This window comes from Streptococcus halotolerans (assembly GCF_001598035.1).
In the GTDB taxonomy this organism is placed as follows: domain Bacteria; phylum Bacillota; class Bacilli; order Lactobacillales; family Streptococcaceae; genus Streptococcus; species Streptococcus halotolerans.
On the sequence record NZ_CP014835.1, the window covers coordinates 2,044,044 to 2,101,714 of the forward strand.

At 39.4% G+C, this 57,671-nt stretch carries 51 protein-coding genes, 1 pseudogene and 1 riboswitch (2 of these 53 cut by a window edge); of the genes and pseudogenes, 38 read left to right on the plus strand and 14 right to left on the minus strand.

Annotation, left to right across the window (positions count from 1 at the left end):
* From A2G56_RS09365 to A2G56_RS09390, 6 genes are all read left to right on the plus strand, one after another.
* Window positions 1-535: the final stretch of a sensor histidine kinase gene (locus A2G56_RS09365; RefSeq protein WP_237334411.1), read on the plus strand. 923 nt of this gene lie to the left of the window's left edge; 535 of the gene's 1,458 nt are visible here — the last part of the coding sequence; its start codon lies off the left edge, out of view; the stop codon is at window positions 533-535.
* A 707-nt stretch (window positions 536-1,242) separates the two neighbouring features.
* Entirely contained in the window at window positions 1,243-1,716 is a 474-nt protein-coding gene (gene nrdR / locus A2G56_RS09370) for a transcriptional regulator NrdR (protein WP_062712550.1), read from the plus strand.
* Complete coding sequence (locus A2G56_RS09375; RefSeq protein ID WP_062711936.1) at window positions 1,716-2,888, plus strand: replication initiation and membrane attachment family protein; 1,173 nt, start codon at window positions 1,716-1,718, stop codon at window positions 2,886-2,888. Before nrdR ends, A2G56_RS09375 begins: the two co-directional genes overlap by 1 nt.
* A gap of 2 nt (window positions 2,889-2,890) precedes the next feature.
* Window positions 2,891-3,793, plus strand: a complete 903-nt coding sequence (gene dnaI / locus A2G56_RS09380) for a primosomal protein DnaI (protein WP_062711939.1) — start codon at window positions 2,891-2,893, stop codon at window positions 3,791-3,793.
* A 60-nt stretch (window positions 3,794-3,853) separates the two neighbouring features.
* A complete protein-coding gene (der, locus tag A2G56_RS09385) occupies window positions 3,854-5,164 on the plus strand; it encodes a ribosome biogenesis GTPase Der (RefSeq protein ID WP_062711942.1) in 1,311 nt (436 codons plus the stop codon).
* Window positions 5,165-5,206: 42 nt separating this feature from the next.
* A complete protein-coding gene (locus tag A2G56_RS09390) occupies window positions 5,207-5,752 on the plus strand; it encodes a hypothetical protein (RefSeq protein ID WP_062711945.1) in 546 nt (181 codons plus the stop codon).
* Between the two features lie 160 nt (window positions 5,753-5,912).
* On the opposite strand, the gene A2G56_RS09395 is transcribed toward A2G56_RS09390, so the two are convergent.
* Window positions 5,913-7,172: an ISL3 family transposase gene (locus tag A2G56_RS09395; RefSeq protein WP_062707495.1), complete on the minus strand. Its 1,260-nt coding sequence runs from the start codon at window positions 7,170-7,172 to the stop codon at window positions 5,913-5,915.
* Window positions 7,173-7,451: 279 nt separating this feature from the next.
* Here A2G56_RS09395 and A2G56_RS09400 point away from each other — a divergent pair, with 279 nt between their 5' ends.
* The 6 genes from A2G56_RS09400 to greA all read left to right on the plus strand — a co-directional run bounded on the left by A2G56_RS09400 (window position 7,452) and on the right by greA (window position 15,911).
* Entirely contained in the window at window positions 7,452-10,550 is a 3,099-nt protein-coding gene (locus tag A2G56_RS09400) for a pilus expression-regulating Snf2 family helicase (protein WP_062711948.1), read from the plus strand.
* A gap of 59 nt (window positions 10,551-10,609) precedes the next feature.
* Window positions 10,610-11,314 carry a divisome accessory protein ZapJ gene (locus A2G56_RS09405; RefSeq protein WP_062711951.1) on the plus strand — a complete coding sequence of 235 codons (705 nt, stop codon included), beginning with the start codon at window positions 10,610-10,612 and terminating at the stop codon, window positions 11,312-11,314.
* 9 nt (window positions 11,315-11,323) lie between these two features.
* Window positions 11,324-12,655: a UDP-N-acetylmuramate--L-alanine ligase gene (murC, locus tag A2G56_RS09410; protein WP_062711954.1), complete on the plus strand. Its 1,332-nt coding sequence runs from the start codon at window positions 11,324-11,326 to the stop codon at window positions 12,653-12,655.
* A gap of 127 nt (window positions 12,656-12,782) precedes the next feature.
* Window positions 12,783-13,274, plus strand: a complete 492-nt coding sequence (locus A2G56_RS09415) for a GNAT family N-acetyltransferase (protein WP_062711958.1) — start codon at window positions 12,783-12,785, stop codon at window positions 13,272-13,274.
* A 92-nt stretch (window positions 13,275-13,366) separates the two neighbouring features.
* Complete coding sequence (gene mltG, locus A2G56_RS09420; protein ID WP_062712553.1) at window positions 13,367-15,334, plus strand: endolytic transglycosylase MltG; 1,968 nt, start codon at window positions 13,367-13,369, stop codon at window positions 15,332-15,334.
* An 85-nt stretch (window positions 15,335-15,419) separates the two neighbouring features.
* Window positions 15,420-15,911 carry a transcription elongation factor GreA gene (greA, locus tag A2G56_RS09425; protein WP_062711961.1) on the plus strand — a complete coding sequence of 164 codons (492 nt, stop codon included), beginning with the start codon at window positions 15,420-15,422 and terminating at the stop codon, window positions 15,909-15,911.
* A 1,044-nt stretch (window positions 15,912-16,955) separates the two neighbouring features.
* On the opposite strand, the gene yidC is transcribed toward greA, so the two are convergent.
* Window positions 16,956-17,873: a membrane protein insertase YidC gene (yidC, locus tag A2G56_RS09435; RefSeq protein WP_082785138.1), complete on the minus strand. Its 918-nt coding sequence runs from the start codon at window positions 17,871-17,873 to the stop codon at window positions 16,956-16,958.
* Between the two features lie 81 nt (window positions 17,874-17,954).
* Entirely contained in the window at window positions 17,955-18,233 is a 279-nt protein-coding gene (locus A2G56_RS09440) for an acylphosphatase (RefSeq protein ID WP_062711966.1), read from the minus strand.
* Between the two features lie 45 nt (window positions 18,234-18,278).
* Between A2G56_RS09440 and A2G56_RS09445 the strand changes: the two genes are divergently transcribed.
* Genes A2G56_RS09445 through A2G56_RS09455 form a run of 3 tightly spaced genes read left to right on the plus strand, consistent with a single transcriptional unit; the run spans window position 18,279 to window position 20,278 of the window.
* Window positions 18,279-19,022, plus strand: a complete 744-nt coding sequence (locus A2G56_RS09445; RefSeq protein ID WP_062711969.1) for a TrmH family RNA methyltransferase — start codon at window positions 18,279-18,281, stop codon at window positions 19,020-19,022.
* 41 nt (window positions 19,023-19,063) lie between these two features.
* Window positions 19,064-19,567, plus strand: a complete 504-nt coding sequence (locus A2G56_RS09450) for an HD domain-containing protein (RefSeq protein ID WP_062711972.1) — start codon at window positions 19,064-19,066, stop codon at window positions 19,565-19,567.
* Between the two features lie 21 nt (window positions 19,568-19,588).
* Window positions 19,589-20,278, plus strand: coding sequence for a Bax inhibitor-1/YccA family protein (locus tag A2G56_RS09455; RefSeq protein ID WP_062711974.1), 690 nt, complete (start codon window positions 19,589-19,591; stop codon window positions 20,276-20,278).
* Window positions 20,279-20,458: 180 nt separating this feature from the next.
* Here A2G56_RS09455 and A2G56_RS09460 read toward each other — a convergent pair whose 3' ends face one another.
* The 3 genes from A2G56_RS09460 to recX form a co-directional block, all read right to left on the minus strand.
* Complete coding sequence (locus A2G56_RS09460; protein WP_062711976.1) at window positions 20,459-20,776, minus strand: DUF960 domain-containing protein; 318 nt, start codon at window positions 20,774-20,776, stop codon at window positions 20,459-20,461.
* A 95-nt stretch (window positions 20,777-20,871) separates the two neighbouring features.
* Window positions 20,872-21,405 carry a nucleoside tri-diphosphate phosphatase gene (gene ntdP, locus A2G56_RS09465; protein ID WP_062712559.1) on the minus strand — a complete coding sequence of 178 codons (534 nt, stop codon included), beginning with the start codon at window positions 21,403-21,405 and terminating at the stop codon, window positions 20,872-20,874.
* Window positions 21,406-21,486: 81 nt separating this feature from the next.
* Window positions 21,487-22,263, minus strand: coding sequence for a recombination regulator RecX (gene recX / locus A2G56_RS09470; protein WP_062711978.1), 777 nt, complete (start codon window positions 22,261-22,263; stop codon window positions 21,487-21,489).
* Window positions 22,264-23,048: 785 nt separating this feature from the next.
* On the opposite strand from recX, the gene A2G56_RS09475 reads away from it, so the two are divergent.
* The 3 genes from A2G56_RS09475 (at window position 23,049) to A2G56_RS09485 (ending at window position 26,778) form a co-directional block, all read left to right on the plus strand.
* Entirely contained in the window at window positions 23,049-24,017 is a 969-nt protein-coding gene (locus A2G56_RS09475; protein WP_062711980.1) for a hypothetical protein, read from the plus strand.
* 44 nt (window positions 24,018-24,061) lie between these two features.
* A complete protein-coding gene (gene rlmD, locus A2G56_RS09480; RefSeq protein WP_062712562.1) occupies window positions 24,062-25,372 on the plus strand; it encodes a 23S rRNA (uracil(1939)-C(5))-methyltransferase RlmD in 1,311 nt (436 codons plus the stop codon).
* Between the two features lie 779 nt (window positions 25,373-26,151).
* Window positions 26,152-26,778 carry a hypothetical protein gene (locus A2G56_RS09485; protein ID WP_062711981.1) on the plus strand — a complete coding sequence of 209 codons (627 nt, stop codon included), beginning with the start codon at window positions 26,152-26,154 and terminating at the stop codon, window positions 26,776-26,778.
* Between the two features lie 25 nt (window positions 26,779-26,803).
* Here the strand turns inward: A2G56_RS09485 and serS are convergent, their stop codons facing one another.
* Entirely contained in the window at window positions 26,804-28,081 is a 1,278-nt protein-coding gene (gene serS, locus A2G56_RS09490) for a serine--tRNA ligase (RefSeq protein WP_062711984.1), read from the minus strand.
* 282 nt (window positions 28,082-28,363) lie between these two features.
* On the opposite strand from serS, the gene A2G56_RS09495 reads away from it, so the two are divergent.
* A complete protein-coding gene (locus A2G56_RS09495) occupies window positions 28,364-29,431 on the plus strand; it encodes an acyltransferase (protein ID WP_062711987.1) in 1,068 nt (355 codons plus the stop codon).
* Window positions 29,432-30,279: 848 nt separating this feature from the next.
* On the opposite strand, the gene A2G56_RS09500 is transcribed toward A2G56_RS09495, so the two are convergent.
* The 5 genes from A2G56_RS09500 to A2G56_RS09520 form a co-directional block, all read right to left on the minus strand.
* Window positions 30,280-30,639, minus strand: a complete 360-nt coding sequence (locus tag A2G56_RS09500; protein ID WP_062711990.1) for a DUF956 family protein — start codon at window positions 30,637-30,639, stop codon at window positions 30,280-30,282.
* A gap of 106 nt (window positions 30,640-30,745) precedes the next feature.
* Window positions 30,746-31,660: a PTS system mannose/fructose/sorbose family transporter subunit IID gene (locus tag A2G56_RS09505; RefSeq protein ID WP_062711992.1), complete on the minus strand. Its 915-nt coding sequence runs from the start codon at window positions 31,658-31,660 to the stop codon at window positions 30,746-30,748.
* 16 nt (window positions 31,661-31,676) lie between these two features.
* On the minus strand, window positions 31,677-32,489 hold the full coding sequence (locus tag A2G56_RS09510) for a PTS mannose/fructose/sorbose transporter subunit IIC (protein WP_062711995.1): 813 nt from the start codon (window positions 32,487-32,489) through the stop codon (window positions 31,677-31,679).
* A gap of 62 nt (window positions 32,490-32,551) precedes the next feature.
* Window positions 32,552-33,544: a PTS sugar transporter subunit IIB gene (locus A2G56_RS09515; RefSeq protein WP_062711998.1), complete on the minus strand. Its 993-nt coding sequence runs from the start codon at window positions 33,542-33,544 to the stop codon at window positions 32,552-32,554.
* A 293-nt stretch (window positions 33,545-33,837) separates the two neighbouring features.
* Window positions 33,838-34,650, minus strand: a complete 813-nt coding sequence (locus A2G56_RS09520; RefSeq protein ID WP_062712001.1) for a Cof-type HAD-IIB family hydrolase — start codon at window positions 34,648-34,650, stop codon at window positions 33,838-33,840.
* Window positions 34,651-34,736: 86 nt separating this feature from the next.
* On the opposite strand from A2G56_RS09520, the gene A2G56_RS09525 reads away from it, so the two are divergent.
* From A2G56_RS09525 to A2G56_RS09555, 7 genes are all read left to right on the plus strand, one after another.
* Window positions 34,737-35,330 carry a DUF1361 domain-containing protein gene (locus A2G56_RS09525; protein ID WP_062712004.1) on the plus strand — a complete coding sequence of 198 codons (594 nt, stop codon included), beginning with the start codon at window positions 34,737-34,739 and terminating at the stop codon, window positions 35,328-35,330.
* A 108-nt stretch (window positions 35,331-35,438) separates the two neighbouring features.
* On the plus strand, window positions 35,439-36,887 hold the full coding sequence (locus A2G56_RS09530; protein ID WP_062712007.1) for an NCS2 family permease: 1,449 nt from the start codon (window positions 35,439-35,441) through the stop codon (window positions 36,885-36,887).
* 102 nt (window positions 36,888-36,989) lie between these two features.
* A complete protein-coding gene (gene tsaE / locus A2G56_RS09535; RefSeq protein WP_062712010.1) occupies window positions 36,990-37,427 on the plus strand; it encodes a tRNA (adenosine(37)-N6)-threonylcarbamoyltransferase complex ATPase subunit type 1 TsaE in 438 nt (145 codons plus the stop codon).
* A 2-nt stretch (window positions 37,428-37,429) separates the two neighbouring features.
* Window positions 37,430-37,954 (plus strand): GNAT family N-acetyltransferase, encoded by a 525-nt coding sequence (locus A2G56_RS09540; protein WP_062712013.1) that lies wholly within the window; start codon window positions 37,430-37,432, stop codon window positions 37,952-37,954.
* Window positions 37,954-39,189: a glycopolymer--peptidoglycan transferase LytR gene (gene lytR, locus A2G56_RS09545; protein WP_062712016.1), complete on the plus strand. Its 1,236-nt coding sequence runs from the start codon at window positions 37,954-37,956 to the stop codon at window positions 39,187-39,189. The genes A2G56_RS09540 and lytR overlap by 1 nt, the downstream gene beginning before the upstream one ends.
* 1,237 nt (window positions 39,190-40,426) lie before the next feature.
* Window positions 40,427-40,551: riboswitch (FMN riboswitch) on the plus strand.
* Between the two features lie 70 nt (window positions 40,552-40,621).
* Window positions 40,622-41,188, plus strand: a complete 567-nt coding sequence (locus A2G56_RS09550; RefSeq protein WP_062712019.1) for an ECF transporter S component — start codon at window positions 40,622-40,624, stop codon at window positions 41,186-41,188.
* Window position 41,189: 1 nt separating this feature from the next.
* Window positions 41,190-41,843 carry a phosphatase PAP2 family protein gene (locus A2G56_RS09555; protein WP_062712024.1) on the plus strand — a complete coding sequence of 218 codons (654 nt, stop codon included), beginning with the start codon at window positions 41,190-41,192 and terminating at the stop codon, window positions 41,841-41,843.
* Window positions 41,844-42,777: 934 nt separating this feature from the next.
* Here the strand turns inward: A2G56_RS09555 and A2G56_RS09560 are convergent.
* A complete protein-coding gene (locus A2G56_RS09560; protein WP_062712027.1) occupies window positions 42,778-43,788 on the minus strand; it encodes a YeiH family protein in 1,011 nt (336 codons plus the stop codon).
* Window positions 43,789-43,900: 112 nt separating this feature from the next.
* Here A2G56_RS09560 and mnmM point away from each other — a divergent pair, with 112 nt between their 5' ends.
* The 3 genes from mnmM to A2G56_RS09575 are packed head-to-tail and all read left to right on the plus strand — an operon-like array spanning window position 43,901 to window position 46,815.
* Window positions 43,901-44,455 carry a tRNA 5-(aminomethyl)-2-thiouridylate-methyltransferase MnmM gene (mnmM, locus tag A2G56_RS09565; RefSeq protein WP_062712565.1) on the plus strand — a complete coding sequence of 185 codons (555 nt, stop codon included), beginning with the start codon at window positions 43,901-43,903 and terminating at the stop codon, window positions 44,453-44,455.
* A gap of 48 nt (window positions 44,456-44,503) precedes the next feature.
* A complete protein-coding gene (locus A2G56_RS09570) occupies window positions 44,504-44,743 on the plus strand; it encodes a hypothetical protein (protein WP_062712029.1) in 240 nt (79 codons plus the stop codon).
* 5 nt (window positions 44,744-44,748) lie between these two features.
* The gene (locus A2G56_RS09575) at window positions 44,749-46,815 is read left to right on the plus strand and encodes a cation:proton antiporter (protein WP_062712032.1); all 2,067 of its coding nucleotides are present in this window, start codon (window positions 44,749-44,751) and stop codon (window positions 46,813-46,815) included.
* Window positions 46,816-46,882: 67 nt separating this feature from the next.
* On the opposite strand, the pseudogene A2G56_RS11025 reads toward A2G56_RS09575, so the two are convergent.
* Window positions 46,883-47,132, minus strand: a pseudogene (locus A2G56_RS11025) (IS3 family transposase); the annotation flags it as partial.
* A 459-nt stretch (window positions 47,133-47,591) separates the two neighbouring features.
* Here A2G56_RS11025 and A2G56_RS09580 point away from each other — a divergent pair.
* The 9 genes from A2G56_RS09580 to A2G56_RS09620 form a co-directional block, all read left to right on the plus strand.
* The gene (locus A2G56_RS09580) at window positions 47,592-48,653 is read left to right on the plus strand and encodes a hypothetical protein (RefSeq protein WP_062712034.1); all 1,062 of its coding nucleotides are present in this window, start codon (window positions 47,592-47,594) and stop codon (window positions 48,651-48,653) included.
* A 22-nt stretch (window positions 48,654-48,675) separates the two neighbouring features.
* A complete protein-coding gene (locus tag A2G56_RS09585) occupies window positions 48,676-50,772 on the plus strand; it encodes a zinc ribbon domain-containing protein (protein ID WP_062712037.1) in 2,097 nt (698 codons plus the stop codon).
* A gap of 115 nt (window positions 50,773-50,887) precedes the next feature.
* Entirely contained in the window at window positions 50,888-52,480 is a 1,593-nt protein-coding gene (locus A2G56_RS09590; protein ID WP_062712041.1) for an Hsp70 family protein, read from the plus strand.
* Window positions 52,477-53,013 (plus strand): hypothetical protein, encoded by a 537-nt coding sequence (locus A2G56_RS09595; RefSeq protein ID WP_062712044.1) that lies wholly within the window; start codon window positions 52,477-52,479, stop codon window positions 53,011-53,013. Before A2G56_RS09590 ends, A2G56_RS09595 begins: the two co-directional genes overlap by 4 nt.
* A 7-nt stretch (window positions 53,014-53,020) precedes the next feature.
* Window positions 53,021-53,806, plus strand: a complete 786-nt coding sequence (locus A2G56_RS09600; protein ID WP_062712047.1) for an ATP-binding cassette domain-containing protein — start codon at window positions 53,021-53,023, stop codon at window positions 53,804-53,806.
* A gap of 9 nt (window positions 53,807-53,815) precedes the next feature.
* Entirely contained in the window at window positions 53,816-54,634 is an 819-nt protein-coding gene (locus A2G56_RS09605) for an ABC transporter permease (protein ID WP_062712050.1), read from the plus strand.
* The gene (locus tag A2G56_RS09610) at window positions 54,631-54,837 is read left to right on the plus strand and encodes a hypothetical protein (protein ID WP_062712053.1); all 207 of its coding nucleotides are present in this window, start codon (window positions 54,631-54,633) and stop codon (window positions 54,835-54,837) included. The genes A2G56_RS09605 and A2G56_RS09610 overlap by 4 nt, the downstream gene beginning before the upstream one ends.
* Window positions 54,838-54,848: 11 nt before the next feature.
* Complete coding sequence (locus tag A2G56_RS09615) at window positions 54,849-56,990, plus strand: hypothetical protein (protein ID WP_062712056.1); 2,142 nt, start codon at window positions 54,849-54,851, stop codon at window positions 56,988-56,990.
* Window positions 56,991-56,997: 7 nt separating this feature from the next.
* Window positions 56,998-57,671, plus strand: the 5' portion of a protein-coding gene (locus A2G56_RS09620; protein ID WP_062712059.1) for a hypothetical protein. 379 nt of this gene lie beyond the right edge of the window; only the first 674 of its 1,053 coding nucleotides appear in the window; the start codon lies at window positions 56,998-57,000; the stop codon falls past the right edge of the window.

The following is a 57,671-nucleotide window of genomic DNA, read 5'->3' on the forward strand; positions in this document are numbered from 1 at the left end:
TGATATGCTTGATTTGATTCGTCTACAAGGTAATCTGTCCGAAAAAACTAAAGAAGTGAGCCGTTTAGAATCTTCTATGCAAGTATCCTTGTATAATTTTGAAATCCTAAGACCAGATTTTCAATTTGCTCTTTATGTGAATGCCGATGATGTTTATGCCAAAATTGCCAAGAACCATTTCGAACAGGTTTTGACGATTTTGATTGATAATGCCATAAAGTATTCACCACATGGCGGTTTAATTGAATTATCTTTGGATAAGGAGGAGGGTTATGCCTTGGTTACGGTTAAAGACCACGGCGAAGGAATTGCAAAAGAAGATTTGCAAAATATTTTTGAACGGTTTTATCGGACAGATAAGTCACGTAACCGTGAAGGAACAAGGGCTGGATTGGGGATTGGTTTATCCATTCTTAAGCAAATTTGTGATGCCTATGATTGTCGTTTGAGTGTTGAAAGCGAGGTCAATGTTCAAACAACTTTTACCATTGCCATACCGTTGGGGGAGCCATCGCCAGAGTTTTTTGAAGGATAATGGTATATTCAATAACTCAGATAAGATGACGTGAGTCGTTACTATTTTCAACAGTAGTAACGACTTTTTTGAGTTTTTTTGTCTAAACTGACTAGGTGAGAGTTGTATTGAAGTAGGTGATGGTTGTTACAACAAATGTATGAAGAAGACTTACAATGACCACTAAGGAATGAATCATGATGATGTGTTGATTACATCATAATGGTTTGCAAATGTTTGGTATTGGAAAATGCCTCTGTGTATTTTCTCAGAAGGGTAATGGATACTTGTCAGGACAAACGTATGAACGGTTTTTAGCGAAAACATAATAGTCCATAATAGTCAATGAAAAACAAAAGAAGTCTGGACGACACTCATGTAGCTAGGGCTGAAATCCATCAAATCAAGTCAGTTACGGCTGCTTTTGATTTTCGAAAAGTATAACATTTTTTGCATGTCAACATTCAGGTCTTTCAGCGATAACCGATAGGTGTTATTTTTTGTCAATTTTAGTAGAGGAAATCCCTGAAATGATCGATTGTCAACGGTACAATCATTCGGAAAACTCTTTTTCATACGTGAGGCGTGCGACAGTTCTTGTTCAGTTTATTTCTGGTTGAAAATATGCTATAATAAAGTATTAAAAAGCTGATTTTAAGTTGGTATTTGCCTGGAATCTTAATTCAGTTTTACCAGTAACCATTTTAAGAAAGATTGGGGTGATTGTTGTGCGTTGTCCAAAATGCCATACTACAAAATCAAGTGTTGTCGATAGTCGTCAAGCCGAAGAAGGGACAACTATCAGAAGACGGCGAGAATGCGATCATTGCCATAATCGTTTCACAACATTTGAACGTGTCGAAGAATTACCGCTCTTAGTGGTTAAGAAGGATGGAACCAGGGAAGCTTTCTCAAAGGATAAGATTTTACATGGCATCATTATGAGTGCCCAGAAGCGTCCAGTTTCTAGTGAAGACATCGAAAACGTTATTCGTCGTATCGAACAGGCTATTCGTAGCAACTATGAAAATGAGGTTCCAAGTACAATCATTGGTAATATGGTTATGGATGAGTTGGCAGAACTCGATGAAATCACCTATGTGCGTTTTGCTTCGGTTTATCGCAGCTTTAAGGATGTTGATGAAATTGAAGAATTGCTGCAGCAAATTACCAATCGTGTTCGTGGGAAAAAGGGTAGTTAATGAGACCGATTGATACATTTTCATTTGTAAAAGGTAATCTGGTTGATGGGGCATCGCAAGCCTTGATGGCTTGTTATTACCCGATTATCGGTCAGAACGCCTTTAGTGTTTATCATTATTTGATAACCTTTAAGGATGATGGGACTAAGAAACACAAGTTCTCAGAGATTCTAAATCATACTTTAATGGGAATGGCAGCCTTTGAGACAGCTTTAGCAACTTTAACGGCTATGGAGCTTGTGGCTTTTTATCAACAGAGAGATGTTTATTTTATCAAGCTTAAGGCCCCTTTATCTAGTGACGATTTTTTAAACGTGCCTCTTTATCGACAATTGCTTACCCAAAAGATTGGAGAGGTTGCTGTTAAGGAGTTGGCAGCTGTTTTGCCAGAGAATGCGCAGAATTTGTCTAAAAACTTTTCTGACGTGTTTGATGATCAGGGCCAAGTAGCTCTCATTCAAAAAACTAGTAGTTCCAAAGGGGCTTTTGATTTGGATGCTTTTAAGAATTTGATGAAGCGTGATGGCTTATCTTTTGCTCAAGAAGAAACGGATGTTATCGGTTTGTATCGTATAGCTGAGAAATATAAAATGACTTGGCATGATACTTACTTGCTTGCTAAAGAAACGGCTGTTAATTTAACGATTTCCTTGCCACGAATGAAAGCGAAAAAAGAGCAGGCTAAGATGGATTCTCCTAAAGCAGGACAACTGACGTCACAAGAGGCCGTTATTGTTAAGGAAGCTCAACGCGATCGAGCAGATGTTTTTTTAGCTAAAATCAAGAAAACACGCAAGGCTTCGATTGTTGCGGATGAAAGACAGTTACTCTTAGAGTTGGCTAAGATGGGGTTTTTGGATGAGGTTATTAACGTCATCGTGCTCTATACCATCATGAAAACCAATTCAGCCAATGTGAATAAAAAATACGCCATGAAGATAGCCAATGATTTTGCTTTTCAAGAGATTAATAAAGCTGAGACAGCTGTTTTAAAAATGCGAGAGTTTTCAAATAAATCAGTAAAAAGCACTCAAGCAGGATCGCCTAAACAAGCAAAACCCAATGTTCCAGAATGGAGTAACCAAGACTATCAAAATCAGACGTCTGATGAGGATCAAAAACGGTTAGAGGAAGCAAGGCGAAAAGCCTTAGAACGTCTTAGAAAGGACTGATCATGGAAAAAGTAGGACACACTTTAAACAAATCGGGACATTCTAGGCATTTCGATGCAAACCAGATGGCCCAGTTAATCTTATCGGATCCAGATGTGGTGACCTTTATCAACCAACATGGTTTGACCCAAGACGAAATCAAGCGCAGTTTACCTAAGTTCAATCAATTTATCAATGAACGCCGTAAGTTTCAAGATCAGGAAGACAGTTATATTGCTAAAGGTTACGAACCCATTCTAACCATGAATGAAGGCTACGCTGACGTGACTTATTTGGAAACCAAGGCATTGAAAGAAGCTCAAGCGCAGAAGGCGATTGAGAATCGGATTACTTTGGTTAGTCTGCCAAAATCCTATAAAACCATTTCTTTTGATGATGTTTTACTAGATGATGTCAAGCGTTTGGACGTGTATGAAAGTTTGGTTGATTTTATTAGCCAGTATCCCAGTCCAGATCAAAAGGGCCTCTATCTCTACGGTGATATGGGTGTTGGGAAATCCTTTTTTATGGCAGCACTAGCGCACGAACTGTCAGAGAAAAGAAACGCCGTAACAACTATTCTTCATTACCCAAGTTTTACCATCGATATCAAAAATGCTATCAAAACAGATTCTGTTAAAGAGGAAATTGATGCTGTTAAAACCAGTGAAATCTTAGTGTTAGATGATATTGGTGCGGAACAAACCTCATCTTGGATACGTGATGAAGTTTTACAAGTTATTCTGCAGTATCGGATGCAGGAAAATTTACCAACTTTCTTTACCTCAAATTATAATTTTGCGGATTTGGAGCGTAAATTAGCCAACGGTCGAAATGGCGATGAGACGTGGCAAGCTAAGCGTGTTATGGAACGCATCCGCTTTTTGGCTAGAGAAACCCACTTGCAGGGTGAAAATAGAAGATAAGCCCCGGTCTTATCTTTTAGCATTTTGAAAATCATTTTAAAAATAAGATAAGGAGACATTATGTCCTTACCAACAGTTGCTATTGTCGGACGTCCCAATGTTGGGAAATCGACGTTATTTAATCGTGTTGCTGGAGAACGCATTTCCATTGTGGAAGATGTAGAAGGTGTAACACGTGATCGTATTTATACTAGCGCAGAGTGGCTTAATCGCCAATTCTCTTTGATTGATACCGGTGGTATTGATGATGTGGATGCTCCTTTCATGGAGCAAATCAAACACCAAGCTGACATTGCCATGACGGAAGCCGATGTTATTGTGTTCGTCGTATCAGCTAAAGAAGGTGTAACCGATGCGGATGAATATGTTGCGCGCATCCTTTACAAAACAAATAAACCAGTTATTCTAGCTGTTAATAAGGTCGATAACCCTGAAATGCGTGCGGAAATCTATGATTTCTACACACTTGGCTTGGGCGATCCTTATCCTGTCTCATCTGTTCACGGTATTGGTACGGGTGATGTTTTGGATGCTATTGTGGAAAATCTTCCGACTGAACATGAGGAAGACAATCCAGATATTATCAAATTTAGTTTGATTGGCCGTCCTAATGTCGGGAAATCAAGTCTGATCAATGCTATTTTAGGTGAAGAACGCGTGATTGCTAGTCCAGTTGCAGGAACGACTCGTGATGCGATTGATACCAATTTTACAGACAGCGAAGGTCAAGAATACACCATGATTGATACTGCTGGTATGCGTAAATCAGGTAAGATTTACGAAAATACCGAGAAATATTCTGTCATGCGTTCGATGCGTGCGATTGACCGCTCAGATGTTGTTTTAATGGTTATCAATGCTGAAGAAGGCATTCGTGATTATGATAAGCGTATTGCTGGTTTTGCTCATGAGGCTGGTAAGGGGATTATTATCGTTGTGAATAAATGGGATACCATCAAAAAAGATAACCATACGGTCAGTCAATGGGAAGCAGATGTTAGAGATAACTTCCAGTTCTTAAGCTATGCACCAATTATCTTTGTTTCAGCGCAGACGAAACAACGCCTTTACAAATTACCTGAAATGGTAAAACAGATCAGTGAAAGTCAAAATCGTCGTATCCCATCAGCTGTGCTTAATGACGTTATCATGGATGCTATTGCCATCAATCCAACGCCAACTGATAAAGGAAAACGTCTCAAGATTTTCTATGGAACACAGGTAGCCGTTAAACCACCAACTTTCGTTATTTTTGTCAACGAAGAAGAGTTGATGCACTTCTCTTATCTACGTTTCTTGGAAAATCAAATTCGTGCAGCCTTTGGATTTGAAGGAACGCCTATTCAACTTATAACACGTAAACGTAGCTAATGATATAGAAAGAAGCGGCCTAGGTCGCTTTTTAGGAAGATTATGAAAAAACTATCTTTAGTCGGGATTTTTGTATTAGGACTTGGTCTGATATATCTCATGTATCATCTAGTAGCTCCACCTATTGTGCAACAAAAGCAGTCTCTTGATGACGCCACTAACACTGAGTCACTGATAGCTGCGGATGGTAGTGAAACATTGTCGAAAATGACCTCTAGGCAAGCTGGGATATATTATTATGGTTTTCCAGAATGTCCTTGGTGTCAGGAGTTAGTCCCAGTCTTAGAGCGCGTCTTAAAAGAGGAAGAGACGACCGCATTTGCTGTGGATATTCATGACAAACAATACAGTCAAAAAGACAGTCAAACGCTTAAAAGCTTTTATCAGGACCAAGTCAAACAAGAAAATGTTTCAGTTCCTTTCTTAGTAGCGATTAATGAAGCCGGTGAGGTTCGCATACACGTTGGGACTGTTGATGGGCATAATGCTAAAATGAAAAAGATGACAAGAAAACAAAAAGAAGAGTTGACGAAAGCCCTCCGAGAGTTAGTGATTTGGGGAAGTCACGATGATATCCTAGACAGTTAGTAAGCCCTGTTTGGGACCTTTTGTCCTGTCATTTACGATGGTATTGTGAGAATCTGCTTTAGCAGCGAGGCAAATGGTTAAGAAGCTGCCACTTTTAGCTGAAAGGACCTTAGAGGTCTTTTCTTTGGCTCTTTGTCAACTGTAGTGGGTTGACTTATAGTTAACACCGAGAGAGGACCAGTTTGGTCTTCTCTTTTGTTGTATTCAAAGCAAGATAAATCCGTTTTTTGAAGTTTTCGAAGTTCCTAAAGCCAAAAGCATTTCGCTTAATGACTTTAATAAGGTTGTTGGTCGCCTCTAGTTTGGCATTGGAATAAGGTAGTTTCAGGGCGTTGATAATCTTTTCCTTGTCTTTTAGAAAGGTTGATAAGACGGTCTTGAAGATGGGATGGACTTGTTTGATGGTATCAGAAATGAGTTCAAAGAAGTGTTTCTCCTGCTTTTCTTGGAAATGAAAGAGAAGGCATTGGAAGAGTTCATAGTGGTGACGTAGCTCATCAGAGTAGCTCAAAAGACGTTGCACAATCTCTTGATTGGTCAAGTGCATGCGAAAAGTTGGACGATAAAACCGTTTATCGTTTAGGTTACGACTATCTTGTTGGATGAGTTTCCAGTAACGTTTCAAGGCCTTATATTCGTGAGATTGACGCTCAAATTGGTTCATGATTTGGATACGGAGACGGTTCATAGCGCGAGATAAATGTTGAATAATGTGGAACCTATCGAGAACAATCTTCGCCTTAGGAAACAGTGTCTTAGCGATGTCATAGTAGGGACTAAACATATCCATGGTGATGACTTTAACACGACTGCGCACCTTGTGAGAATACCGCAAAAAATGATTTCTGATGACAGCTTGCGTCCGACCATCAAGGATAGCGATAATCTTGTTAGCATCGAAATCTTGGGCAATAAAGCTCATCTTTCCCTTCTTAAAAGCATACTCATCCCAGGACATGTTCTCGGGTAACCAGGTTAAATCGGTCTTGCACTCAAAGCGGTTGAGCTGCCGATAGACGGTTGACACAGAGACAGACAGGTCTTCAGAGATTTTTGTCATTGCCTCACGACTCATGAGTTTGTCGGTGATTTTGTGGTTAATGATGTTGGGAATCTGGTGATTTTCTCTGACCAGAGAGGTCTTAGCAACAGCCATTTTCCCACACGCTTGACATTTGAAGCGACGCTTTTTGAGACGAATCAGTACTTTACAACCCGCCATTTCCAGATAGGGAATTTTGCAAGGCTTTTGGAAATCGTACTTTGTCATTTTTCCTTGACAAACAGAGCATTGAGGGGGATCATAATCTAACTTGGCATGATACTCTCTGTGAGTGAAGAACTTGTCAAATGTCTTTTCAAAAGTGATGTTAGGGTCTTTAATGTCGAGCGAATCTTTGATATAATCTAGTTGTTCCATATGAGTCTTTCTAATGAGTGGTTTAGTCGCTTTTCATTATAAGTCATATGGGACTTTTTTGCTATATTCAAAAAGACTCCATAATCTCCGAGAAGAATTTACCCACTACAGAAATTATAGAGCCTTTTCTTTTGCCTTCAACAGCCTTAACAGTCATTATCATAAGCCAAATGCTAGCCTTTTTGTTATAATAAAGGGATAGATAATGCCAGCCTTAGCTAAAGAATCCATATCAAATGAGCAACTTAATGTTAATTGGCATGAGAGGGTGAAACATTTATGGCAAAATTAATTCCAGGTCGTATCCGTAATCAAGGCATTGCTCTTTATGAAGCGGGTGTGATTTCGATTATTTCTCAAAAAGGGACCTTGTTGCAGGCCAGCGTTGATGGAATTGCTATCCAATATTCATTAAATGATGAGGAAGTTGTCTGTCAATGCGCTTTTTTCCGTGAAAAAGCTTATTGTGAGCATTTGGCAGCGGTTGAACATTTTTTGAAAAATGATACGCAAGGCAGAGAATTAGTAGAAGAACTGGAAGAAGGAACAGATGTAGCCGAAGAAGTTACTGAAAGGCAGTCATTTGGCAGTTTATTTTTAGACACACTTCAAATGAACGACAATACTGAGACAGCTTTTAGCCTCGGTGCTGAGGGTCAGCAAAGCCCGTATTCTAATGATATCTGGTGGACACTTCGAATTCGTCGACTACCTGATCAAAGAAGTTATGTTATCCGTGATATCAAAAGTTTTCTCAACATCGTTAAAAAAGAATCCTTTTATCAAATTGGAAAAAACTACTATGAACCATTATCATTTGGTCAATTTGACGACGCCAGTCAACAACTCATTGAATTTTTGTGGCGCCTGACACCAGATACGTCTCAACAAGACTTAGCCTTTTTATTTCCTAATCATAATCGGCATCTTCTAGTTCCGTCAGGTTTCTTTGAAGAAGGATTGCTCCTCTTAAACCAGCTAGACTATTTTAGTTTAGAAGTTGGTTTAAAAACCTATCATAGTATTGATGTCACTTACCTTCAGCCAGAGCATCATCTGTTTGAATTTGAGGTTGAGGTGCATCAAAAGGTCATCGAACTTAAAGTCAAGGAGAAAAGCCATCAGGCTTATTTTGATCATCAATATCTCTTTGTTAGTGGACATTTTTATTATCTGGACCGCAAACAACAGAAGTTAGTTAGTGCTTTAAAAACCTTGCCTATTGCTGAGGATTTAGTAAAGCATCTGCATTTTGATTTGGATGATCAAGACAAACTGGCGGCTAGTCTCTTAGATTTTGAGCTTATCGGTAAGGTCAAAGCTCCTAAAACTTTCCAGCAAAGAGATTTTAAAGTGCTTTTTGCTTTTGATTGGCATGATGACAATCGTCTTGCCTTGCAAACAACCCTGCAGTTTAAGGAGACTGAGGTTACGACGAGAGCCCAACTCAAAGACCTGCCTTTTGCTGTCCATTACAAGAAGGAAGCTGATCTGTTTCAACTGATTGAAACAGAAGGTTTTGGTTTTGATCTAAGAGGTGAGAAGCTGCTTTTATCGAGTCACGATTTGGTTCCATTCTTTCAAATCAGTCTACCTCAGTTTCGCCAATTGGGGGCTATTAATCTTTCAGACCGTTTGGAAGCTATGAGAGTGGTAGAGCGTCCTAAGGTTAGAGTAGAACGTAAGGGCGGTCTTTTGGATGTGTCTTTTGATTTCACACAATTAGGTGAAGAGGATGTCGATCGAGCTCTTCAAGCCCTCTTTGATAATCAGACCTATTTTATGGCTCAGTCTGGGAAAATGGTTGTCTTTGATCAAGAGACACAAAAAATCAGTCAGGCACTAGAGAAACTGCGGGCAAAAACCTTCCAAAATGGGCATGTGCAGTTGAACAGCACGGCAGCCTTCCAGTTATCAGAAACCTTCACGAATTCAGAACAAGTAAGCTTTTCTCAGGATTTCCAGAACTTGGCTAGAGATTTACGCCACCCAGAAGCATTTGAGTTGCCTGAATTGTCCGTAAAAGCTGATTTACGGGATTACCAGCTGAGAGGTATCCAGTGGCTATCAATGCTGGATCATTATGGATTTGGTGGCATTTTAGCTGATGACATGGGACTCGGTAAAACCCTTCAAACCATAGCTTTTTTGACTAGCCGGTTGAGCAAAGACGCTCATTCTTTGATTTTGGCACCTTCTAGCCTGATTTACAATTGGCAGGAGGAATTCAATAAGTTTGCGCCGCAGATTGATGTGGCAGTCTCTTATGGCTTAAAGTCAGTGCGTGATCAGATCATTGCTAACAATCATCAAGTGACGATTACTAGTTATAGTTCTTTCCGTCAGGATTTCAAGGAGTATCAAGGGCGCGCCTATGATTATCTGATTTTAGATGAAGCACAGGTCATGAAAAACGCCCAAACCAAGATAGCTCATTATTTAAGGCAGTTTGATGTTAAGAATGTTTTTGCTCTCTCGGGAACTCCTATTGAAAATAAACTGCTAGAAATTTGGTCTATTTTTCAAATTGTTTTACCTGGTCTTTTGCCAAACCAGAAAGCCTTCTTAAAATTAGATGCCAATCAAGTGTCTAGGTATATTAAGCCTTTTGTCCTTCGGAGAAAGAAAGAGGACGTTTTACCAGAGTTACCTGATTTGATTGAAATCACTTATCCAAATGAGTTGGCTGAGAGTCAAAAAGCCATTTACCTCGCCCAGCTTCGTCAAATGCAGGAGCGTATTAACCAGTCGAGTGATTCAGAGATTAATCGACAAAAAATTGAGATTTTATCTGGTATCACCAGATTACGGCAAATTTGTGACACCCCAAGTCTCTTTATGGATTATGCTGGAAACAGTGGAAAATTAGATAGCTTGCGAGACCTCCTCCTTCAAATTAAGGAAAACGGTCACCGCGCTTTGATTTTCTCACAATTTAGAGGCATGCTAGATATTGCAGAGGCAGAATTAGATAAGCTAGGGCTAAGTACCTATAAAATAACTGGTTCAACCCCAGCCAATCAACGCCAAGAAATGACCCGTGCTTTTAATGCGGGGTCGAAAGATGCTTTTTTGATTTCCTTAAAAGCAGGGGGAGTAGGGCTCAATCTGACAGGAGCTGACACGGTTGTTCTGATTGATTTATGGTGGAATCCTGCCGTTGAAATGCAGGCGATTAGCCGAGCCCATCGGATTGGTCAACAAGAAAATGTCGAAGTCTATCGTTTGATTACACGCGGGACGATTGAAGAGAAGATTTTAGAAATGCAAGACAATAAGAGAAACCTTGTCACAACGGTCTTGGATGGCAACGAAACAAGAGCAAACATGACGATTGAAGACATCAAAGAAATTCTTGGAATAGGTGTTGACAGATAACTTTGAAAAAGTGAGCCCTTTAGTTTATAATAGGACTGTTACAGAAAGGAAGTGAGCCAATGAGTTCCAGAAGACGTACGTTTCCCCTAATCCCTGATGACGAACCTGTTATCGGACAACCTACAGAGATGCGTCTATATGATAATGATGATCTTATTACCAATATCAATGGGACCTATTATGATAAGGACTATTCCGATGTAACACCTAACAGTCAGTTTGTTCGTAAGACTAATCAGGAAACAGAATCTGATCAATCAAGGGCACCTGAATCTTTAGACAAGACACAAACGTATGCTGAACAGGCACGTGAAGAAGCTAAAAATGATTTGCGACAAAAGAGACAGTTTTATGTTAATCATGAATTACAGCGTGCAAAGCAGCCAAGCAAGTCATTTAAGACTGCTGCGACGCTCTCTCCTCGAACAAGTCTGAAGAGAGAAGTGCCTAGCTATCAAAAAAAGACATCCTTTACTAAGCAACCCATGCAAAAGGGCTTAACATCTAAGGGTACTCAGAAAAAGACAGCGTCAGAGCATACCTCTGAATTATCTGTTTTTTCTAAAAAACTACACCAAGATTCCTATATTTTGGTGGATTTACCAAAAGTTTACAACCAACCTGACAATCAAAGAGATTCGAAACCCAAGAAAAACACATTTGACTTTTTAAAACGTAGTCAAATATATAATCACCAAGAAAGGCAAGAAAAACGAGAACGTCAGATTGCTCAAGAGTTAAATTTGACCCGTTTTGAGGATTAAGGAGTTAGCATGTCAAAAACCTATCATTTTATCGGAATTAAGGGCTCAGGGATGAGCGCACTTGCATTGATGTTACATCAAATGGGCCATAAGGTTCAGGGGTCTGATGTTGATAAATATTACTTTACACAACGTGGATTAGAACAGGCTGGAATTCCGATTCTTCCTTTCTCTGAGGAAAATATCACGTCAGATATGGAGCTGGTTGCTGGTAACGCTTTTCGTCAAGATAATAATGTTGAAATGGCTAAAGTGATTGAGTCGGGTTATTCATTTAAACGTTATCACGAGTTTCTTGGAGAATTCATGAAGCAATTCACCAGTTTTGGTGTAGCAGGAGCACATGGTAAGACGTCAACAACAGGTCTTTTAGCTCATGTTATGAAAAACATCACTGACACATCGTTTTTGATTGGTGATGGTACCGGACGTGGTTCAGCGTCGAGTCAGTACTTTGTTTTTGAGTCGGATGAATATGAGCGTCATTTCATGCCCTATCACCCAGATTACTCTATCATCACTAATATCGATTTTGATCACCCAGATTATTTTACCGGTATTGATGATGTTTTTGATGCTTTTGATACTTATGCCAAACAAGCTAAAAAAGCTCTTTTTGTCTTTGGAGAAGATGAGTACCTTCGTCGTATCACCTCTCCTGCCAGGATTTACTATTATGGCTTTGATGAGTCAAATGATTTTTATGCAACAGACATCACCCGAACCATCAATGGTTCTGAGTTTACCGTGATGCATGATGGTAAAGCGATTGGGCATTTCCATGTCCCAGCATTTGGACGCCATAATATCCTAAATGCGACAGCTGTTATCGCTAATCTTTTTGTTGCAGGATTTGATATGGGTCTTGTTGCAGAGCATCTTAAGACTTTCTCAGGCGTTAAGCGTCGCTTTACTGAGAAAAAGATTAATGAGACTATTGTTATTGATGACTTTGCCCATCATCCTACCGAAATTATGGCAACCTTGGATGCGGCTCGTCAAAAATACCCATCTAAAGAAATTGTTGCCATTTTTCAACCGCATACCTTTACACGTACTATCGCTTTGCTAGATGAGTTTGCAGCAGCTTTAAATGAAGCAGATGCAGTGTATCTAGCACAAATTTATGGTTCAGCGCGTGAGGTTGATCGTGGAGATGTCAAAGTTGAGGATTTGGCCAATCGCATCCACAAACCAGCACAAGTGATTACTGTTGAAAATGTGTCCCCACTCCTTGATCATGACAATGCTGTTTATGTCTTCATGGGTGCTGGAGATATACAACTTTATGAACGTTCTTTTGAAGAACTCTTATCTAACTTGACAGAAAATAATCAATAGTATCAGCGGAACAACTGTGTCATTGGTAAAACACAGAAATGTTCTAGCTGTTGACTTCAAAGGATAGGGTAGAAGAGCCAACTGATCTTTAGGGGCTTCCTCTACTCTTTTTTGATAAGGAGACCTAATGGAAATTAGACATGTAGACATAGCAGATTGGCATACGATTTCTGCTATCGAATCTCAAAATTTCTCAGTAGAAGAAGCCACAAGACCTGAGGTCATAAAGGAAAGAATCGAACGTATTTCAGACACCTTCCTGGTGGCTGTTATCAATGATGAGATTGCTGGTTATATCGAAGGACCAGCAGTGCCACAACGTTACCTAACAGATGATTTATTTCATAAGGTTAGGGAAAATTCTAAAACAGGTGGGTTTATTGTTGTTACCAGCTTATCTGTTTCCAAAAAATATCAAGAACAAGGCGTTGGTACAGCTCTGATAGCAGCCTTAAAAGACCTATCAGTTGCCCAAAACCGACAAGGCATCAGCTTAACCTGCCATGATTATTTGATTTCCTATTATGAAAAGAATGGCTTTATTGATGAGGGGGAATCTGAATCAGAACATGGTGGTGCTCTCTGGTATAATATGGTCTGGGAAAATCCTAGGAAGTAATGTTAAAAATAGGTGACAACCCTTTATAATCATTGCTTTTCCAAGGTTTTTAAGATATAATGGCGATTGATTATGATATAGGAGGATCAGCTTTGACTGATTTTAAAGACGATGACAACTCTTCCTCTGTTGGCTCAGACAATTTTAAAGAACGCATTTTGCGAGAATTAAAAGAAGAAGCCAATCGTAAACGTCAACTTCAAGAAGAAGAGGCTAAGCGAAAAGATGAAGAAGAACGTCAAGCTGAAATGGCTAGACGTCAAAAAGAGCGAGAGGAAGCCCGCTTGGCCAAGGAGCATCGACAAAATGTAAAGGCTCGCCAAGCAGCTAAAGCCGCTCGTAAAACGGAATTAGACCGTGTTCAAAGTGAACAAGAAATAAACAGTCAGAATCAAAAAAATGTGCAACAAAAGCCAATTGAGCAGGAATTTTTGATTCAAGAAGCTATTAAATCGCCTCTTGAATCGTCAGAAACACCCTCTCAAATGTCTTTATCTTCCGAGAGGGGAGATTATCATCTAGGCGAAGATAGTCAAGCCTCAGCTACAAGTGCTGAAGCGACGGAGACGACTAATCATCGTCACTTAGTTGATTCCCTTGATGGTAAGACAAAGACTCAAAGATTACCAAGCGATAGTCACTCATCTTCAGAAATGCTGACAAAAGAAGTTGCATCAGCTTCTCTATCAAAGCCATCGCAAACAGCTTCGGAAACGACACAAGAGACTAGCTCTTCTAGCGATTCCTTATTATCTTCTGTTGTTCCATCAACGGCAGAAAATAGGATTAAGGAGGCAACAGCGGCTTCTCAAACTGTGACTGAAGAAAAAGTTAGTGAACGTTTGGAAGAACAGAATGAAGCTGTTGTTGCTGAAATAGAAGCCAAAGAATCCATTACTGAGGTAAAACAATCACCGATGAATAGAAAAAAGAAAAATCATAAGATTGCTGCTAAGATTACTGGTATTCTAGTGACTATTATCCTAGTTGTTGCCCTACTAACAGCATTTTTAGGCTATCGTTACGTCTCCAGTTCACTTGGGGCTGTTGATTCAGATTCTAAAAAATTTGTCACTGTCCAAATTCCTGAAGGATCTGGTAATAAATTAATTGGTCAAATTTTGGAAGAAAATGGTTTAGTAAAAAATGCTTCTATTTTCAACTACTATACGCGCTTTAAAAATGTTTCTGAACTTCAAAGCGGCTACTACAATCTTCAAAAAAATATGACTGTTCAGGAGATTATTGATGCCTTGAAAGAAGGAGGAACGTCAGAACCTCAAGAACCTGTTTCTGGAAAAATATTGGTGACAGAAGGTTTCACAATTGACCAAATTGCCAAAGCTGTGACCACTAACGTCAATACCAAAAAAGTCAGCAAGACACCTTATTCTGAAAAAGATTTCTTAGATTTAATGAAGAACAGGGACTTCATTGATAAAATGGTTAAGAAGTACCCAGAACTTTTGAAAGACATCCCTTCTGCGGACAAAGCAAGGTACCAATTGGAAGGTTACTTATTCCCAGCAACCTATAATTACTATGAAGACTCGACACTTGAAGAGATTGTTGATCAAATGTTGGCGACAATGCATTCTAATTTAGCACCCTATTATGACCAGATTGCTGCAAAAGGGCACACCGTCAATGACATTTTGACCTTAGCTTCCTTGGTTGAAAAAGAAGGGTCAACGGACGACGATCGTCGTCAGATTGCTAGTGTCTTTTATAACCGTTTGAGTGCTCAGATGCCCTTACAAAGTAATATTGCGATCTTGTATGCCATGGGTAAACTTGGTCAGGAAACAACTCTTCGCGAAGATGCTACTATTGACACCAAGATTAATTCTCCGTATAATATCTATGAAAATCCTGGCTTGATGCCGGGACCGGTGGATAGTCCGGGATTATCTGCGATTGAAGCTACTGTAAATCCTGCTGATAGCAATAATCTCTACTTTGTGGCCGATGTCACAACTGGTGAGGTTTACTATGCAGAGGATTATGCCACTCATGAAGCTAATGTTTCTAAATACGTTAATGCGCATTTAGACAAATAGAAACAATTCCAATGAGTAAACTAGTATGATGTGGTTTTACCACATCATATTCATTTGATAAAAAGAATAGAAAAGAGATAAAAACATGTCAGAAAAAACATTTCCAATGACTCAGACTGAAAAAGAAAAGCTTGAAAAAGAATTAGAAGAACTGAAATTAGTTCGTCGTCCAGAAGTTGTCGAACGGATCAAAATTGCTCGCTCCTACGGTGACCTTTCAGAAAACTCTGAGTATGATGCAGCTAAGGACGAACAGGCCTTTGTCGAAGGTGAAATTTCAACCTTGGAAAACCAAATTCGTAATGCTGAGATTATTGATAGCGATGCTGTTGATAAAGACGAAGTAGCTATTGGTAAAACCGTGGTCGTCCAAGAAGTGGGAACAAGTGACAAAGACACTTATCACATTGTTGGTTCAGCTGGTGCTGATATCTTCTCTGGGAAAATCTCAAATGACAGTCCCATTGGTCAAGCACTTATTGGTAAAAATAAAGGTGACAAGGTTGCTATTGACTCACCAGCAGGAAGCTACCAAGTAGAAATCATCAGCGTTGAAAAAACAGAAGGTAACAAATAATGATCAAAAAGAATTGACATACTGAACAAGTGTCGATTCTTTTTTGTCGTACGACGGCTATGTCGTACATTGGAGGTGGAAGTTCTCCGTAGATACCTGTTACCAATGAACCCAATATAGCTACTCTCAGGCTTGTCTATCGTGCTGTAGCGGATTAAAACCGTCTGAGGATAGATTGATTTAAGTCTGACACTAGAAACTGAAACCGTCAGAGGAAGGGATAGCGAAATCGTAGCCCTACGAACAGAAAGGTGATATCAAGGCGCTTGAGCAGATGAAGAGCCTCCAAACGCTAACGTCCCAATAGGCAGTCGTAACCCATATGTGTCAATCAGAAGAGCAATTGAATTCGGAGCAAGGTCTGCATGAAAAAAATAATTCTTTCTAGAGTCTTTGAACTCTTCGTCAGCATTCCTTTTTTCACTTAAAGCTTTTAATGACCTCATATTTAGTGTAAACGAGGAGAGAGGTATGACTTATCTCGTTAGGTCTCATGAGCATCAAAGAAGCATTAGCAAGGAATCATGAGAAGTCAGCAGACCACAGTAGCAGTGATGATGCTTCTGCAAAAGAAGTGGGGCAAAGGTCTGAACAATTAAATCAGTATCAGTCAAGTTGAAGTGGACTATTCCAACCTTGGTCTGAAAAGACAGTGGACTGAAAGCATCAATGATGGCTATTGTTCATAAATCGAGGATAGCACAACTAGGACGACTCTATGAAGTGAGCGTTGTGGGAGGCTATGTACTCTCGTTAAACACCGTATGCCAAACGAAACGGCACGCAGGATGGTGTGAGAATGGCTAGGATTAGCCCGCTCGATGATTATCCTTAACCATCTCCATAACTCCTTCTAAAAGAAGTGAGTGCCATTAAATAGTGTTTTTGCTGAGTTGCTCATCGAATGACAGCTATTTTGTTGTTTATGAACTGAGATTGTTTGTGAGGATTAAAAAACTTAAGATATGAAAAAGACAACCATCAAAACTGATGATTGTCTTCAATCTGGGAGGCTGATCATATGTTCAGCCTCTTTTATAATGGTTAACGGTTGCGCTGTTTTCCAGCATTGCGTTTTGATTTTGTTTGGATAGCACCTTGTGCTGGTTTAGCCGCTGGTGTAACATCTTTACGGCTTGTCGTAGTTGACTTAAACGCTTTGGGAGGGTTCTTGGCAAATTCTTCTTCTACTTTTTTGCGCAAGCGAGGCTTGATGATATAAGTGGTGATCAATTGCTGAGCAATAGCGAAGAAACCACCAACGAACCAATATAGAGTTACCCCTGCTGGTGATGAAAAACCAAAGAAGGCCATCATAAGAGGCATTGAATACATAGCTGTCTTCATCTGTGCTCGTTGCTCTTCTGGAACAGTTGCCATGGACAACCAAGATTGGAAGAAATAGAGTGCTACGATGATAGCTGTGAGCAGCAAGTCAGGTTTATCCAAAGAGAACCATAGGAAGCGAGAGCCTTGGATACCATTTGTGTAGCGTGCGGCAAAGTATAGGGCTGAGAAAAATGGCATTTGAATGAGCAGTGGCAAACATCCAATTCCACCAAACATGCTGACACCATATTGGCGTTGAGCAGCCATAAAGTCAGCTTGAGCCGCTAATTTTTCCTCCTGTGTTGTGGCTGATTTCATCCGTTCTTGAATAGGACCAAGATACGGTTTTAAGAAGGCCATTTTTTCTGATTGATAAGCTGCTTTTTGCGATTGGTATAGCCCGAGCGGTAAAATTAACAATCGAACAATAATCGTAACAGCAATGATACCAAGACCAAAGCCAAGCCCTAAGTCATTAGCAAAGTATTGGATGACTTTTTCCATGGGTTTACCAATGGTATCCCAGATAAAACCGGCTGGTTTTCCATTAACTGTCCGTACACAGCCAGATAGGAAGACGAGCATCGATGCTGCCATTCCTGAGAGGATTAATTTTTTAGTTGATTTTTTCACAGTTCATATCCTTTAATTTTGTAATACCCATCTATTTTACAGTTTTTTTAGGATTTTCTCAATACTTCTGAAGCCCTAATTTTAATTAGCCATTCGGAAGTCTGTGTAGTCTTGGAATTGCCCCATCTGTACATCGACATAGGTGACACGACTCATCCGAGAAGGCCCTTTGCGGACTTCTTGGATGAATTTAGCTATCTTGGTTGAATCATCGGATTGTGCAAGAATTTCAACGGTTCCATCGTCGTTATTCCAAACGCGTCCTCTGATACCTCCTATTTCTTTGGCTAAGGCGTAAGTTGAGTAGCGAAAGCCAACGCCTTGAACACGACCAGAAACAATCATTCGTACTTTTTTCATGGTTTTTCCTCCATTTGCGCTTTTAGTCTGTGATATAATACTTCTATGACTACTATTATAACCTCAAAATCCAATAATCTCATTAAAAAGACTAAAAAACTGTTACAGAAAAAACACCGTAAGGATTCTTATCTTATTGAGGGATGGCATCTCTTTGAAGAAGCTCAAAAAATGGGCGTTTTATTCCGACATATTTTTGTTGTGGAAGATTTGGCAGATAAGGTAGCTCCGCGTTCTGAATTGGTTTTGGTTTCAAGCGACGTTTTGAAGGAGATTTCTGATGCACCAGCGCCACAAGGGATTGTTGCAGAAGTCATTTTGGATCAAGTGACCTTGCCGGATTTCAAGGATGGGCGTTATCTTGTTTTAGAGGATGTCCAAGATCCTGGCAATTTAGGGACAATGGTTCGAACAGCAGATGCTGCTGGTTTGGATGGTGTGATTTTGTCAGATAAATCGGCTGATTTGTATAACCCTAAAACACTTCGTTCCATGCAGGGCAGTCATTTTCATTTACCGATCTTTCGCTTGACCTTGGCTGATGTTTTCAATGACATGAAGGCAGCTGATTTGCCCATTTTGGCGACAACTTTGTCGGATAAGTCGGTCGATTATCAGACTTTAAAGCCTTTCGATAAATTTGCCTTGGTGATGGGAAATGAGGGGCAAGGCATTAGCCCGCAGACCAGTCTTATCGCTGATCATTTGATTCACATTGATATGCCTGGTCAGGCGGAAAGTCTTAATGTGGCCGTAGCAGCTGGGATAGTGATTTTTAGCTTGCTTTAAGTCAATATGGTATAATAATAGCCTAGAGAGAGGTGATTTCGATGAAAAAATATGAAAAAGATGCTGAATTCATGGAGTTGGTTGGGCATTTGATTGACCATCCACGCTTCCAAAAACTTGATGGTATCGTTCAACATCACCATTCCACACGTATGGAACATTCGATTAATGTCGCTTATACCAGTTATAAAATTGCTCGAAAGCTTGGTTGGGATAAAGAGTCAACGGCACGTGGCGGTCTTCTCCATGATTTCTTTTATTATGATTGGCGCGTGACTAAATTTAAAAAAAGTCATGCTTGGATTCATCCTCGTATTGCCGTTCGTAATGCTAGAAAATTAACACCCTTAAATAAAAAAGAAGAGGATATTATCCTCAAGCATATGTGGGGAGCCACTATCGCCTTTCCGCGTTATAAGGAATCTTATATTGTGACTATGGTTGATAAATACTGGGCTATTAAAGAAGCGACTATCCCTATGCGCCGTACTTTTGGAAAGCCTATCCGTTATAGCCGTAAATTTTTGGGCAGTCACAATCGTTAATTAGAAAAGGAAGTTTTAGTTATGAATGATAATCTCATTTACACAGAATCGCAGAGTGGCTTATCAGCCTTCTTTACGAAAATTTATAGTCTTGTTGGTATTGGTATTGGGCTTTCAGCCTTTGTTTCTTGGTTGATGCTTTACCCATTTAAAGCTAACCTTGTCACGATTATAACTCAGTACTCTTGGGTTTACTATGGTGCTTTCTTTGCAGAGTTAGCTTTGGTTTTCTTGGCCTCAAATGCAGCCCGTAAAAATACACCAGCTGCCTTACCCCTCTTTTTAACCTATTCAGCCTTGAACGGCTTTACGCTCAGTTTTATTATTGTTCAATACGTTCAAACAACAGTTCTTCAAGCCTTTGTAAGTTCTGCTCTTGTTTTCTTTATTATGGCAGCCATCGGGGCAACGATTAAAAAAGACCTGTCAGGCATGGCAAAGGCCCTTGTAGCAGCCTTAATTGGTATTATTATTGCCAGTCTGGTTAACCTGTTCATTGGTAGTGGGACGATGAGTTTCTTGATCAGTATTGTTTCTGTTTTGATTTTCTCCGGTTTGATTGCTTACGATAATCAAATGATTAAGCGCGTTTACCAGCAAACAGGCGGTGATGTTCAAAATGGGTGGGCTATCTCAATGGCGCTTAGCCTATATTTGGACTTCATTAACTTGTTCCTAAATCTTTTGCGTATCTTTGGTCGTAACGACTAATACATTTTTCAGAATATAGATGTCCCTCTAAATGGTAGCAAAATTGAAACTGAAGCTGTCAGTGTGACTAAAACAAACTCTTAGCAAGGTCGATTTAGTGACCTTGCTAAGAGTTTTTCTTTTTTAAAGATGATAAAACAGGCTAAAGATCACTGTCTTCACCTTGTTGGATTTTATTCACTATAACTGATTCAGTTCATGGGCTAGTAAGATAGTTTGTTGCCCATTATTATCCACGATATAGAGCTTTTTAGGAAAAAAAGGATCAAAGAGATACTTGTAATCAAAAGCAATCATCAGCCTTCTTTTGGCATCATGGTATTCATAGGTCATGCCTTTGTTAGATTTTTTAAGTTTAAAGGTGAGAACACTATCTAAAGGAACAACTGATTTTAAATAGTTGTCCAAAATATCCCATAAGGTATCAATCAATTCGCTGGGTAAACTGGTGGCAACACCGAAGCTCGCGTAACGAGCGTTTGTTTTTTCAAAGGCCATTTGGTATCCTTTCTAAGCAGTTGGATTTGTTTGATCGTGGTCTAAAAGCAAAAGCGAAGGAGCTGAAGACCATACTCCAGCTCCTAAGGACAACTTTAACGCTTCTTCAGCTCAAGATAGCGTTTGTACCAGATATTAACGTAAGACTGTGAAAATGGTCCTTTATGGTTATTAATCCAATCCACTAAAATTCTAACATTCTTTTTTAGAATGAAATCAATATCAGACGAATACTGCATTTCTCGCTTATGAATTTCATATTCATCGACATCCAGAAGTTTTTTTTCTCCGTCCGCAAAGACTTTGACGTCTAAATCATAGTCGATGTATTTGAGAGCTTCCTGGTCTAGAACGTAAGGACTGGCAAGATTGCAATAATAAGAAATGCCATTATCTCGAATCATTGCAATGATATTGAACCAATACTTCTTGTGGAAATAGACAATGGCGGGTTCGCGAGTAACCCAACGACGACCATCATGCTCTGTCACAAGCGTGTGATCGTTCACACCAATAATTGCATTTTCCGTTGTTTTGAGTACCATAGTATCACGCCAAGTGCGGTGCAAACTACCATCATGTTTATAACTTTGAATTGTAATAAAGTCGCCTTCTTTTGGTAATTTCATGGCAATCATCTTTCTACAATTTCTTTGTCCTTAATAGTCTATCATAATTTTCAGAAAAAATCACTTTGAGATGGGAAGTGACTACAAATAGTCCCTTAAAGCTGACCGAATGGTATCAAAATCGTACCCTTTTCTAGCGAGCGCCTGAGTTAACCGTTGGTTTAGATCATAGCCATCATATTTTCGGCTGTATTTTCGGTATTGTTTCTCCAACTCTTGGTAGATAAGTTCTTCCTCAGTTTCCTCATCCTTTTCTAAGTCTAGCGTTTCAATGGCGAGTTTAGCTTCTTGGTAGGAAAATCCTTTGTTAGTTAGGCTTTGGCTGAGTTTGTCTTTTAGGGCTTTAAAAGCTAGTTTGCCATCATACTTGCGTAACAGTTTCTGCGCGACGCGCTCAGCAACCTCTGTAAAGTCATAATCTGACATAACGCTATCAATAGTTGTGCTAGAGATGCCTTTTTGCCTGAGTTTCTGCTTGATCACAAAACTTCCCTTATCACCACTTGATAGATTTTGCTCAACTGTTGACATTACAAACTGCTTATCATCGATCCATTTATCGGCTTTAAGATTATCAATCACTTGGGGGATGATAGCCGAATCAATCTCATGTTTATGGAGATAATCCCTAACTTCTTTTTCTGTTCTTTGTTTGAACGAAAGGAAATAAAGAGCCAGATTTTTTCCATAAGAAAATTGAGCAAACTGACGAATCTCGTCAAGTTCTTTCTCTGAAATCGTCATACCTTTACTCAACATAAAGCGAACGATTGTATCTTCAGTAATATAGAGCTTCTCTGTCTCATCAAGTTCTAACAGATAGAGACGCTTTTTCTTTTCAATTTTTGTGATTTTCATCTTTAATCTCCAAAAGCTTCTGTGATAGCAATAATTCTTAGTATATCCGAGGCAATCCTTTCTCTGCCATAATTGTCTAGGAAACTCTCAATATTTTTTTTTTCTGAATGATAGTGCATAGACCAAAAGTCTCCAAAAATATCAATGGACTTATCATTATTATAACCAACTAGTCTACAATCGATGAAGAATGGGATATCTTTTAAAATGATATCTGTCAGGCATTGCCATGAATAAAAGCATTTGTTTCTAAAAAGTGTCCTTTTTCTTCAACTAGCTTAAAAGCTTCTTCTCAATCTGAGATATGAAAAATTGGTAGTAGTGATTTATCCTAGCAGATACCATTTGATCATTTTGTTTGAGTGCTTAGCGATAAGTGTCCAAAAGATGTTCGTGTGGGTATGGTTAGGATTTAATGGATGCAGTTGTCGCAATGCTTTGTCTAAAATCGTATAGCCTGATTCAGGCTGGTCTAAAAGGATGTTTCAGCAGAACCCATCGCAGTTCTTGTTAAGAGATCGTTTTTATCTGTACTGATATAAGCAATTGCCTTAGCTCTGGATAAAAGCATTTCGTCAATGGAATCTCTTGTGTTAATTTTTTGAATCTGCTAATCAACTTTTAGCACTGGAGCTCCTGGAGGAGAGGACAAATGACAGAGGGATTGATTGCTAAGGTATCGGTGATTTTACCCATCTTTAGAGATAATCAAGGATTTTGCATGCTTTTATTATAACAAAAATGGTAAAATGGAAGCAAAAGCAAGTTGAAAGCGAGTAGCTAACATGACCGATAAAAAGAAAGATAACATAGTTGATTTTAGTAACTATCTAGCTGAAAAGGATTTTGAAGAGATTCTTAAAAAGGAGTTGGCGGACTTTTCTGACGAAGAGTTAGATGATCTTTATGACGATTTGGCGTTTGGTCAGGCGTTTGAAGAAGAATGGCAAGAAGAAGAGGCGAAAGTGTCTCGGGAGAATCTACAAATTCTAAAGGAGTTAGAGGAAAAAGAAGCTGCTGGACGGGACGCTTGGCTAGCTTCTTCACCTGTTGGTTGGATTAATCTAAGAGAGCGTCCTTACCTGTCAAACAAGATGGAATTAGCTTTGGTCTACAAACAAAATGGTCTTTATCAAAAGGCCTTGGACCATCTCCTTGAAATCAATCAAGTTGAGGAAAACGATGGCTTAGGAACACGTTATGAAATCATGGCCGTCTACGTGCTCATGTCACGCCATGAGGATTTGGAAGCATTTTATTTCAGTAATGATTATCATCAGGGAGACTTGATGATGGACATCCCTTATATGATATCGAACATTTTGGCAGGAAAAGAGGATTCTGTTAAGGATATGTTAGCTGATTGGGTAGACAGAGTGGATGGGCTATTTGAATGTTGTAACAGATCTGGTATGTCAATGGGAGATATTATGGAAGCGCGCAGTTTAGCGTACTATCAAGCTAATACTATGTCGGCAGTATATGTTTCGCTAAGTACTTTTTTGGCTATTTTGATTCCTTCGAGTCATTATATTATGGCTACTATCAAAGAGATGTTAGGAATCAATGAAGGACCTCTGATTGATGATTTAGACATTTTTAGCAGTACCCAATTAATGACCTTAACTAGTTTAGGCATTAGATATATTTCTGACATTGAAGATTGGTCAGAAGCAGAATTCTTAGGGATTCCGAAAATTGGACCGGCAACGATTAAGAAATTGAAAGAGAAGGGAGTTGTTTTTCATCCGTGAGTGCTTTGCAAGTTAGACAACGAATCCCATTGAAAATCAAACGTATGGGTATCAATGGCGAAGGGATCGGCTTTTATAAGAAAACCTTAGTCTTTGTACGTGGAGCCTTGAAAGGCGAGGAAGTCTTTTGCCAGGTCACTTCGGTTAAACGTAATTTTGTCGAAGCAAAGATTTTGGACATCAATAAAAAGTCCAAATTCCGAGTTATTCCCCAATGTCCTATTTATGAGGCTTGTGGTGGCTGTCAAATCATGCACTTGCGCTATGATAAGCAGCTGGATTTCAAAGTAGATTTACTCAAACAAGCTCTTAAGAAATTTAAACCAGCAGGTTATGAAAACTATGAGATACGTCCGACCTTGGGTATGGATAAGCCGCAGCACTATCGCGCTAAATTGCAGTTTCAAACCCGCTCGTTTGGTGGTTCTGTCAAAGCAGGACTCTATGCAGAAGGTAGCCATCGTTTGGTTGCTTTAGAAGATTGTTTGGTTCAAGACAGGCTAACGCAAGAAATCATTAACAAAATTACTAATCTTCTAGACAAGCACAAAGTGCCCATTTACAATGAACGAAAAATCCAGGGTGTGAGGACTGTTATGGTGCGTAAGGCAGAAGCTACTGATCAGGTCCAAATCATCTTCATTGCTAGCAAGTGGGTTAATTTAACTGCCCTCATTAAAGATTTGATTGTAGTTTATCCTCAGATAAAAACAGTCGCTTTTAATCTTAATACTTCAAAATCCAGTGAGATTTACGGCCAAGACACCGAAATACTTTGGGGGCAAGATGCCATTGAAGAAGAAGTTCTCAATTATGGTTTCCAGTTATCCCCAAGAGCCTTCTATCAGCTGAATCCAGAGCAGACGGAAGTGCTTTATGGAGAAGCTGTCAAAGCGCTTGATGTGACTCCTGAAGATCATTTGATAGATGCCTACTGTGGTGTTGGAACAATTGGTTTTGCCTTTGCGGATAAGGTGAAAAGCGTGCGCGGTATGGATATTATCCCAGAAGCCATTGAAGATGCGAAAGAAAACGCACGTCGCATGGGATTTGACAACACCCACTACGAAGCAGGAAAAGCAGAAGAAATCATACCTAAATGGTATCGTGATGGCTATCGAGCTGACGCCCTTGTTGTGGACCCACCGCGGACTGGTTTAGATGAAGCTCTCCTCAAAACCATCGTCAAATATCAACCGAATAAAATGGTTTACGTCTCTTGTAACGTCTCTACCTTAGCGCGTGATTTGGTGCAGTTGACGAAAGTTTATGATGTGGCTTATATTCAAAGCGTAGATATGTTTCCGCACACAGCAAGGACAGAGGCAGTTGTTAAGTTAATTCGAAAACAATGACTCTCTTCGCTTTTAAGTTTCAAGGCTCAGGCTGAAAATGTCCACAGGATTCTTTTGCTTTTAAGTTTCAAGGCTCAGGCTTAAGGTGTCCGCAGAACTCTTTCACTCCAGCATACCGCACGGACAGAGGCAGTTGTTAAGTTAATTCGAAAACAATGACTCTCTTCGCTTTTAAGTTTCAAGGTTCAGGCTGAAAATGTCCACACCCCCCCTCTCACTCTCGCACACTGCACAGACGGAAGGAGTAGTGACATTAACTAAGCGGCAAAAATAATGGGATATGAGTGTCATTCTTGGAAGAAGGGTAGTGCTAGAAACAAGGTATTAAGTGATTTAGTATCGAGGAAGCCTTCGGCTAGAAAAGCCATAATCTCAGACAGTTTTTGTAATTCACTGTCCTTTAAGGGATAGTTACCTCTTCAGAAGCGTAATAGTTGTTGGAGCATAAGGACTTTGGTAGAAAGTGGCATATGACATTTAGTTACTTTGACTTGTCAAAAGAAAGGGTAGCAAGTCTTGCTCAATGGTTCTGTACAGAAAAATTAAAAAATGATAAACTGGTAGAAATCGGTTATTAGGTAGAAAAAACGGTTGCTATGTATGGAGAGAGTAGAGTCTTAATGGCTTAGTAGGCCATCTATTCTAGCTTTTCTCATTAAATATTTGAGAGACCAAATCTTTTGTTTTTCCACGACTAGATAGAGACGTCTTCATGGAAAGGTGCTTAATCTTTTGTTAAAATATTGCTCAATATAAGCTTGCCACAGTAAGGAGGCCCTGTGTTTACCCAAATAAATCATTACTTATCTTATCAAGGTCTTAAATACACCAAGCCAGAAAGGGCAGGAGCTGAAGCGGCTGCTATGGAGGCGTTTAAGTCTCAGGGACAAGCTGCGCGTGCTGAGATGATGTCCTTATCTAAGCTTTTAGAGGATCAACTGACAGGCCTTCGGATAGACCGTGTCAGCAATTGGGCTAATCAGGCTCAAGTAGCTCGACCACATTTTTGGACTTACTTTTTTGGTGATGATGATGCTCCAGATGATGTCGCAATGGCTATTCGTTTATATGGTGAACAGGATCATTTTGGTGTTTCGGTTGAGGTCAGTTTTATTGAACGAAAGAAATCAGACCAAACCCTGATGAAGCAAGCTAAAGTTTTGGACATTCCAATAGCATTACCACTTTACTACTTGGTTCAAGTTAATGGTAACAGTCATCGTGAAGACGGAACAGAAGCCAATAGACGCAAGTTACAAGAGTCCCTTGAAGCTGGTGATGTTAGAAAAGTCTTGGTCAAAAAAGATATTCCTATGAGGGCAGACATGTCACTAGAAGTATTATTACCACAACTAGTGGAAGCATTCCAAGAGCTTTATCCCTATTATGAAGCATGCAAAAACTGAGTCCTATTGAACTCAGTTTTTTTGATTATTGTGGAGCGATGACGTCAGCGCCGCCCATGTATGGACGAAGCACTTCAGGGATAGTTACAGAACCATCTTCGTTTTGATAGTTTTCAAGAATTGCAGCAACTGTACGTCCGACAGCAAGTCCAGAACCGTTAAGAGTGTGGAGAAGTTTTACTTTGCCATCTGCTTCATCACGGTAACGAATTTTGGCACGACGTGCTTGGAAATCTTCAGTGTTTGAACATGATGAAATTTCACGGTAGGCATTTTGTGCTGGAATCCAAACTTCTAAATCGTAGGTTTTAGCAGCTGAGAAGCCCATATCACCAGTACAGAGAGCAAGAACTCGATATGGTAAGTTGAGTTTTTTTAGGATATTTTCAGCGTTAGCAGTCATTTTTTCCAATTCATCATATGACTCTTCTGGTTTGGCAAATTTTACCATCTCAACCTTGTGGAATTGGTGCAAACGGATCAATCCACGGGTATCACGACCTGCTGAACCAGCTTCTGAACGGAATGATGGGCTCATAGCTGTGAACTTGATAGGCAATTCTTTCCCATCAATGATTTCATTGCGGTAGTAGTTAGTAAGGGGCACTTCAGCCGTAGGAATGAGGACATATGGGGTGTCTGATAGTTCGAAAGTATCTTCTTTGAATTTTGGATATTGTCCTGTACCAAACATAGAGTCATGATTAACCATGTATGGAGGAATGACTTCTTGATAGCCTTCTTTAGCATGCTCATCTAACATAAAGTTATAGAGGGCACGCTCTAAACGAGCACCTAAGTTGCGGTAGAAGAGGAAACGAGTTCCGGTAACTTTTGCCCCACGTTCCCAGTCAAGAATGCCTAAGTCTTCACCAAGGTCCCAGTGTGCTTTTGGTTCGAAGTCAAAGTCACGAGGTGTTCCCCAACGACGAACCTCAACGTTCTCTTCTTCATCAGCTCCAACGGGTACTGAATCATGTGGTGTATTTGGTAAGGTTGTTATAATGACTGTTAACTTTTCGTCAATATCGGCTAATTCACTATCAACAGCTTTAATTTCAGCGGATACTTTTTGCATAGCAGCAATTTGTTCAGAAGCGTCCTCTTTATTGCGTTTGGCTTGAGCAATTTTATCTGAAGCAAGGTTACGTCCAGCTTTTAATTCTTCTGACTTTGTTAAGAGTTGCCGACGTTTGGCATCGAGTTCTTTTAATTCAGTCAATGTTTCAGCAGCAACACCACGAGTGGCTAATTTTTCTGCAACAGCATCAAAGTCGTTGCGAATACGTTTAATATCTAACATAAATACCTCCTATTTGGTAGAAAAAACACAATCTGTTTGCCGTTGGAGCGCTAGTTTGCGCGGTTCCATCCAACTTCACAGATTGTGCACTTAATTAATATCAATAGTAATAACACGGTAGAATTTCATAAAGCAAAGAGATCTGCTCACAGCAACCGCAGACTTTCTGAACACTTGACAATATTACTTATCCGTTGGTGTTATTATACACAAAAGAGGAGTTGGTGTAAACCCAAAAACAAGGATTTCTCTTAGCTCGGTGAATTATGTTAAAATAAAGGCATGGAAAAGAGAAATTATAATGCAGGAATTGATTTTTTAAGGATTTTTGCCATGTTTATGATTGTTGTGACGCATGTTCTAGGTAAAGGAGGAGTTCGCGATTCTGTTGCTGGTACAGTGGACCTCCATTTCATACAGACATGGGTTATTCAAGCCAGTGTCTACGTTGCTGTGAATTGCTACGCTTTGATTAGCGGCTATGTTGGTTTTCGCTCCCATTTTAAGTATTCAAAAGTGGTTAATTTATGGCTTCAAGTAGCTTTTTATTCCATCGGTATCACCTTATTTTTCCTTCTCTTAGGTAAGGATATTGGAGCTAGTGATTGGTTGGGGGCTTTTTTCCCAGTCATTAGGGGGCAATATTGGTATGTTACCGCCTATTTTGGACTGATGTTGACTATGCCATTCTTAAATATTGCTCTTCCGAGGATGGGGTTGTCGGACCTAGGTAAAATGATTGCGACTGGTTTTATGGTCTTCTCATTACTGCCGGTATTACTGGATACCAGCGTTTCGGAATTTTCTTTATCTAAAGGATTTAGTATGACCTGGTTAGTTTTGCTTTATGTCGTTGGAGCTTTTTTAGCACGGATTGACTTAAAAAAATACAATAAACCTCTCATCTTGATAGGTATTTATGCTTTATCAATTGCAGCAACCCTTATTTTGAAGTATGCTGTTAGTGAGAAGTGGTACTGGTATACCTCGCCAACGATTACTTTAGGAGCGCTAGCTCTCTTTGTTCTATTTGTTAATTTGAATATCTCACCATCAAGTCCATTAGTCAAATTCATTAGGTTCTTTGCACCAGCAACCTTTGGTGTTTATTTGGTTCATCTGCATCCCTTAGTTGTTAAATTTGCCATGCGTGATTTTGCAGAAAATTTTGTGGACCAGTCTCCACTGGTCTTTCCAATGATAATATTAGGCGTTAGTTTCCTAATCTTCTTAGCCTCTATCTTAGTTGAAAAAATGAGGATTTGGCTTTTTAAAACCCTTCAAGTGGCAAGATTTTCCGCTAAAATTGATGATTGGTTGACCTTCAAAAATAAAGTCAAAAAAATATAAAATAACGTCTAAGTTAGTTAATGCGCTAGCTTAGATTTTTTTGTTAAAAACGAAGCTAACTATCTCTGAAAGTCATGCCATTTTCTTAATGCTGTTTGATGTGTCATTACGCTATACTATAATCAAATGATACCGCTGATTGACTCGCTTGGTAGAATAATAATAAGGGGTAGATTGATTATGAACGTCTGGGAATAAGACAATGTAGATCGTAAGAAGAAGCGGCTTATTAGGAAAGTTCTTGTTAGAAGCGACTGCTAACCATGGCTATCAGGCGAGTTTCTCTATAAGACATGAAGACAAGGTGAACATCATCAAAACATTGCAACTAGACTATATTTAGGGAGAACTGTGACGAATGGAGAAAGTAGAACCTGCTAGTAGGATGTCTGATAGCTTAATTGACTGTTTAGGAATTCTAAGAATTAATCAATTCCAAAGATAAAAGATTAAGCTAGTTGGCGCTTCCTAAAATGGTTCAAAAGTATGGCATGCCCCAAATGGCTATATCAGTAGCAGAAGCCTATCTAGCGTAGTTTCGCTTAAAAAAAAGGTACTTGATTAAAAGAAGAACTGGCTTATTTGTGGCTAGACTAGGTCTACCAAATGGTATGGCTAAACGATCTTCTTTATGGTGAGCTAGATTGTTAAACGTTCTGTCTAAAATGCCTTTGCGAGAGATTGGTCCATAAAAGTTCATCCTTTAGATGTTTTGAGAGTTTCATAAGCTATTTTAATGGCCTTAAAACACAGTATGGAACAAGAGATTATCTTCATTGAAGGTTTTGTAATACACGCCAGCAATAGAAAAACAAGCCTGATATCAAGCTTGTTTTAAAGTATTTAACTTATTGGCGTTTGAACTTACTAGTAATGACTTGGATTAATGTAGGTAATTTGACAACCTTATCATTACCGATTTTATCACGAGCTATCTTGAGGATTTTGCCTGAATCTTTTGATGAGAAGAGAAACTTTCCAGAATCTGTAAAAATTTCGAAGTGGCGGCTGACTTTTTGACCAGTAACATTAGCACCAATTTGTTGGATGCTAGTCCATGGGATTTGGATATAGTCTTCGACATTGCGATCGTTATAGTACTCCAAGGCGACATCGCCGATTAGAAATTTACCAACTTTTCCTCCCATACCAAGGTAAGAGACACCGGTTGTTTGTAGTAACACTTCTTTATTTTGTGATTGGGCCATGATTTCCTTTCTACTAACAGGTGTTTGAAGTCATTTGATTGATTTTGTTCCTGCTAGACTATTTTAACATAATGAAAAGAGTTTCCAAATGGAAACCCTTTTTTGATTACATGATACCTGCAAGGCGAGCGAGAACACCAAGTACGAAAAGACCAATAATCATTGTAATAGGGGATACTTTTTTCTTAAGCAACCACATACATACAAATGTAAGAATGAGTCCCATCAATCCAGGGATCAATGAATCTAATTGACCTTGCAATGAATTTGTTTTTTCAGGTGTGAGGCTAAGTCCACTCATCGCTTGACCTAGAATACCTTGAAGTTCTGCACCAGTAACATTTCCTTTAGGAAACTCGACATAAGCCCCTTTTGCTAATTTTGTAGCAGGCAAGTCTACGGTGAAGTTGATAGACACCCAACGCTCTACCAGCACGGCAAGGATGAACATACCGAGGATAGAAGCTCCTTTAGTGATGTCTTGAAGGATACCACCAGACATGTCTTTAGTGATTTCTTTACCTGATTTGTAACCAAATTCTTGTGTGTACCATAGGAAAGCCATACGGATAGCATTCCATGCTACAAAGAAGATGATTGGTCCCATGATGTTTCCTGCTTGCGCAAGCGAAGCACCGAGAGCACCAAGGATAGGACGAACAGTAAACCAGAATACAGGGTCACCGATACCAGCAAGAGGTCCCATCATACCGATTTTAACCCCTTGGATAGCGGTATCGTCGATGTCAGTACCGTTTGCTTTTTCTTCCTCAAGTGCAAGTGTCACACCAAGAATAGGAGCAGCAACATATGGGTGAGTGTTAAAGAATTCCATGTGACGCTCAAGAGCTGCAGCACGGTCTTCTTTTGTGGTATATAGCTTTTTGATGGCTGGAACGAGTGAGTAAGCCCAACCTAAGTTTTGCATACGCTCGTAGTTCCAAGATCCTTGAAGGAATTGTGAACGGAACCATACTTTTTGGCGATCTGCTTTTGATAATTTAATTTGATTTTCAGTCATTGTAGGCACTCCCTTCTTAGTAGTCTTCTAGGATATCGCCGATTGGGTCCATAGAAGCTGAACCGCCACCGTTACCTGAACCACCTTGTTTAGATAGGTTGAGGTAGATAAAGGCAATAGCAACACCGATAACACCCATAGCAATAAGGGTTAGGTCAGAAAGTGCAGCAAATGCGAAACCAAGAGCAAAGAATGGCCATACTTCGCGAGTTGCCATCATGTTGATAACCATAGCATAACCTACGGCAACAACCATGGCACCACCAACTTGCATACCACCACTTAACCATTCAGGCATCAATTCAAGGACACCACGAACAGATGAAGCAGGAACAGCAAGTAATAGTGCAGCAGGAACAGCAATTCGAAGACCTTGAAGAAGAAGGGCGATGAAGTGAGTACGTTCAAGTGCAGCGATGTTTCCTTCAGCAGCAGCTTTATCAGCAGCGTGTACTAAACCAACTGAGATAGTACGGACAATCATTGTAAGGAAAAGTCCAGCAACGGCAAGTGGAATCGCAGTTGAGTAGGCAAAAGTGATTCCTTTTTGCGTAAAGTCTCCACCTTTTACCATGATGATAGCAGCAGCAACAGAGGCTAGAGCAGCGTCTGGTGCCACAGCAGCACCAATATTAGCCCAACCAAGAGCAACCATTTGAAGGGTACCACCAAGCATGATGCCGGCAGTCAAGTTGCCTGTAACAAGTCCGATAAGGGTACATGCCACAAGTGGTTGGTGGAATTGGAATTGGTCGAGGATACCTTCAAGACCTGCAAGGAAGGCAACAACAACGACCAAAATAGCAGAAATAATTGAAATATCTGACATTTTGTAATCCTTTCGAGAAATAAGAATACCGAAATAAAGTTTACCTTTATTCGAATAGGTTATTATTTAACATTTGCCTTTTTGATCAAGTCAAAGAGGTTTTTACGAGAGTCACTTGGAACTTTACGAACGTCAAATTCAACGCCCAAGTCACGTAATTTTTCAAATGTTTCCACGTCATCTTTATCCATAGACAAAACGTTGTTAACCATTGTTTTACCAGTAGAGTGAGCCATTGATCCCACATTGAGTTCTTTAATTGGTACACCACCTTCAATAGCACGTAGAGCTTCTTGAGGTGTTTCAAAAAGGATAAGTGCATGTGTGTTACCAAAACGTGGATCTTTAGATGCCTCGATGAGTTTGTCAATTGGAACAACGTTTGCTTTGACACCGCCAGGTGCAGCTTGTTTGATCAATTGTTTACGCAAGTCATCTTTGGCAACAGTGTCAGAAGCAACAATGATACGGTCTGCTTTAGAAGCAGGTGTCCAGTTTGTCGCCACTTGACCGTGGAGAAGACGTGTGTCAACACGTGCGAGGTTGATTTTAAGTTGTCCATCACCGATGACAGTTCCCGGTGGGATAGCCCCTTGGAGGGCAGTGACAACTTTTTCAGTTGAAGAAGCTTCTTCAACTGGATTGAGCTCTTCTGGAAGAGCCTTGATACCGTCTTTAGCTTCTTTAATAATATTTGCAGCAACTTGATCAACCCCGGCATTCGCATCCATCATGCGTTCTGTGTAGGCTTGGATCAACATTGGCAAATTAAGACCAGTGATGATGGCGAACTTGCGATCTGGATTTTCACCCATGATACGACTTGCTTGGTTAAATGGAGAACCGCTCCATAAGTCAGCAAGGACAAGAATTTCATCATCAGCATCAAATTGAGCGATAGCATTGTTGAAGTGCGCATACAAATCATCAGGTCCTTCGCTTGGCATGAAAGTTACAACTTGAACTTTCTCTTGATCACCAAAAATCATAGAACCAGATTGATGAATACCTTCAGCAAATTTACCATGGCTGGCAATAATAATACCGATACCCATTCGTGTTCTTCCTCCTATAAGTTATTTTTTCTAGGATAAAGAAGAATCTCTCCAGATATGGCCAAAAAAAGGCACTCTTGTTTATCCTAAAAAGTTAGAACACTTTATTCTAAAACGTTTTCAGCTAAAATGCAAGGGTTATTGAGAAAAAAAGGCAAAATACTTCGGTATTTTTCAATAACTGTCAACTTATTTGCTTGAAAATGAAAATAAAAGTGAACAACTATCTAGCAGCTGCTCACTTTTGAATGATTTTATTAAAATTTCTGTTAAAACAAGAAAGCATTTCTTTCTTATAAAAAAAGTTTTTCAAGCTGTTTCGCCACGCCATCCTCTTCATTTGTGAAAGCCAATTGCTCATCGGCATGAGGGAGAAGTACCTGACTGGCATTTTTCATAGCATAGCCGGTTTTGGCGTAATGCAGCATTTCAGTATCGTTGTGTTCGTCCCCAAAAGCAATTAAATCATCAGGTGTTTTGTTAAAGACACTTAATAGGTACGAAAGAGCAAAAGCTTTGTTTATCCCTTTAGGAGAGACTTCCAAGATATTCAAAGGTCCACCCCAAGAATCCACTTCGATTTCGTTTTTAAAGTGATCACGCATGGTTGTTGCTAGGGCTATTTTATCAGCTGCTCGGGTCTGCATCAAAAGAGCGTTCGGATTTCGAGTGATTTTATGTGGCTCAAGTCGCATCTGTTCAGTGATTTTGTCAACACCAAATAATGAAGGTTCGATACGTTCTGGATATTCTAGTGTAATATAGAAGTTTTTACGATATTCACTAGCGATAAAATCCATCTCATAGAAGTCGCTAGACTTGAGGAGCTCAAATAAATAAGATCTATCTAAAGTAACGGATTGTTCGAATTTCCATTTTTTTCCAGGTAAGTGAGTCAGGGAACCATTAAAGGTTATCATGGGCGTATCTAACTCGAGGCGTTTGTAATGGTCAATCGCCATACGATAGGGACGTCCCGTCGCGATAACAACTTGATGACCTTGTTCGCGAACTTTTTTGATAGTATTGACAGTGTAATCTGAGATTGTGTTATCACTGTGAAGTAAGGTTCCATCTAAATCAATAGCAATAATTTTTTTAGTCATAGAGATATTATAGCAAAAAATGATGCATAAGGAGATTTTGGCTGCTCTTATGTTACAATAAAACAATTAAAAACGGAGGTGTTCAGATGAAAAGACAGTTTATCCTGGCTCATGGTTTCTTTGCCCTTATCGCTCTTGCATCTTGGTATTATAATCTTAAAGGTCCGGGTTTGGTTTGGAATGTTTTTTTGGCTCTAGTTGCTTATGATTTTAGTTATTTAGCACGTGTTAGTAACCACAAGTGGTTACAAGTGATTCTATTGATGGGCTGGTTACTTTTTTATCCCAATACTTTTTATATGTTGACCGATGTTGTCCACATGTATTTTGTCAGAGATATTCTAACGGACCAATTGAGCTTTATGTATTATTTAATTTATATGTCTAGTATCTTATTGGCTTTAATTGCGGGTGTTCTAAGCGTTCGTTATGTCACCAACCTACTCAAAATGAGAAATTGGCTTTTTCGGTATGTCTTTATGGCAATATTATCCTTTGTGTCTAGTCTAGCTATTCACATAGGTCGATTTGCTAGGCTTAATTCTTGGAATGCAATAACGCATCCGAACCTTGTTATTGATGAGATAATGAAGGTTTTTTCCTATTCGGAAGTTCCTTTTGTGTTAGGTTTTGTGTTTATACAAATGTTGTGTTTATGGCTTTTGGAAGGAAATGACTAAATAAAAACTAAAAAATTTTGTTTTCATTGGCAAAAATGTGTTGAAATACGAACGATTGTTTGGTAATATATAGTTATCGTTCAATTAAAAGGAGTTCTATTTTTAAAAATGGAAAAATTTTTCAACTTAAAAGAAAACGGTACGACAGTCCGTACTGAAATTATGGCTGGCTTAACAACTTTCTTTGCTATGAGCTACATTCTCTTTGTCAATCCAAGCCTTTTGGGTGCTGCTGGAATGCCAACCCAAGCTGTTTTCTTAGCTACCATTATCTCAGCTGTTATTTCAACCTTAATCATGGGACTTTTCGCCAATGTTCCCTATGCACTGGCTCCTGGGATGGGATTAAATGCCTTTTTTACCTATACAGTTGTTTTTGGGCTAGGATTTACTTGGCAGGAAGCTTTAGCAATGGTTTTTATTTGTGGTTTGTTTAACATTTTTATCACTGTGACCAAAGTTCGTAAGAGCATTATTAAGGCTATCCCTGTGAGTCTTCAACATGCCATTGGTGGTGGTATCGGTGTTTTTGTTGCTTATCTTGGTTTCAAAAACGCTAATATCATTACTTTTTCTACCTCGGCTAAAGATATCATTAGTCTTAATGGATCATCTCCAGCATCAGCTGATTTATCTAAGGGGGTGACTTCAGTCCTAGCAGGTGGGGGCGTTGTACCTGCCATATCAACGTTTACTGATCCAGCTGTTATTCTTGCTATTATTGGGCTTTTTATAACAGCAGTTCTTGTGATTAAAAATGTTCGTGGTGCTATTTTAATTGGTATTGTGACAACAACACTTATCGGTATTCCCATGGGTGTCGTTGACCTCTCTACAATAAGTTTTTCAAATAATATTGGTTCAGCCTTTGGTGAATTGGGAATAACATTTTTTGCAGCCTTTGGAGGTATGAAATCACTATTCAATGATTCAACCCGTCTCCCACTGGTTTTAATGACCATTTTTGCCTTTTCGCTCTCAGATACTTTTGACACACTTGGCACGTTTATCGGTACAGGTCGTCGTACAGGTATTTTCTCTGCAGAAGATGAAGCCTCTCTTGAAAATTCGTCAGGATTCTCTTCGAAAATGGATCGTGCTCTTTTCGCGGATGCTATTGGAACTTCAATTGGTGCTCTCTTTGGTACTTCTAATACAACAACCTATGTTGAATCAGCAGCAGGTATTGCTGAAGGTGGACGGACAGGTTTGACAGCTGTCGCAACAGCTTGTGGATTTTTAGTGTCAGTCTTTCTATTGCCAATTATTGGAGTTGTACCTGCAGCAGCGACAGCACCGGCGCTTATCATTGTTGGTGTTATGATGGTATCATCATTTCTTGATGTCGATTGGAGTAATTTCGAAGATGCGCTACCAGCTTTCTTTGCCGCCTTCTTTATGGCACTATGTTACTCTATTTCATATGGAATCGCTGCCGCCTTTATTTTCTATTGCTTAGTTAAAGTGGTTAAAGGGAAAGCTAAAGACATTCACCCCATTCTTTGGGGGGCAACAGCTCTCTTTATTCTCAATTTTGTTATCTTAGCGATTCTCTAATTATCAAAGTGAAAATCATCAGCCTAGTGCTGGTGATTTTTCATACCCTGAACTTACAAATGAATTGTGACAAAGCCTGTCTCCTATGGTATAATGTAGTCTATGTATAAGGTTAATAATGAGTCTGAGTTAATAGATTTTGGAGAAAAAATAGGTTCAAAATTAGAAATAGGTGACATCCTTATCCTGACTGGTGATCTTGGTACTGGGAAAACAACTTTCACCAAGGGACTGGCAAGAGGACTCGAGATTGGACAAATGATTAAAAGCCCCACTTATACCATTGTTAGAGAATATGAAGGCCGTTTGCCTCTTTACCATTTGGATGTTTACCGTATTGGTGATGATCCGGATTCAATAGATTTAGACACTTTCTTATTTGGAGATGGAGTGACTGTTATTGAGTGGGGTGAATTGATTGAACATCATCTGCCAGAAAATTACCTAAAGATTACAATTGAAGTAGACGGACAGGGACGCCGGTTATCGTTAACTGGAAAAGGTCTTAAATATCAGGAATTGATCGGTGAACTGACTTAAATATGGCTGATAAAGAATTAATTATTGAAGAAGCGCAATCATTTGATGCGCAAGCTATTAAAGTATTTATAGATGAGGTTAGTCAAGAAACATCCTTTATTATTAACGATAGCCCAGATCTGTCGATTGAGGATTTGCAACGTGTCCTCTCTTTTAACTTAAATAGTTTGAATCGGATTTGTTTGCTGGCAAAAGTGGATGATAATATTATAGGAATGGTCAATGTCACTAGCAGTGATGAGTTTAATGTCAATCATGTTGGTGACCTTTTTATTGCCGTAAAACAGGCCTATAATGGTCATGGCGTTGGTCATTATTTAATGGAATTAGTTTGTGATTGGGCGGAACATAGTCCTCAAATGAAACGCTTGGAGTTAACGGTTCAATCTCGAAATCATCGAGCCATCAAGCTTTATCAAGATTTTGGATTTGAGATTGAAGGCGAGAAGAAAGCAGCGCTAAAGTTAGATGAAGAGACGTATTTAGATCTTTTAATGATGAGTAAATGGATAGGTAATATGAGATAATGAAACTAGGGAAAAAAATCGTTTTAATGTTGTCGTTAATTATAGCAACAACAATAGTTGCAATTGGCGTTTACTTTGGCTCAGCTTATGTTTTTTCTACAGGAACATTATCGAAAACCTTTAAGGAATTTGATGGACGGGAAACAAGTAAAGCTATTGATAAAAATAAACCATTTTCAGTTTTGTTGATGGGAGTGGACACAGGGACTGCAGAACGTGGCTCTACTTGGGAAGGTAATAGTGATTCGATGATTTTGGTCACTGTTAATCCTAAAACCCAAAAGACGACCATGACTAGTTTAGAGCGTGATATCATGGTGAAACTAAAAGGTCCTAAATCAAATGATCAGAATGGTGAGGAAGCCAAATTAAATGCTGCCTACGCAGCAGGTGGCGCTCAGATGGCGATGATGACTGTTAAGGAGATGCTTGATATTGATATTGATTATTATATGCAAATCAATATGCAAGGGTTGATGGATCTGGTCGATGCTGTTGGTGGTATTACCGTAACCAATCATTTTGATTTTCCAATTTCTATCGCCCAAAATGAGCCGGACTATACGGCAACGGTCGCTCCGGGTACGCATCGATTAAATGGTGAACAAGCTTTGGTTTATTCTCGGATGCGTTATGATGACCCTGAAGGGGATTATGGTCGTCAAAAGCGTCAGCGTGAAGTGATTCAAAAGGTGATGCGAAAAGTTTTAAAACTGGGCAATAGTGTGTCATCTTATAAGAAGATTCTAAACGCAGTTGCGGGTAATATGCAAACAGATATCAAAATCAATTCCTCAACGATTCCCAGTTTGTTTAAGTATGCCGACACGGTCAAACATGTTAAAGAATATCAGCTGAAAGGTGAGGATGCTGATATCAATGGGGGATCGTATCAGATTCCGACGGCTAAAGCAATTTTAACAACACAAAATCGCATTAAGAAGCAGCTGGGTAAGAAGTCAAAAACATTAAAACAGTTGAAGACCAATGTCATTACTTATGAAGAACTGTATGGAATTGGACTTGATACTGAAGAATCGGTAGAAAGTGAAGAATCATACGGTGAGGACAGTAACCAGTCAGTTCCTTCTGAAACCTATGACTACCAAGCTCCCCAGGAATCCTATCCAGCTGCCGATACAACTGTGCCGAATGCTAACTCACAAGGGGTTTATAATGAGCAAGTACCGGCTAATCAAGGTCAGTACAGTGGAACTATTCAGCAAGCCTATTAATACACTTAAAGTACCCACGTTAACAACGTGTGGTATTTTTTAAATACGACGGGGATGTCGCTCCTCTGCGGTCACACTCTTTCGTGGGCACTCGAGACCAGTGACCCAATAGTGCCCCTCTAGACTGGCTATCGAGAGGTAGCAGATTAAAACTGCTTAGGGATAGACTGGTTTAAGTCTGACGCTGGTGCTAGAAACTGAAATCGTCAGGAAGAGATAGTAAAATCGTGGCTCTACGAAAAGGAACATGTTATAGTCTTTTGAATTAAGATTGTGACATCTTCGCTTTCGCCTTACCCTACTCAATTGCTGCCCGCATCTCAGTTATTTGTCTCAAAGTTAATTCATTCGACTATATCAGGGGGGAGATAGTGGATAGAAGAGCCCCAAAACGCTAAAGTCCTAAAGAGTGGTCACCATCTATATGTGTCCATTACGAGAGTCATTGAATGTGGACTAAGGGCGGTGTGAAAAAGATAATTCTTCTTAGAGTCGCTGGCTTCTTCGTCAGCATTCTTATCTTTACTTAGATCTTTTAAGGTTTCGCATCTTGTATAAACGAAGAAGGAGGTACGACTTATCCCATGATTTTTATAGACGTTCTAGACGACGGAACACGGAATCATGAGAAGTCAGCAGACCGCCGAAGTAGTGTTGATGCTTCTGTAATGGAAGTGGAGTGAAGAGTTGAACAATTAAATGAATTCCACCCAAGTTGGCGGTGTCTATTTTAATTTTTAGTTTGAAAGGATGGTGGGTTGAAAGCGTCAATGATGACTATTGTTCATAAATCTAGGGCAGCACGAGAACGACTCTGTGGAATGAGAGTTGTGGGAGTCTACATACTCTCGTTATCATTTAGTTGAACGGCCATGTGCCGAACGATACGTACAGTGGTGAGAGAGACTAGAACTTAGCCCTACTTGATTAACTTGTTGGGAGCATTTTATTTTTGAAAAGGGTTAAAACCAGCAAAGACTATTTAGAAAAAACCAGCAATATCATATTGGGGTAAGATAATCGTATGAAAAATTTTTAGTGAAAAATAACGATTTTGTATGTTAAAGTTCAGGTATTTCAACGAGATGTATCGTTTTTATAAATGTTACTAGGATAGCCATAAACCCAAAATGGTCGACGGTTAACGATACTACCATTTGGAAATCACGATTTTATGCGTTCGGTGTGACATCAAAGTTATGTATCTTGCACATTAAGTTGTCACATGTTATAATGTAAGGGTCTTCAGGGCAGGGTGAAATTCCCGACCGGCGGTGTCTAGGTAACTAGGAGTCCGCGAGCGTAAGCTGATGTGGTGTGATTCCACAACCGACAGTAAAGTCTGGATGGGAGAAGACCGCTTTTCAGTGTCTTTTAGATACCTAAAAATCGGGAACTTCTTTCAATTTATCTAAATTGGAGGAATTTTTTTATGTCTAACACTAATACTCGTCAATTAGTGATTATCGCTATTTTATCTGCACTTTCATTTGTATTGATGTTTTTTCAATTTCCTTTGTTACCCGCAGCTAACTTTTTGAAAATTGACTTTAGCATTATCCCCATCTTGTTGGGACTGGTTATTTATGACTTGAAAAGTGCTTACGCTGTTCTTTTACTGCGTACTTTGTTAAAATTAATGTTAAACAATGAGGGAATCGGCGAGTTAATCGGTTTGCCAATGAATATTGTGGCTATGGGGGTCTTCGTCCTTGCCTTTGCCGTGTTTTGGAAAACTAATCAGACGCGTCGTTCTTATATCATAGCTAGTGTTGTTGGCACTATTTTCTTAACGCTCTCGATGTTGGCAATGAACTATGTTTTTGCGATTCCTTTGTATGCGAAATTCGTAAACTTTGACATTGCAAAATTCATCGGTGTCGCTACCTACCTTTTGGCTATGGTTATTCCCTTTAATTTAATCGAAGGAGTTATCTTGTCGCTTGCCTTTGCTGTTGTTTTCGTTGTGTTAAAACCAGTTATCAAGCGGTACGTTTAAAATGAAACATAAACAAACCTATCTTTTTAGGGCATCCATTGCCCTCGTTCTATTTACGCTACTAGGCTACACTGTCAAATTTTACCCTGAGAATTTGGTAGCCTTTGACCAGTTTATTCAAACAGCAGTACGCGGTTCTTTGCTAGCTTCAGCCACATCGTTTTTTAAAACGATAACAGTTCTGGGAAATACCTTAACTTTTGTCTTTGTTCTGGTATTAGCTGTTGCCTTGCTCTACTTTGTGAAAAAGTGGAAGACAGAAGGAGTCTTTCTTGGCAGTACAGGTGTCCTAGCTGGCCTTTTGATTATCGGCACTAAATACTTATACGGAAGACAAAGACCTGATATTGAACACCTTGTATTTGCGAATGGCTTTTCATTTCCAAGTGGGCATTCAATGGGATCTATGATGATTTATGGCTTTCTGTTGATTATTGCTCACCAACGTCTTAAATCGACAGGTTTGAGAGTTTTAACGGAGATTCTAATTAGCCTAATGATTGCCTTGATTGGTTTATCACGTATTTATGTCGGTGTTCATTACCCGACGGATGTATTGGGAGGCTTTCTCTTAGGATTTGCTTGTTTAAACCTCATTTTTCCTTTCTATGATCAAAAACGCTTTGAAAATCGTTTTCAAGGGAAACAAAATTAAAGTAACTAAAAAACGAATTTGGAATTCCAAATTCGTTTTTTATAGTTTTTTGAATTAAGGTTGAGACATCGTCGCTTTCACCTTGCTCTACTCAAGTGTTGCCCGCCTCTCAGTTATTTTTCTTAAAGTTAATTCATTTTACTATAGTAGGACGGATATGTCGTACATCTGAGGGAACAGCCATTCGTGAGCACCTGCTACCGATAACCTAATAACGACTCACAAGACTGACGATCATGAGGTGGCGGATTAAAACTGCCTGGGGATAGACTAGTTTAAGTCTGGGGTTGATGCTAGAAACTGAAACCGTCAGAAGAAAGGATAGCGAAATCATGGCTCTACTAACAGAAAAAAACGTGATGGAAGGACGTATGAGCAGATAATGAGGTCAAAACACTAAAGTCTCAAACAATAGACGTCATCTATATGTATCAATCAAGAGAGTCATTGAATGCGGACTAAGACTTGTGTGAAAAAGATAATTCTTCTTAGAGTCGCTGGCTTCTTCGTCAGAATTCCTATCTTTACTTAGATCTTTTAAGGTCTCGTATCTTGTATAAACGAAGAAAGAGGTACGACTTATCCCGTGATTTCTTATAAACGTTCTAGACGACGGAACAAGGAATCATGAGAAGTCAGCAGACTGCTGTAGTAATGTTGATGCTTCTGTAATGGAAGTGGAGTGAAGAGTTGAACAATTAAATGAATTCCACCCAAGTTGGCGGTGTCTATTTTAATTTTTAGATTGAAAGGATAGTGAATTGAAAAGGTCAATGATGGCTATTGTTCACAAATATAGGATGACACAAGAACGGCTTTATAAGATGATCAATGTGAGTGTCTATGTATTTTTGTTGACAGTTAACTGAGCCGCCTTATGCCGAACGACATACACGGTGGTGCGAGATGGGGAAGAGATTGGCCACTACTCGATTTACCAAAGTCCAAGGCATTTTTGCATAAGTAGACTAACACAGGAAATGCTAAACCAACAAATACCGCCCATAATAATGGCCTTGCCACCACGGTTGAAAAGGTTGGTTATGTTTGTATTTAGTCCAATAGCACTCATGGCCATAACGATGAAAAATTTTGAGATAACTTTTAAAAAGCTGATTAGAGCAGTTGGAAGAGGGAGGATGGTGGTTATCAGTGATGCCAAAATAAAGTAGATGATAAAGGTTGGAAAAACTTTTTTAATGTTAATCCCTTTTTGATTGCCAGTCGCCTGTTGGCGCTTCATTTCATAAATAGATAACCCCAATGTAATGGGGATGATGGCCAATGTTCTGGTTAGTTTAACAATTGTAGCACCATCAAGTGTATTGGCATGATGTAAGTTATCCCAAGCTGTGGCGGTCGCGGTTACAGAAGAAGTGTCATTAACGGCAGTACCCGCAAAGAGAGCAAAACCTTCATTGGATAAGCCAAGTGCGTGACCTAATGTTGGAAATAGCAGGGCTGCTAGGATGTTGAATAAAAAGATAACAGAAATAGCCTGGGCGACGTCTTCTTCCTTAGCTTTGATAACTGGTGCCGTTGCAGCGATGGCGGAACCTCCACAAATGGATGATCCAACTCCAACAAGTGTAGCAGTGTGGCGATCGAGATTTAAGCATTTTTTTAAGGGAAAAGTTACTAATAAGGCGGTTGAAATGGTTGCAAGGATGATGGGGAGTGATTGGGTTCCGACAGCTAATACCTGCTTAAGGTTCAAGCCGAAACCAAGTAGGACAACGGCTGCTTGGAGGATAATCTTTGATGAAAAACTAATCCCAGCTTGGGTATGGCTTCGGTCAGTGTGCCAAATCGCCAGAATCATTCCGGTAAAAATGGCAAAAACAGGCGCCCCTATAAGTGGGAGCCACTGGCCCAACAACCAAGCAATTGTAGCAATACCTAAACAGAGAGTAAGTCCTGGCAGACGTGATTTTAAAGTAGACATAGTTGCCTCCTCTTCATGTTTTTGTTTTAATTATAGTGCTAAGTGCCATAAATGTATAGGTGATTAAAAAAATGTTCCGAATTTCTTTTATAGGACAGTTGAAGGAGAGATGATAATGAAGCGACCACTAGAATGTTCCCATGATTTTTTAAATGAGGTATTGGATAGTCAGAGTGTGACTTTGGATGCGACGATGGGAAATGGCAATGATACGGTATTTTTGGCCAAGCTCAGCCACAAGGTTTATGCTTTTGATGTTCAGAGAAAAGCCCTTGAAAAAACTCATCAACGTTTGCTAGCCGAAGGACTTGCTAATGTTGAGTTGATATTAGACGGTCATGAGAACCTTGATCACTACGTTTCTGAGTCTATTCAAGCAGCGATTTTTAATTTAGGCTATCTCCCTAGTGCTGATAAGACAATCATCACCAAACCTCATACGACACTTCAGGCAATTGATAAGGTTATCCAAAGATTGGCAGAAGGTGGTCGTTTAGCTATTATGATTTATTATGGCCACGAAGGTGGTCAAATGGAAAAGGATGCGGTGCTGGATTATGTCAGTCAGTTGGACCAAAAAGCCTATACGGTTATGCTTTATCAGGCACTTAATCAAGTCAATACACCTCCATTTTTAGTAATGGTAGAAAAGCTATCTTCTTTCTAGTCATCTGATAAGAATTTTGTTACAATGGCAGAATGTAAAGGAGTAGTTATGTCTCATCAATCCGTCACTGAACGTTTATCAGAATTACGTCAAAAGTATCTTGAACAGCCTTCGCCAAATGATAGTCATTTTGCCGATTCACCCAAAATGGCTAAGCTCAAAAAGAAACTAATAGCTCTTGAAAAAGAACGCTGCCAGTTAAAAATGGCTCAAAAAGATTACAAGGCAGTTGATCAAAAAATTGCTGCCTTAAAAGAGGCGTTTACAGAAAAACATGAAGGAGGTTAATCCGCATGGAGATATCCATCCTGGTGATTGTCTTCCTTTTTTCATTAATCGTTTCCAATGTGGTTAATAGGGTGTTTCCCAAAATCCCCCTGCCCTTGGTCCAACTTCTGCTGGGGATTACCTATGGTATTTCTCAAGGTGGAAAAGGGATAGAGCTCAATCCGGAATTGTTTATAGCTTTCGTCATTGCGCCCCTCAACTTTCGTGAGGGTGAAGAAGCAGATGTTAGGAGCTTTTTAAAATATCGAAGTTTTATTAGCTTCCTCATCCTTCCTTTGGTTTTTGTGACAGCATTAGGGATAGGAGCACTAGCCAGCTATCTTCTTCCGATAGAGTTACCAATGGCTGCCTACTTTGCTTTGGGTGCAGCTCTAGCGCCGACAGATGCGGTAGCCTTTATTTCCATCTCAAAACGATTTGCTTTTCCCAAGCGTATTGAAAATATTCTTAAACTAGAGGGACTATTAAATGACGCTAGCGGTCTGGTTGCCTTTCAATTTGCAGTAACAGCTTTGTTAACAGGCTATTTTTCATTGGCCGAAGCAGGTGTTAAGTTGCTTATTACGATTTTTGGAGGTATTATCATTGGTTTGCTATTTGCTTTCGTAAATCGTATCCTACTATCTTTATTAGAAAAATTTGATGCTGCTGATGTGACAGGTGCGCTACTATTAGAAATAGCTTTGCCGTTTGTGACCTATTTTGTTGCTTCGGCAGTCAATGTCTCGGCTATTATCGCTGTGGTTGTTGCTGGCGTTATGCAAGCCAGTCGCTTAAGAAAAGTGACCCTATTTGATGCGCAAGTTTATCGTGTGGGCCAGATCGTTTGGGAGACCATTAACTTTATGCTTAATGGAGTAGTCTTTCTGATTTTTGGGACGGAATTGACCTCAATCGTTGTACCTGTTTTAACGAGTCCAAGATATAGCAATCTTTATTTGTTTGCCCTTGTTGTTGGCCTGACAGCGATAATGATTCTGATCCGTTTTGTGACGATTAGCGCTTATTATACATTCAAGAATGTTTACTATCATAGGCTATTAAGGAAATCATTCAAAGATATTCTGTTACTCACATTTTCAGGGGTGAAAGGAACAGTTTCAATTGCGACGATCTTGTTGCTACCTCGCCTTGACAATTTTCAGTACAGTCTGTTACTTTTCATGGTTGCAGCTGTCACGCTACTTAGTTTTCTATCAGGATTGGTTATTTTACCCCTACTGGCTCCGCCTATTGAACGACCGGTTGATAACCTGATGAAAATTTCAATCTTATCCAAAGTTTTGACTATTTTGGAGCAAGATAGTAAAGAGAAACCAGATAAGGCATCACTTTATGCCGTCATCGATAATTACAATGCTCGTATTGAACATCTGATTTTAGAACAAGAACCCAATAGTGTCAAAAAGGATTTGGCAGATTTACAACTCTTTATTATTGGTATTGAGAGCGAGGGGTTAGAATATGCCTTTGATGAAGGGCTAATTGATCTTAAAGAATATCGTATTTATCAAGGTTATTTAAAAGTTTTGGAGAAACAAGTTAACCGTAGCTTTGTCTCCAGCTTTACCTATGGTTTTAGGATTTTCATGCGTGTTTTAAGGGCAACTTTACATGAAGTAATGACCTTTGGATCCAAGATTCGGGCGATGAGAAAGCGGATTAGGACTCCGCGTCAATTAACCGAACAAAACCGAGAAAATATCACAGAACTTTATCTCTCTAACACAGAGATTATCTTAGAAGCACTTGAAGAATTAGAAGGTTATTACAATCATTCTTTAGTAGATTATCTTCAAAATGCGCGTTTGCGTGATGCAGAACTCATCAAGTCAGGGCTCTTTGTGGAACGGGTCATCATGCATCTGATTCCAGATAGCAATGATGATATTTTGCGAGGTTATTATTTAGAACGTAAAACCATTGCTGAGTTTGAAGAAGATAATCTTATTTCCAAGTCCTATGCGCAAAAATTGCGTAGTAATGTTAATGAATTGGAAAACTATTCGCTTAATGCGACAACGACTAGTCTCTCTTATGAATTTTTAAGTTTCGCAAGTCAAAAGAAGTAAGCACTTTAACATTTGGAGTGACTCCAAAATGTTAGACATTATATTAAAGCAAGGATTGAGTTCTGTATTACACAAGACTCAGTCCTTTTACTGTTAGTTTGATTCGTTTGTTGTAGTAAAACATGTCATCGGTAATTGCTTGTTCAAGGTCGTCCAGAGATTGGTAGGATTTCTCAAATTTATATAATATCTCAGACTTCAGAATGCCAAAGAAGGATCTTATCATGAAATGGCATAGATGGATCAATACCCTGAGATTCTAAGAAGCTACGGTAAGACTGATGCTGATACTGCCAACCTTGATTGCTATGAAGAATAGCGACTGTGCCAGTATCAGCTGGAAAGACTAAACGTTTTATGAGAGAGTGGGGTTATAAACGGTGATCTCTTTCTGCTCACCTGAGTAGCGTTCAATGAAGAAAATAGGAGTTGCATCCAAAAGCCTTTCAGAAAGGTATTGCCAACTAGCGATGCTTTTCTGAGGTGCTTTTGTCCTGTCCTATTTCAGTTGATAATCTGAAACAAGAAGGCTGGCTGGTTAGATGCTTTCTTATCTGAAGATGACAATGCATTAGGTGGTTATGGATAAGATAACGGAATTTCGTTACTAGCCATCTAGAGTGTGAATTGGCTATTAATAAGGTTGTTTAAATCTTACAGCTATCAGTGAGGTTACTAATGATTGTCCTTTAGAATTATTAGAAAGTTTAATTGAAACCTAGGTAGAGTTATGTTACAATATTAACAAAAATTTAAGAACTATTTAGGAGATTATAATGACAAGAACCGAGTGGTTAGAATATTTTGAAGCCATTAATGGCAGAGAAGCAACAAAAGATGAAGTGGTACAAGCACTAGCAGCTGGTGAGTTTGAGGATGATCAAGTCAGTCCGCCTCTCAAGCATCAAGAGATGATTTATGATGTTTCTGAAGATAGCAAGGGTAACCAAACTTACTCGGAGACACTGCCTGAGCAACCCGTTCCAGTTAAACCAGATACTCCTGAAATCAGCAAAACCAACGACAAGGTTGATAAAGTCAAAGCGTATAGCGGACACTATTTGTCATGGTTTTTGAATGCTCTTAAATACCCACAAGTTGATGGAGATGGGCAACGATTGGCCTTTGGTGGCATTACTCTTGTTTTATCAGCCAGTTTTCTAGCCGGTGGTCTTCTTAATTATTGTCGTCGACTATTGTTGTCTATCGCCAATATTTCGACAGGATCTGGCTCTCTCAAAACAAACTTGCCAGAAGCTTATGATCACTTTCTCAATTTTATCTCACGTGAGTTTGGCTTTGGAAAATTCTTATATTTCCTTGTGCTGATTCTGATGATATATTTAGTCGCTTATGGTTTGCCAGCTGTGCTTCATAAAGATTCTAGAAAGTTGATGGAACGTTTTGGTGGTTTACTAGGGACAACTCCGTTATTGTTGGTGTTGAATGTTGTTGCTTTTCTGTCGAGCTTTTTAGTTAAAAATACGCTCATTGTGAGTGAGAAGTACGTTTCGAGTATTACTAATATCCTAACCGACTCAGATGGACAAGTCAGCAATATCTTGTCCAGTCTCTTAAGCTTAGTCAAGCAAATTCCTGCCTTGCAATCGATGGTATCAGTAATGACCTATTTGCTGATTCTATCTATGGTAGGTTTAGTGGTCTTAATCGTTTCTATGGTTAAAGCAATAAAGGGTGAGTTGTCGTTTTTAAACAATACTTACTTGTCTATTGCAGCTGTATTTCTGTTGTTAGCTGTGGTTTATGTTGTGGATAAATGGATGATGGCTTCTATTCTGGATTCATTTATCTCTCTCAACGACCAAGTCGCATTCTAAGAGAAAGTGAGCGCAGTTAACAATGATAAGTCAAGAACAGTGGATTACTTTGTTTGAGCAAGTGAACGGTAGAAAGCCCACTCCAAAGGAGTTTAAGGCTGGTAAAGACAATGGCTTTGCTACTGACACCATTTATAGCATGATTGGTTTAGATGAACAGGATCCAGCCTCATCACCTCTAGAGGCTTCTAGCTTAAGAGAAAAAAGAGAACACAGACATGATGATTGGCAAGCAAATCAAGTGCTTTATGATGTTTCTGACGAAGACTTTTCACAAGAAGTAGACTTAAATGACAGCTCCAAAAAAGTCTTGGAGGATGATGAGAGTTCTAGCCTCATCTATGATGTTTCTGACGAAGAGTTTTCACAAGAAGTAGACTTAAATGACAGCCCCCAAAAAGTCTTGGAGGATGATGAGAGTTCTAGCATTATCTATGCTGTTTCTGACGAAGAGTTTTCACAAGAAGTAGACTTAAATGACAGCTCCAAAAAAGTCTTGGAGGATGATGAGAGTCCTAGTATTATCTATGCTGTTTCTGACGAGACTTATGCTAATACTGAAATTGAAGAGACCTCTATTACGCCAAACGAGCCATCACAGTTACGGATGCCAAAACTTGGTCCTTCGAAGGTGGCTAACAAGGCTCCACAGCAGCCTAATGTAAGACCACAATTAGAAATGACGTCTGCTCAGGAACAAGCTATTGCTTCTGCTAAGTCTCTGAAAGAGAAGCAGGCTGACTGGATTGCTGCTTTTGAAAAATTTGTTGGACGTAAACCTAGTCCCAAAGAATTTATAGCGGGTAAAGAGAGCCATTTTGATTTGCGGATCATTCATCAGTTTTTGGGACAAACCTCTAAAAAAGCTGGCAAGCCTATCAGGGATAAGAAGCGCTACCTCTACATCACTGGTGGTGTTCTAGCAGCGGTAATTCTAGGTGTTTATCTATTTGGAAATCATTATTATTCGAGAGAATCGGTTGCTAAGCGTTACCTTGAAACGTCTGATACGATAGCTCAACAGCTAGAATACGAAGTATGGTCAGATAGTCAAAAACCAATCAAGAAGTCGGAAATCAGCTATTTAACAAAAGCGACTAGCTCAAAACCTGAATTAGTTGATTTACTCTCAGGAAACAAAATGGCTGAAGTAGGGCGAAGATGGTTGGTATTTCCTGATTGGAAAGTGATGATTCAACCCGCTGACACGACCATCTCGACGAATACGAAAGGGATGACTATTTCCATCAATGATAAACGGTGGGAAAAATCAGATTCAGATCATTTTTCAAAGACTGTTCGTCTCTACCCAGGCGACTATCACTTCTCACTGACGGGTAAGTTAGATGACCAAGAAGTCTCAGCGAGTTCTAAGCAGACTTTGAAGGCTGATCAGCATGTGTCTCTTGACATTACCTATTTGTCCTTTGAGGTGAATAGTAATTTGGCAGATGGTGACTTGTATGTCGGCTCTAAAAAAGTTACTCGCTTGGCTAATGGCAAAGCTGATGTGTCTAATCTAGCGGTGACTAAAAATGCAAAATTATCAGTCCAAAAAACCTTTGAAGATGCATCCAAAGTAACTTCTAACACCTACTCCATTAAAGATATAGCAGATGGCGATAGTGTAACCTTAGATGCCAAAGGGGTATTAGATCGAGATACAGCTGATCAACTTTTGACGGCAGCTTATCAGAAGTTAGATGACTATGAGGATAATCATACGACACCAGATGGATTAACAGATATTTTTCAAGGTGGTGCGACAAATAGCATGTATAAAGACGTTGTTAATATGATTGAGACTAACACTACTAATGCTAAGAACCGTCCAGCAGAAAGTATTAGCTTTGATGATATTGATGTAACCAATGTCAAACAAGTTAGCGCTAAAAAATATGTCGTTGATTTTACGGTTGTGAATAGTTTTTATTATGCTTACGATTCAAAATTCAAAAATTCAGGTTATTATGATGATAAAACAGCTTGGTCGGTGATGGTTAACTATATTGGGACGAAAAACAAGTCGGATTATAGTGATGCTTACTTCAGTGATTATCGGATTAGTGGCAAAGCTAGCGATTCGAGATTAATTAACCGAAAAGATACGGTTAACTAAGATCGTCAGGAAGATTAATACAGGATATCCTATTGAGTAGGGAAGCGAGGTAGTTTTAAAAACCTAAGGTAAGCTGCCCCTCGCTCCTTATTTTGTATGAGAGAAAGAGATGAGTATGAAACAAGCGTTAGGAATTGATTTAGGAACGACAAACTCAGCTATGGCTATTGTGAAAAACGGTCAGCCAGAGATTATTCCAATTGGGGCCAATGATGAGACGATTTTGCGATCGGCTATTTATTTTTCAAAAATTAATGGAAAAAATCGTGTTTTCTACGGAAAAGAGGCCATCAGTCGTGGAACTGAAATCGGAAAAATTGATTATTTTAAAAATGACTTTAAACGTGACATGGCACGTCAAATTGAAAATGAAGTGATTGATCACAAGCGTGTGAGTGCAGAAATATTATCTGCCTTGATTTTACATGAATTCAAACTTCGATCACGTCAATTAGCTATCGAAATGGGCGTGGATGACATCCAAGATGTTGTTATCACTGTGCCAGCTTATTTTACCTCAGAGCAGAGAGTTGCCACTAAAAGGGCAGGTCAATTAGCAGGATTTAATGTTTTGAGAATTATCAATGAACCCACTGCTGCAGCCATTGCTTACGCTAGTGAAAAGGGCGTTAATGGCAATGTTTTAGTCTATGATTTAGGCGGTGGAACGTTTGATGTGACGCTGATGAATGTTCAGCAAGACCACTATGATATTTTAGCGACAGACGGCAATCAGCGTTTGGGAGGTTTGGATTTTGACAAACGTTTAGTTAATCTTGTAAAGGATAAACTTGAAAATCAAGGTGTCAATATGACCATGTTAACACCAAAAGAAGAAATGCAGATGCGCTATCAAGTTGAGAAAATGAAAATCACACTCTCTATCAATGATGTGGCTTTTTATGAGTTATTCTTGGATGACAATGCTTATGGCGTTGAAGTGTCACGAGAGGAGTTTGGCGCAGCTATTGCTGATTTGATTAAAGATACCGAATTGAAAGTCATTTCAACCGTATCGGCAGCTGGCTTATCCTTATCGGATATTGATCATGTTGTTTTAGTTGGCGGGTCAACGCGTCTCCCAGTTGTCAGGGAAATGATGGAAGGTTTGGTTGGCAAAAAACTTAACTATGATATCAACCCAGACACGATTGTGGCAGAGGGGGCCAGTATTATTGCACACTTGATCGTAAATGACCAAGTAACTTTTAATGAAACCCATCAGGGAGAGGATGCCTCGCCGTCACAGATTGTCATCCGTGATGTGACGTCACAAGGCATAGGCATGCTCTTGCGGAAAAATCCTAGAAAAACTTATCCTTTTGTTGGTGATTTCTTTAACAGTGTCGTGGTTCCTCGTAATACCCAAATTCCAGCGATTTTTACCAAGAAAATTTATGCTGTTGCTGATGGACAATCTAATTTCCAACTACGCTTGACAGAAGGAAACTATGAAAATCCGATGAATGTTAAACCGATTTTGAAAATTATCGAGTATCTAAGCCAAAATCGCCAAAAAGGACAAGAGGTCGCTGAAATTCGTTTATCATTTGATGAAGAACAAATTATTCATGTTCATGTTGTAGATGCTTTTACTCAGGAAATGCTTGGTTCTTATCAAATCAATGCAACGATTGATCAGATTGAAGAAGTGGCTGAAGAAGACCTATCTGACATGCAAGCCTTATTTGATGAGTTAGTATCATGATTGATTATTATAAAGGGATTAATGCCAGCACAGGCGAAGATATTTCATATTTAGCAGAGTTGCGTGGCAAAATTCGTCAAGAAGATTCTGCCAATCATATTTATCAGGTTTTAGTGGCCTTGGGTGAAGAGCTAGACAATAGAGAAACACTTGGAGAATTTGATGCTTCAAGTCGCCAGTTATCGCAAGCTTTACCCAATATTAAACGGCATTTTTTAAGTGAGAAGTGGAAGACAACCTATGATTATCAACTGGTGCAATACTATTTGAAGCAATCAGACAGTGATGTGGACGATGCAGATCCTTATCCTTTACCTATTGAAGACGTTGAGGTGAAACAAGAAATAGCTGCTTCAATCCCTCAGGCTGCCTCGCAACAGCATACCACGGCTTCTTGGTGGCAGAAGTGGTTTTTGCAAGTTGTGATTGTTCTTGTGGTGTTAGCGATGACAGTATTTCTCGACTTAGATACCAGTTTGGCACTTATTATATTACTAGTTGTCCTCACAGTTAGTTTATTTCTATCGAATTAGGAGAGGTATGAAGCAGCATATTTTAGAATTCAAGCACATTTGCTTTAAGTATCGCTCAAATAGTGAGTTGCTATTTAATCAGCTTGATGTGACACTAAAGACGGGAGAGGTCGTCGGCATCTTAGGAGGTTCAGGAAGTGGAAAAACAACCCTGACTGAGATTTTGCTAGAGCGCTTAAAACCAACTTGTCAAGACTTTCACATTTATGAAGATGGGCAGCTAGTGACACATCAGAAACCACGTTGGAGTTATGTGCCACAGCAGAATTTGTTGAGAGACTACCTCAAAGTCAGTGAGATTTTTACTGTTTATGGAGATAGTTATTTAAAGGATCTGAGTAAAAGTGATCGTCGAGAACGTATCCAATCGGTGGTTCAGGATTTGGGGTTATCAGAATTTTGGCATAAGCAAGTAAGCCAACTTAGTGGGGGTCAGAAACGACGTGTCAGTATCGGTATTGAACTGCTTAGCCCTTCAGCTTACTTTATTTTAGATGAACCTTCTAGTGGTTTGGACGCCTTGAGTGATCGTAATCTTTTGCGAACGCTTCGTATTTTGGCCAAAACCTCCAATAAGGCCATCTTAGTGGTAACTCATAATACAGAGAATTTAGCCATTTTTGACCGTTTGATTTTCTTGTCAAAAGGTCTTCCGAAATTTGTCGGTTCTTTTGAAGAGTTGCTGCATGAATTTAAGACAACTGATCCCTATACCCTTAGGAAATACTTGGACTTAAATATTGCTGATATTTATCAAGAGTTGCTAACATCCGGAAAAATTTATAGAATATAGGTAGAAAGAATGGCTGCTTTACGATTAAGCTGGTATAGATTCAAACACCATTACATGGATTTTATTAAAGTTTTATTGGGAATCCTCATTTTTGAAGGTTTGATTATCTATATCCAGAAAAAAGAATTTTTAATAACCTTTGAGAATACGAGAATGACACTCTTTTTGCTTTTGTTTTCTTCTAGCCTTCTGATATTGGTTCAAAATAGTATATACATCAGCAAAGAACGGGCGATCTTAAATCGTGATTTCTTTTCGACCTTAAATCGTTGGGCTTTTGTCTCTGCAAGTCTGGTATTTCATACTTTGTTTGCTTTAGTGGAGACGCTGGTCTTTGTCAGTGGTCTTCACTACTTTAGCGACTTATTTGATAAGACCTTAGAGACAAAAGGGCAGATTTTTGGGAATTTTTCAATTGAAATTGGCGTAACTGTCTTTTTAGTCTTTCTCTGCGCTCACTTTATGGCATTGCTCGTTTCCTCTCTTGTCGGGAGTAACGATAATACGTCAGTTATTTTATCTGTTATTTTAGGCATTATGCAGTTTTCCTTATCAGGTACAGTTTTGCAACTTCCAAAGGGGATTAGTGGTATCACTTCTTTAATCTTTCTAAGTTATGGTCATAAAGCTATGGGCATGACCAATCAATTAGCTACGATAAAATCGGCAATGGATAAGTTTCAAGTACCGCTTCCAAAAAGCCAATTAGACATGTTTGAAGCGAGTTCTTCAGCAATGCTTAGCCATTGGACTTCCTTAGTAGGACACGCTTTTATCTATGGCTTACTATTTTTACTAGTCTTAGTTTATAAAAAGGAGAAATCATGACAAAAGAAGAGTGGATTACAGAATTTCAAGTATTAAATGGTCGGTTTCCAACAGAAGCCGAGATTCAAGCTGCAACGGCTAATCAGTTTCAAAAAAGCAAAACATCGGGATTTCAGAAGTTTGACTCAAATCTACTTTTGAAAATCGCTCTTATTATTTTGATGGCGGTTTTTGGCTATGTTGTTGGTTACTTATTTGTTTGAGGAGGTGACATATGAAGAATAAAAAATTTATAGCGGGCTTGTTAGTGGTCTTTCTCGTTTTTCTTGTAGCTGGGAAATACACCCAAAGCAAGTCTATGCTAAATTCAAACTATGCTTATGCAACTACTGTTAGGGATAAAAAGACAGGCAAAGAATACCGCTACGAGGTCGCATTGGTCAGTGATAAAAAAGCTAAGGTAACCAAGACCGATCTTGCTTCAGGAAAACAAACTGTTTTTGAAGAAGTTTATCAAGGCAAGCCTAATGAAGGGATTAAGCTGGCTGCTGATGATGGTGCTTCTATTCATTTGATGCCTCCTGCTATGCCTTGGACAGAGCCAAAACTTGAAGTGAATAAGCCTGATTACGTTCAGCCAACTAAAAAAGCGACAAAAACGTCAAGAGTTGCAGACAATCATGCCAAACCAAGTTCGTCTGCTGGTCAAGATAGTAGTTCTAAAACCTCTGAAACAAGCAATAGCACGGCTAAAAAGCCTAGTGCTGAAAGTTCTACTAGTGCTAAAACCAGTCAGTCTACTTCAACGCAGACAGAAAGTTCTAGACTTGACATCGCAGCGATTGCTAAAGGTGACCTCTCATCAATGAGTGGTTCTTATCAAGGTGAAGATGGTAAGACACCATTTACTTTTAATCCAGATGGAACAGGTAACATTAATAACGTTGACGTTACTTTCACCGATTTTTCTCAGGTAGATGGTGTAGCAACTTTCCGTGCTAAAGATTTTCCGATAGCTTTTACCATTGTGCCGGCTGGTGTGGCAACGCCTAGTGACGTTAATGGTGGGCCATCATCGATGTTTGCTAAATTTGATGACGACAGTAAAGATCGTGCTTTTGCATCAGGAGAAGGGCTAAATCTAATTTATCTCACGACCCCATCAAAAACAGATGCTAAAAAGTCCGCTAAGACAGAAACCAAAACTTCTAAGAGCGATTCAGCTAAAGACAAAACTGTCGAATACAAGGTTACCAACACTAACCGTCTAACTCATGAGAGTGCAGCTAAAATCGCAAAATCTTTCGGCGATTGGTTAGAAACTAGCGCTTACGCTAAGGACAGTGTTCTAGTGCAGAGCCAATTTGATGATACGTATAGTAAGAGCAACTTAAACCCCCATTTTTGGCAATTTAATACAGAAGACGGTCCAGCAATAGCCCACCTTTATGGCGCGAAAAGTGGAGAAATAGCAGCAATTGAAAAAACAATGGTAGATGGTTCCGACGCTGATGGGAAAGCTTTGGATGATAGCCGGAGTGAGTTTGATCTAACACTCTTAGGCAATGACCTTACCAGTTCTCAAGCTGAAGACTTCCAATCGACGGCTAGTTTTAGGATTTATACCTTAAATCAACCCAAAGCCCATCGTTTTAACTCTACTTCAGATGAGTTAAAGACTTTGGTTGATGACGGCAGCTTATCTTCATCAGAAACGAGTGCTGCAGCGGATTATGGCTATGTGCCATTCTACGAGAAAAAAGTTGATCATCAAAAACCAAGTTATCAAATCGTACTGGCTTCAAACGGTAAAGTGTATTATGTCACAGATTATCGCCTTGATGATAAATCAGTAAGCACTTTGGAGTTAGAAACTTACCAATTAGCTCCAGCCGACATGCAACAAACTTATCAGGATTTACTAGACAAATTTGGTGAGGAGAAAGAGGATGATGCTGCTGAACCTTCATCTAGCAGCTCAGAAACATCAACCAGTGAGTCTTCAAGTTCTTCAACGAGTTCAGAGTCAGAAACTGAGACGACTGATGGTATTTTTCCGCCAGAATTAATTGGAACTTGGCTTAATACTGATTCAGAATCTGGAGATGCTAAGTTGACCTTTGCTGAAGATGGTACTGTTACTAAATATTATGATGATGGAACTCACCAAGAAACGATGGTTTCTAAGGTCACTAAAGTAGAAAAAATTAGTGATACAACCTATCGTTTTGTTGACTATGATAAGGCTGATGCGATTACCCCAAATGGTCTGGGAGGCGCTGGATTTGAAGTTGAAATTGGATTTAGTGTTGATGGTGATGACTTCTCGTTTGTCGAGTGGACACGTGCTGTAGGGGCTGATTTCAATCCAGAAAAGGATCGTTATTCAGAAATGCTAACCTTTACTAAAGAGTAGAAAAACCATGTTAACTAATAAAAAGATATTTACGGTAGTATTATTAGGGGCCTTCTTTTTAGGAATCTTTGCTGGTCGTTATCGTCAGGAAACTGTTCTTAAGGATTCTCAAAAAGCTTTTCAAGTGACTGCTGAAAATAAACAAAATGGCGAAGAGGTCTTATTTCAAGTTCAACGGTTTGACCAGAAACGCTTAAAAATTCAACTGTCTACCGGTGAGGTATTCGCAAGCCAATTGTCACCTAAACGTGAAAACGGTGCTTGGATTATTGAACTGCCTAATAAAGATGGAAAATTAGCCCTCCAATCAAGTATATTACCTTGGCGTGACGCGAAATTGGGAGTATTGACTTCTGAAAAGTATCAAGAAAAGCCAGGTACTTCTAAAATGATCACTCTCACTGAAGTAAGTCCCTTAAGTGAAAATGATCTGACAAGTGCTGAACCTGTTGCGGATACGACAGTTAGAAGTCAGGTACAACTGACATCTCGTCAAGTCGATCAATTGGTATCCGATTTTGGCGACTGGTTAGTCAACAGTTCGTATGCTAAGCATGCCGTTGTCGTCAGAGGAGCATTCAACGAAGCTTTCTCTAATGCTTCTGGACCTGTTGGGATCTTGGCATTTGAAGTCAATAATCTTAAAGTTTTAGCAGGATTATCAGGTGATGATATGACTGG

Excerpts from the sequence above, each read along its gene's own strand:
- A2G56_RS09375 (WP_062711936.1), top strand. The coding sequence starts at position 1,716 with ATGAGACCGATTGATACATTTTCATTTGTAAAAGGTAATCTGGTTGAT.
- dnaI (WP_062711939.1), top strand. The coding sequence starts at position 2,891 with ATGGAAAAAGTAGGACACACTTTAAACAAATCGGGACATTCTAGGCAT.
- der (WP_062711942.1), top strand. The coding sequence starts at position 3,854 with ATGTCCTTACCAACAGTTGCTATTGTCGGACGTCCCAATGTTGGGAAA.
- A2G56_RS09390 (WP_062711945.1), top strand. The coding sequence starts at position 5,207 with ATGAAAAAACTATCTTTAGTCGGGATTTTTGTATTAGGACTTGGTCTG.
- A2G56_RS09395 (WP_062707495.1), bottom strand. The coding sequence starts at position 7,172 with ATGGAACAACTAGATTATATCAAAGATTCGCTCGACATTAAAGACCCT.
- A2G56_RS09400 (WP_062711948.1), top strand. The coding sequence starts at position 7,452 with ATGGCAAAATTAATTCCAGGTCGTATCCGTAATCAAGGCATTGCTCTT.
- A2G56_RS09405 (WP_062711951.1), top strand. The coding sequence starts at position 10,610 with ATGAGTTCCAGAAGACGTACGTTTCCCCTAATCCCTGATGACGAACCT.
- murC (WP_062711954.1), top strand. The coding sequence starts at position 11,324 with ATGTCAAAAACCTATCATTTTATCGGAATTAAGGGCTCAGGGATGAGC.
- A2G56_RS09415 (WP_062711958.1), top strand. The coding sequence starts at position 12,783 with ATGGAAATTAGACATGTAGACATAGCAGATTGGCATACGATTTCTGCT.
- greA (WP_062711961.1), top strand. The coding sequence starts at position 15,420 with ATGTCAGAAAAAACATTTCCAATGACTCAGACTGAAAAAGAAAAGCTT.
- A2G56_RS09440 (WP_062711966.1), bottom strand. The coding sequence starts at position 18,233 with ATGAAAAAAGTACGAATGATTGTTTCTGGTCGTGTTCAAGGCGTTGGC.
- A2G56_RS09445 (WP_062711969.1), top strand. The coding sequence starts at position 18,279 with ATGACTACTATTATAACCTCAAAATCCAATAATCTCATTAAAAAGACT.
- A2G56_RS09450 (WP_062711972.1), top strand. The coding sequence starts at position 19,064 with ATGAAAAAATATGAAAAAGATGCTGAATTCATGGAGTTGGTTGGGCAT.
- A2G56_RS09455 (WP_062711974.1), top strand. The coding sequence starts at position 19,589 with ATGAATGATAATCTCATTTACACAGAATCGCAGAGTGGCTTATCAGCC.
- A2G56_RS09460 (WP_062711976.1), bottom strand. The coding sequence starts at position 20,776 with ATGGCCTTTGAAAAAACAAACGCTCGTTACGCGAGCTTCGGTGTTGCC.
- ntdP (WP_062712559.1), bottom strand. The coding sequence starts at position 21,405 with ATGAAATTACCAAAAGAAGGCGACTTTATTACAATTCAAAGTTATAAA.
- recX (WP_062711978.1), bottom strand. The coding sequence starts at position 22,263 with ATGAAAATCACAAAAATTGAAAAGAAAAAGCGTCTCTATCTGTTAGAA.
- A2G56_RS09475 (WP_062711980.1), top strand. The coding sequence starts at position 23,049 with ATGACCGATAAAAAGAAAGATAACATAGTTGATTTTAGTAACTATCTA.
- rlmD (WP_062712562.1), top strand. The coding sequence starts at position 24,062 with ATGGGTATCAATGGCGAAGGGATCGGCTTTTATAAGAAAACCTTAGTC.
- serS (WP_062711984.1), bottom strand. The coding sequence starts at position 28,081 with ATGTTAGATATTAAACGTATTCGCAACGACTTTGATGCTGTTGCAGAA.
- A2G56_RS09495 (WP_062711987.1), top strand. The coding sequence starts at position 28,364 with ATGGAAAAGAGAAATTATAATGCAGGAATTGATTTTTTAAGGATTTTT.
- A2G56_RS09500 (WP_062711990.1), bottom strand. The coding sequence starts at position 30,639 with ATGGCCCAATCACAAAATAAAGAAGTGTTACTACAAACAACCGGTGTC.
- A2G56_RS09505 (WP_062711992.1), bottom strand. The coding sequence starts at position 31,660 with ATGACTGAAAATCAAATTAAATTATCAAAAGCAGATCGCCAAAAAGTA.
- A2G56_RS09510 (WP_062711995.1), bottom strand. The coding sequence starts at position 32,489 with ATGTCAGATATTTCAATTATTTCTGCTATTTTGGTCGTTGTTGTTGCC.
- A2G56_RS09515 (WP_062711998.1), bottom strand. The coding sequence starts at position 33,544 with ATGGGTATCGGTATTATTATTGCCAGCCATGGTAAATTTGCTGAAGGT.
- A2G56_RS09520 (WP_062712001.1), bottom strand. The coding sequence starts at position 34,650 with ATGACTAAAAAAATTATTGCTATTGATTTAGATGGAACCTTACTTCAC.
- A2G56_RS09525 (WP_062712004.1), top strand. The coding sequence starts at position 34,737 with ATGAAAAGACAGTTTATCCTGGCTCATGGTTTCTTTGCCCTTATCGCT.
- A2G56_RS09530 (WP_062712007.1), top strand. The coding sequence starts at position 35,439 with ATGGAAAAATTTTTCAACTTAAAAGAAAACGGTACGACAGTCCGTACT.
- tsaE (WP_062712010.1), top strand. The coding sequence starts at position 36,990 with ATGTATAAGGTTAATAATGAGTCTGAGTTAATAGATTTTGGAGAAAAA.
- A2G56_RS09540 (WP_062712013.1), top strand. The coding sequence starts at position 37,430 with ATGGCTGATAAAGAATTAATTATTGAAGAAGCGCAATCATTTGATGCG.
- lytR (WP_062712016.1), top strand. The coding sequence starts at position 37,954 with ATGAAACTAGGGAAAAAAATCGTTTTAATGTTGTCGTTAATTATAGCA.
- A2G56_RS09550 (WP_062712019.1), top strand. The coding sequence starts at position 40,622 with ATGTCTAACACTAATACTCGTCAATTAGTGATTATCGCTATTTTATCT.
- A2G56_RS09555 (WP_062712024.1), top strand. The coding sequence starts at position 41,190 with ATGAAACATAAACAAACCTATCTTTTTAGGGCATCCATTGCCCTCGTT.
- A2G56_RS09560 (WP_062712027.1), bottom strand. The coding sequence starts at position 43,788 with ATGTCTACTTTAAAATCACGTCTGCCAGGACTTACTCTCTGTTTAGGT.
- A2G56_RS09570 (WP_062712029.1), top strand. The coding sequence starts at position 44,504 with ATGTCTCATCAATCCGTCACTGAACGTTTATCAGAATTACGTCAAAAG.
- A2G56_RS09575 (WP_062712032.1), top strand. The coding sequence starts at position 44,749 with ATGGAGATATCCATCCTGGTGATTGTCTTCCTTTTTTCATTAATCGTT.
- A2G56_RS09580 (WP_062712034.1), top strand. The coding sequence starts at position 47,592 with ATGACAAGAACCGAGTGGTTAGAATATTTTGAAGCCATTAATGGCAGA.
- A2G56_RS09585 (WP_062712037.1), top strand. The coding sequence starts at position 48,676 with ATGATAAGTCAAGAACAGTGGATTACTTTGTTTGAGCAAGTGAACGGT.
- A2G56_RS09590 (WP_062712041.1), top strand. The coding sequence starts at position 50,888 with ATGAAACAAGCGTTAGGAATTGATTTAGGAACGACAAACTCAGCTATG.
- A2G56_RS09595 (WP_062712044.1), top strand. The coding sequence starts at position 52,477 with ATGATTGATTATTATAAAGGGATTAATGCCAGCACAGGCGAAGATATT.
- A2G56_RS09600 (WP_062712047.1), top strand. The coding sequence starts at position 53,021 with ATGAAGCAGCATATTTTAGAATTCAAGCACATTTGCTTTAAGTATCGC.
- A2G56_RS09605 (WP_062712050.1), top strand. The coding sequence starts at position 53,816 with ATGGCTGCTTTACGATTAAGCTGGTATAGATTCAAACACCATTACATG.
- A2G56_RS09610 (WP_062712053.1), top strand. The coding sequence starts at position 54,631 with ATGACAAAAGAAGAGTGGATTACAGAATTTCAAGTATTAAATGGTCGG.
- A2G56_RS09615 (WP_062712056.1), top strand. The coding sequence starts at position 54,849 with ATGAAGAATAAAAAATTTATAGCGGGCTTGTTAGTGGTCTTTCTCGTT.